Annotated in this window: 63 protein-coding genes (1 of these 63 cut by a window edge); 18 read left to right on the forward strand and 45 right to left on the reverse strand. The window is 37.7% G+C overall.

The annotated features are described in order from the left end of the window. Window positions 1-616 precede the first annotated feature (616 nt). Genes DHW03_RS06860 through DHW03_RS06870 form a run of 3 tightly spaced genes read right to left on the reverse strand, consistent with a single transcriptional unit; the run spans window position 617 to window position 3,036 of the window. Window positions 617-976 carry a CoA-binding protein gene (locus tag DHW03_RS06860; protein ID WP_109925039.1) on the reverse strand — a complete coding sequence of 120 codons (360 nt, stop codon included), beginning with the start codon at window positions 974-976 and terminating at the stop codon, window positions 617-619. Between the two features lie 17 nt (window positions 977-993). After that, window positions 994-1,461 (reverse strand): DinB family protein, encoded by a 468-nt coding sequence (locus DHW03_RS06865; RefSeq protein ID WP_109925040.1) that lies wholly within the window; start codon window positions 1,459-1,461, stop codon window positions 994-996. A gap of 33 nt (window positions 1,462-1,494) precedes the next feature. Beyond that, window positions 1,495-3,036, reverse strand: a complete 1,542-nt coding sequence (locus DHW03_RS06870; protein WP_109925041.1) for an NAD(P)/FAD-dependent oxidoreductase — start codon at window positions 3,034-3,036, stop codon at window positions 1,495-1,497. A gap of 186 nt (window positions 3,037-3,222) precedes the next feature. Here DHW03_RS06870 and DHW03_RS06875 point away from each other — a divergent pair, with 186 nt between their 5' ends. The 5 genes from DHW03_RS06875 to DHW03_RS06895 all read left to right on the forward strand — a co-directional run bounded on the left by DHW03_RS06875 (window position 3,223) and on the right by DHW03_RS06895 (window position 6,158). Then, the gene (locus DHW03_RS06875; protein WP_109925042.1) at window positions 3,223-3,804 is read left to right on the forward strand and encodes a LemA family protein; all 582 of its coding nucleotides are present in this window, start codon (window positions 3,223-3,225) and stop codon (window positions 3,802-3,804) included. Between the two features lie 82 nt (window positions 3,805-3,886). Then, entirely contained in the window at window positions 3,887-4,330 is a 444-nt protein-coding gene (locus DHW03_RS06880; RefSeq protein ID WP_109925043.1) for a TPM domain-containing protein, read from the forward strand. A 3-nt stretch (window positions 4,331-4,333) separates the two neighbouring features. After that, complete coding sequence (locus tag DHW03_RS06885; protein ID WP_109925044.1) at window positions 4,334-5,122, forward strand: TPM domain-containing protein; 789 nt, start codon at window positions 4,334-4,336, stop codon at window positions 5,120-5,122. A 78-nt stretch (window positions 5,123-5,200) separates the two neighbouring features. Then, on the forward strand, window positions 5,201-5,590 hold the full coding sequence (locus DHW03_RS06890; protein ID WP_109925045.1) for a hypothetical protein: 390 nt from the start codon (window positions 5,201-5,203) through the stop codon (window positions 5,588-5,590). 19 nt (window positions 5,591-5,609) lie between these two features. Then, window positions 5,610-6,158 carry an NUDIX hydrolase gene (locus tag DHW03_RS06895; RefSeq protein ID WP_109925046.1) on the forward strand — a complete coding sequence of 183 codons (549 nt, stop codon included), beginning with the start codon at window positions 5,610-5,612 and terminating at the stop codon, window positions 6,156-6,158. 153 nt (window positions 6,159-6,311) lie between these two features. Here DHW03_RS06895 and dnaA read toward each other — a convergent pair whose 3' ends face one another. The 3 genes from dnaA to DHW03_RS06910 all read right to left on the reverse strand — a co-directional run bounded on the left by dnaA (window position 6,312) and on the right by DHW03_RS06910 (window position 10,092). Further along, window positions 6,312-7,742: a chromosomal replication initiator protein DnaA gene (dnaA, locus tag DHW03_RS06900; protein WP_109925047.1), complete on the reverse strand. Its 1,431-nt coding sequence runs from the start codon at window positions 7,740-7,742 to the stop codon at window positions 6,312-6,314. A 194-nt stretch (window positions 7,743-7,936) separates the two neighbouring features. After that, window positions 7,937-9,484 carry an acyl-CoA mutase large subunit family protein gene (locus tag DHW03_RS06905; protein ID WP_109925048.1) on the reverse strand — a complete coding sequence of 516 codons (1,548 nt, stop codon included), beginning with the start codon at window positions 9,482-9,484 and terminating at the stop codon, window positions 7,937-7,939. A gap of 77 nt (window positions 9,485-9,561) precedes the next feature. Continuing rightward, a complete protein-coding gene (locus tag DHW03_RS06910) occupies window positions 9,562-10,092 on the reverse strand; it encodes a DUF7935 family protein (protein ID WP_109925049.1) in 531 nt (176 codons plus the stop codon). A 92-nt stretch (window positions 10,093-10,184) separates the two neighbouring features. Between DHW03_RS06910 and DHW03_RS06915 the strand changes: the two genes are divergently transcribed. Next, complete coding sequence (locus DHW03_RS06915) at window positions 10,185-10,538, forward strand: HesB/IscA family protein (protein WP_109925050.1); 354 nt, start codon at window positions 10,185-10,187, stop codon at window positions 10,536-10,538. Window positions 10,539-10,668: 130 nt separating this feature from the next. Then, on the forward strand, window positions 10,669-11,901 hold the full coding sequence (locus DHW03_RS06920; RefSeq protein WP_109925051.1) for an ABC transporter permease: 1,233 nt from the start codon (window positions 10,669-10,671) through the stop codon (window positions 11,899-11,901). Window positions 11,902-12,052: 151 nt separating this feature from the next. Here DHW03_RS06920 and DHW03_RS06925 read toward each other — a convergent pair whose 3' ends face one another. Genes DHW03_RS06925 through DHW03_RS06945 form a run of 5 tightly spaced genes read right to left on the reverse strand, consistent with a single transcriptional unit; the run spans window position 12,053 to window position 16,691 of the window. Further along, window positions 12,053-12,790: a tyrosine-protein phosphatase gene (locus DHW03_RS06925; protein WP_109925052.1), complete on the reverse strand. Its 738-nt coding sequence runs from the start codon at window positions 12,788-12,790 to the stop codon at window positions 12,053-12,055. Window positions 12,791-12,807: 17 nt separating this feature from the next. After that, window positions 12,808-13,365, reverse strand: coding sequence for a hypothetical protein (locus tag DHW03_RS06930; RefSeq protein ID WP_109925053.1), 558 nt, complete (start codon window positions 13,363-13,365; stop codon window positions 12,808-12,810). After that, window positions 13,366-14,388 carry a UDP-glucose 4-epimerase GalE gene (gene galE, locus DHW03_RS06935; RefSeq protein WP_109925054.1) on the reverse strand — a complete coding sequence of 341 codons (1,023 nt, stop codon included), beginning with the start codon at window positions 14,386-14,388 and terminating at the stop codon, window positions 13,366-13,368. A gap of 1 nt (window position 14,389) precedes the next feature. Beyond that, the gene (locus DHW03_RS06940; protein ID WP_109925055.1) at window positions 14,390-15,379 is read right to left on the reverse strand and encodes a UDP-glucuronic acid decarboxylase family protein; all 990 of its coding nucleotides are present in this window, start codon (window positions 15,377-15,379) and stop codon (window positions 14,390-14,392) included. A gap of 1 nt (window position 15,380) precedes the next feature. After that, window positions 15,381-16,691, reverse strand: coding sequence for a UDP-glucose dehydrogenase family protein (locus DHW03_RS06945; protein ID WP_109925056.1), 1,311 nt, complete (start codon window positions 16,689-16,691; stop codon window positions 15,381-15,383). A 66-nt stretch (window positions 16,692-16,757) separates the two neighbouring features. On the opposite strand from DHW03_RS06945, the gene DHW03_RS06950 reads away from it, so the two are divergent. Then, window positions 16,758-17,981: a 3-deoxy-D-manno-octulosonic acid transferase gene (locus tag DHW03_RS06950; protein WP_109925057.1), complete on the forward strand. Its 1,224-nt coding sequence runs from the start codon at window positions 16,758-16,760 to the stop codon at window positions 17,979-17,981. Here DHW03_RS06950 and DHW03_RS06955 read toward each other — a convergent pair. From DHW03_RS06955 to DHW03_RS06990, 8 genes are all read right to left on the reverse strand, one after another. Then, complete coding sequence (locus tag DHW03_RS06955; protein ID WP_109925058.1) at window positions 17,959-18,465, reverse strand: gluconokinase; 507 nt, start codon at window positions 18,463-18,465, stop codon at window positions 17,959-17,961. The two genes, DHW03_RS06950 and DHW03_RS06955, sit on opposite strands and share 23 nt — an antisense overlap. A 5-nt stretch (window positions 18,466-18,470) precedes the next feature. Continuing rightward, window positions 18,471-19,481 (reverse strand): ferrochelatase, encoded by a 1,011-nt coding sequence (gene hemH / locus DHW03_RS06960; RefSeq protein ID WP_109925059.1) that lies wholly within the window; start codon window positions 19,479-19,481, stop codon window positions 18,471-18,473. Between the two features lie 158 nt (window positions 19,482-19,639). Next, window positions 19,640-20,314, reverse strand: coding sequence for a fatty acid desaturase (locus tag DHW03_RS06965; RefSeq protein WP_109925060.1), 675 nt, complete (start codon window positions 20,312-20,314; stop codon window positions 19,640-19,642). 70 nt (window positions 20,315-20,384) lie between these two features. Next, window positions 20,385-21,233, reverse strand: coding sequence for a 4-hydroxy-3-methylbut-2-enyl diphosphate reductase (locus DHW03_RS06970; RefSeq protein ID WP_109925061.1), 849 nt, complete (start codon window positions 21,231-21,233; stop codon window positions 20,385-20,387). Between the two features lie 10 nt (window positions 21,234-21,243). After that, complete coding sequence (locus DHW03_RS06975; RefSeq protein WP_109925062.1) at window positions 21,244-21,918, reverse strand: carotenoid biosynthesis protein; 675 nt, start codon at window positions 21,916-21,918, stop codon at window positions 21,244-21,246. Beyond that, entirely contained in the window at window positions 21,888-22,985 is a 1,098-nt protein-coding gene (locus tag DHW03_RS06980) for a glycosyltransferase (protein WP_109925063.1), read from the reverse strand. Before DHW03_RS06980 ends, DHW03_RS06975 begins: the two co-directional genes overlap by 31 nt. Continuing rightward, window positions 22,982-23,605, reverse strand: a complete 624-nt coding sequence (locus tag DHW03_RS06985; RefSeq protein ID WP_109925064.1) for a 1-acyl-sn-glycerol-3-phosphate acyltransferase — start codon at window positions 23,603-23,605, stop codon at window positions 22,982-22,984. The genes DHW03_RS06980 and DHW03_RS06985 overlap by 4 nt, the downstream gene beginning before the upstream one ends. Window positions 23,606-23,659: 54 nt before the next feature. After that, entirely contained in the window at window positions 23,660-24,169 is a 510-nt protein-coding gene (locus DHW03_RS06990; protein WP_109925065.1) for a phosphoribosyltransferase family protein, read from the reverse strand. 128 nt (window positions 24,170-24,297) lie between these two features. Between DHW03_RS06990 and DHW03_RS06995 the strand changes: the two genes are divergently transcribed. Continuing rightward, a complete protein-coding gene (locus DHW03_RS06995) occupies window positions 24,298-25,002 on the forward strand; it encodes a head GIN domain-containing protein (RefSeq protein WP_109925066.1) in 705 nt (234 codons plus the stop codon). 72 nt (window positions 25,003-25,074) lie between these two features. On the opposite strand, the gene DHW03_RS07000 is transcribed toward DHW03_RS06995, so the two are convergent. From DHW03_RS07000 to DHW03_RS07010, 3 genes are all read right to left on the reverse strand, one after another. Then, entirely contained in the window at window positions 25,075-25,482 is a 408-nt protein-coding gene (locus DHW03_RS07000; protein ID WP_109925067.1) for a hypothetical protein, read from the reverse strand. Window positions 25,483-25,539: 57 nt separating this feature from the next. After that, a complete protein-coding gene (gene rlmD, locus DHW03_RS07005; RefSeq protein ID WP_109925068.1) occupies window positions 25,540-26,958 on the reverse strand; it encodes a 23S rRNA (uracil(1939)-C(5))-methyltransferase RlmD in 1,419 nt (472 codons plus the stop codon). Between the two features lie 245 nt (window positions 26,959-27,203). Next, window positions 27,204-27,314, reverse strand: a complete 111-nt coding sequence (locus DHW03_RS07010) for a phenylalanyl-tRNA synthetase subunit alpha (RefSeq protein WP_109925069.1) — start codon at window positions 27,312-27,314, stop codon at window positions 27,204-27,206. Between the two features lie 203 nt (window positions 27,315-27,517). Here DHW03_RS07010 and DHW03_RS07015 point away from each other — a divergent pair, with 203 nt between their 5' ends. From DHW03_RS07015 to DHW03_RS07030, 4 genes are all read left to right on the forward strand, one after another. After that, window positions 27,518-27,976, forward strand: a complete 459-nt coding sequence (locus DHW03_RS07015; protein WP_109925070.1) for a DoxX family protein — start codon at window positions 27,518-27,520, stop codon at window positions 27,974-27,976. A 45-nt stretch (window positions 27,977-28,021) separates the two neighbouring features. Further along, the gene (locus DHW03_RS07020) at window positions 28,022-29,725 is read left to right on the forward strand and encodes a M28 family peptidase (protein WP_109925071.1); all 1,704 of its coding nucleotides are present in this window, start codon (window positions 28,022-28,024) and stop codon (window positions 29,723-29,725) included. 67 nt (window positions 29,726-29,792) lie between these two features. Beyond that, window positions 29,793-31,268 carry a 1-hydroxycarotenoid 3,4-desaturase CrtD gene (gene crtD / locus DHW03_RS07025; protein WP_109925072.1) on the forward strand — a complete coding sequence of 492 codons (1,476 nt, stop codon included), beginning with the start codon at window positions 29,793-29,795 and terminating at the stop codon, window positions 31,266-31,268. Between the two features lie 110 nt (window positions 31,269-31,378). Beyond that, window positions 31,379-31,783, forward strand: coding sequence for an acyl-CoA thioesterase (locus DHW03_RS07030; protein WP_109925073.1), 405 nt, complete (start codon window positions 31,379-31,381; stop codon window positions 31,781-31,783). A gap of 2 nt (window positions 31,784-31,785) precedes the next feature. Here the strand turns inward: DHW03_RS07030 and DHW03_RS07035 are convergent, their stop codons facing one another. From DHW03_RS07035 to DHW03_RS07055, 5 genes are read right to left on the reverse strand one after another with little or no spacing between them, the layout of a single operon-like run. Then, window positions 31,786-32,283 carry a shikimate kinase gene (locus DHW03_RS07035; protein ID WP_109925074.1) on the reverse strand — a complete coding sequence of 166 codons (498 nt, stop codon included), beginning with the start codon at window positions 32,281-32,283 and terminating at the stop codon, window positions 31,786-31,788. Next, the gene (locus DHW03_RS07040) at window positions 32,280-32,720 is read right to left on the reverse strand and encodes a DinB family protein (protein WP_109925075.1); all 441 of its coding nucleotides are present in this window, start codon (window positions 32,718-32,720) and stop codon (window positions 32,280-32,282) included. The genes DHW03_RS07035 and DHW03_RS07040 overlap by 4 nt, the downstream gene beginning before the upstream one ends. 1 nt (window position 32,721) lies before the next feature. Then, complete coding sequence (locus tag DHW03_RS07045) at window positions 32,722-33,777, reverse strand: ABC transporter permease (RefSeq protein ID WP_109925076.1); 1,056 nt, start codon at window positions 33,775-33,777, stop codon at window positions 32,722-32,724. Further along, window positions 33,778-34,929 (reverse strand): BT_3928 family protein, encoded by a 1,152-nt coding sequence (locus tag DHW03_RS07050; RefSeq protein ID WP_109925077.1) that lies wholly within the window; start codon window positions 34,927-34,929, stop codon window positions 33,778-33,780. After that, the gene (locus DHW03_RS07055) at window positions 34,930-35,478 is read right to left on the reverse strand and encodes a DUF1599 domain-containing protein (protein ID WP_165825379.1); all 549 of its coding nucleotides are present in this window, start codon (window positions 35,476-35,478) and stop codon (window positions 34,930-34,932) included. A gap of 99 nt (window positions 35,479-35,577) precedes the next feature. Here DHW03_RS07055 and folP point away from each other — a divergent pair, with 99 nt between their 5' ends. Both folP and cdaA read left to right on the forward strand, forming a co-directional pair. Beyond that, window positions 35,578-36,432, forward strand: a complete 855-nt coding sequence (folP, locus tag DHW03_RS07060) for a dihydropteroate synthase (RefSeq protein WP_109925078.1) — start codon at window positions 35,578-35,580, stop codon at window positions 36,430-36,432. Between the two features lie 140 nt (window positions 36,433-36,572). Then, entirely contained in the window at window positions 36,573-37,364 is a 792-nt protein-coding gene (gene cdaA / locus DHW03_RS07065) for a diadenylate cyclase CdaA (protein ID WP_109925079.1), read from the forward strand. A gap of 86 nt (window positions 37,365-37,450) precedes the next feature. Here cdaA and DHW03_RS07070 read toward each other — a convergent pair whose 3' ends face one another. From DHW03_RS07070 to recJ, 9 genes are all read right to left on the reverse strand, one after another. Next, window positions 37,451-37,861 carry a BrxA/BrxB family bacilliredoxin gene (locus DHW03_RS07070; protein ID WP_109925080.1) on the reverse strand — a complete coding sequence of 137 codons (411 nt, stop codon included), beginning with the start codon at window positions 37,859-37,861 and terminating at the stop codon, window positions 37,451-37,453. 94 nt (window positions 37,862-37,955) lie between these two features. Further along, a complete protein-coding gene (locus DHW03_RS19415; RefSeq protein WP_205940974.1) occupies window positions 37,956-38,435 on the reverse strand; it encodes a CCC motif membrane protein in 480 nt (159 codons plus the stop codon). A 7-nt stretch (window positions 38,436-38,442) separates the two neighbouring features. Further along, window positions 38,443-38,763, reverse strand: coding sequence for a DUF2752 domain-containing protein (locus DHW03_RS19675; RefSeq protein ID WP_109925081.1), 321 nt, complete (start codon window positions 38,761-38,763; stop codon window positions 38,443-38,445). Beyond that, window positions 38,747-39,178 carry a YkvA family protein gene (locus tag DHW03_RS07085; protein ID WP_109925082.1) on the reverse strand — a complete coding sequence of 144 codons (432 nt, stop codon included), beginning with the start codon at window positions 39,176-39,178 and terminating at the stop codon, window positions 38,747-38,749. The genes DHW03_RS19675 and DHW03_RS07085 overlap by 17 nt, the downstream gene beginning before the upstream one ends. A gap of 17 nt (window positions 39,179-39,195) precedes the next feature. Then, a complete protein-coding gene (locus DHW03_RS07090; protein WP_109925083.1) occupies window positions 39,196-40,083 on the reverse strand; it encodes a YARHG domain-containing protein in 888 nt (295 codons plus the stop codon). Next, on the reverse strand, window positions 40,083-40,709 hold the full coding sequence (locus DHW03_RS07095) for a DUF2306 domain-containing protein (RefSeq protein ID WP_240618490.1): 627 nt from the start codon (window positions 40,707-40,709) through the stop codon (window positions 40,083-40,085). Before DHW03_RS07095 ends, DHW03_RS07090 begins: the two co-directional genes overlap by 1 nt. 81 nt (window positions 40,710-40,790) lie before the next feature. Further along, entirely contained in the window at window positions 40,791-42,308 is a 1,518-nt protein-coding gene (locus DHW03_RS07100; RefSeq protein ID WP_109925084.1) for a GH3 auxin-responsive promoter family protein, read from the reverse strand. Window positions 42,309-42,323: 15 nt separating this feature from the next. Beyond that, window positions 42,324-43,058, reverse strand: coding sequence for an LPS export ABC transporter ATP-binding protein (gene lptB, locus DHW03_RS07105; RefSeq protein ID WP_109925085.1), 735 nt, complete (start codon window positions 43,056-43,058; stop codon window positions 42,324-42,326). Between the two features lie 126 nt (window positions 43,059-43,184). Continuing rightward, complete coding sequence (recJ, locus tag DHW03_RS07110) at window positions 43,185-44,885, reverse strand: single-stranded-DNA-specific exonuclease RecJ (protein WP_109925086.1); 1,701 nt, start codon at window positions 44,883-44,885, stop codon at window positions 43,185-43,187. Window positions 44,886-44,937: 52 nt separating this feature from the next. Here recJ and DHW03_RS07115 point away from each other — a divergent pair, with 52 nt between their 5' ends. Beyond that, entirely contained in the window at window positions 44,938-45,705 is a 768-nt protein-coding gene (locus DHW03_RS07115) for an MBL fold metallo-hydrolase (protein WP_109925087.1), read from the forward strand. 107 nt (window positions 45,706-45,812) lie between these two features. On the opposite strand, the gene DHW03_RS07120 is transcribed toward DHW03_RS07115, so the two are convergent. From DHW03_RS07120 to DHW03_RS07140, 5 genes are all read right to left on the reverse strand, one after another. After that, the gene (locus DHW03_RS07120; protein ID WP_109925088.1) at window positions 45,813-46,400 is read right to left on the reverse strand and encodes a YceI family protein; all 588 of its coding nucleotides are present in this window, start codon (window positions 46,398-46,400) and stop codon (window positions 45,813-45,815) included. A gap of 285 nt (window positions 46,401-46,685) precedes the next feature. Then, entirely contained in the window at window positions 46,686-49,562 is a 2,877-nt protein-coding gene (gene gcvP, locus DHW03_RS07125) for an aminomethyl-transferring glycine dehydrogenase (protein WP_109925089.1), read from the reverse strand. 170 nt (window positions 49,563-49,732) lie between these two features. After that, window positions 49,733-50,296, reverse strand: coding sequence for a hypothetical protein (locus tag DHW03_RS07130; protein ID WP_109925090.1), 564 nt, complete (start codon window positions 50,294-50,296; stop codon window positions 49,733-49,735). Window positions 50,297-50,384: 88 nt separating this feature from the next. Then, the gene (locus DHW03_RS07135; protein ID WP_109925091.1) at window positions 50,385-51,290 is read right to left on the reverse strand and encodes an EamA family transporter; all 906 of its coding nucleotides are present in this window, start codon (window positions 51,288-51,290) and stop codon (window positions 50,385-50,387) included. A 104-nt stretch (window positions 51,291-51,394) separates the two neighbouring features. Then, window positions 51,395-52,111: a pyridoxine 5'-phosphate synthase gene (locus DHW03_RS07140; RefSeq protein ID WP_109925092.1), complete on the reverse strand. Its 717-nt coding sequence runs from the start codon at window positions 52,109-52,111 to the stop codon at window positions 51,395-51,397. Between the two features lie 69 nt (window positions 52,112-52,180). On the opposite strand from DHW03_RS07140, the gene DHW03_RS07145 reads away from it, so the two are divergent. Then, window positions 52,181-53,830 (forward strand): ArnT family glycosyltransferase, encoded by a 1,650-nt coding sequence (locus DHW03_RS07145; protein WP_240618491.1) that lies wholly within the window; start codon window positions 52,181-52,183, stop codon window positions 53,828-53,830. A gap of 1 nt (window position 53,831) precedes the next feature. Beyond that, window positions 53,832-54,212 (forward strand): GtrA family protein, encoded by a 381-nt coding sequence (locus DHW03_RS07150; RefSeq protein ID WP_109925093.1) that lies wholly within the window; start codon window positions 53,832-53,834, stop codon window positions 54,210-54,212. Between the two features lie 179 nt (window positions 54,213-54,391). Here DHW03_RS07150 and DHW03_RS07155 read toward each other — a convergent pair whose 3' ends face one another. The 4 genes from DHW03_RS07155 to DHW03_RS07170 form a co-directional block, all read right to left on the reverse strand. Further along, window positions 54,392-54,787, reverse strand: coding sequence for a hypothetical protein (locus tag DHW03_RS07155; RefSeq protein ID WP_109925094.1), 396 nt, complete (start codon window positions 54,785-54,787; stop codon window positions 54,392-54,394). Next, on the reverse strand, window positions 54,780-55,238 hold the full coding sequence (locus DHW03_RS07160; protein ID WP_165825380.1) for a hypothetical protein: 459 nt from the start codon (window positions 55,236-55,238) through the stop codon (window positions 54,780-54,782). The genes DHW03_RS07155 and DHW03_RS07160 overlap by 8 nt, the downstream gene beginning before the upstream one ends. Before the next feature lie 135 nt (window positions 55,239-55,373). Beyond that, on the reverse strand, window positions 55,374-55,715 hold the full coding sequence (locus DHW03_RS19260) for a DUF6370 family protein (protein WP_165825381.1): 342 nt from the start codon (window positions 55,713-55,715) through the stop codon (window positions 55,374-55,376). A 565-nt stretch (window positions 55,716-56,280) separates the two neighbouring features. Next, window positions 56,281-56,839, reverse strand: partial view of a TerC family protein gene (locus tag DHW03_RS07170; protein ID WP_109925096.1) — the 3' portion only. The gene runs 497 nt beyond the window's last position; only the last 559 of its 1,056 coding nucleotides appear in the window; its start codon lies beyond the right edge, outside the window; its stop codon occupies window positions 56,281-56,283.

The raw sequence follows: 56,839 nt of genomic DNA on the forward strand, positions 1-56,839 counted from the left end.
GAGCGTCGGCACGCGCCTCGGTATCTCTTTTATCCCCTTCCCGACATCCGCCGTTCCGGTCTTTTTTTCCCTTCCTTTCGGTTGGGAGTGCAAAGGTAGGAATCTTTTCCGAACTTCCAAATAAAATATCTTTATTTTTTCGTTCCGCTTCTTCCAGCCACATGCCTTCAATCTCGCCCCCTCTCAAGGGCCTCCCGTTCCTTCCGAACCGGGTTGCAAAGGTAAGAACTTTTTCCCCTTCTCCAAGAACTATTTGAAAATAATTCTTGATCTTTCCCAGCCTCTCTTCCTTCCTGCCGTTTCCTCCGAAGCGGGATGCAAAAGTAGAAAAAAATATCGCCAGTGCAAACTCATTCTTACTTTTTCTTGAAGCAAAACCGTAAGTGTATGATTTACACTAAGAAAAAAAATAAATGAATTGATTAAGGAAGGAATAATGAGCAGATCTTTCCGTTTTCTATTTTGCTTTAGTGCTGCTAAACCTTAAATTTTAGCACAGAAAGATTTAAATAAACCCGATCGAAATGGAAAACCCGCAAGGCGAAGCATGAGCCGAGGATTTGAAATGAAGAGCGGGGCCGCCATTAATAGCAGCACAAGCCCTGCTTTTCTAATTTTAATATTGCCCTGTGCTAAGGAGAACGAGCGTACAAGCTTCAATTGGTTCGATACCATGTTGATCTAATAACTTTTCTAATTCGTAGTTTTCTGTGCCGGGATTGAAAATTACGCGTTTTGGCTTAGTATCGATTATGTAATTATGATATTGTTCTTGAAGTGCTGCACCTATATATAAGGTTATGGTATCTATATCGTTGTGAATAATTTCGGGTTTCTCGATTTCAGAACCCGCTACCTCACCTTTTTTTATACCTACATTAACGATTTCATGGTTGAAACGTTTTAACATATGTGCTGCCTTATATGAATATCTTGACGGATCTAGCGATGCACCGATTATAAGGGTCTTTTTCATACTCATGATTTTGGAAGTTAAAATTTTGATAAGAGTGCTATTTGACCAGCGTGATAGGCATGGTGCTGTATGAGTCCATTTAGGAGTTCGATATTGGTAACGCCTGTACCTAGAGCCAGGTTTCTCTCATCATTGGTATGATCCTGCCATTGATTTTCGGTTATGACTTCGCACTGCCGAATGAGCTCTTCGTTGGCCACTTTAAAATTGAAAATAATTTTTTCCCATGCCTTTGGCGTTTTTTCTTGCGGCATGGGCCAATCGCCTAAGGCCGGTTCTGAAGCTAAATTACCCAATAGCCTAGAAGTAACTTCTTCTGTCCAGCTGGTGAGGTGCATGGCAATTTCGGCAATGGAATGGGCATTTGGTATAAAATGTTCGAAAGCATTTTCTGGCTTAACATTATTTAGGGTTTGCATAACATGATTGCCATGCCAAGCATCTCCATTAAAAGCTTTTTGAAGTTCGTTCGTAATTTTAAACATAGATTAGTAACAATATCAGCTTTATAAAGTTTGTTAACTGCCTGCCAAAATCGCATTTGCACAGTTTATCCCATCAATTGCGGCAGAAACGATTCCGCCGGCGTACCCTGCTCCTTCGGCACATGGGTACAAGCCACTTATTTGGGGGTGCTGAAAGGTTTCTTTATTTCTTGGGATTCGCACCGGTGAGGAGGTTCGGCTTTCTACGCCAACCAATATGGCTTCATTGGTGTAGTATCCCCTAATTTTCTTGCCAAATAAAGGAAGTGCTGCTTTAAGGCTTTCGGATACAAAATCGGGCAAGATATTATCGAGCATAACGCTCTTTGTACCTGGCAGATAGGAGTTTTTTGGTAAATCGATAGAGAGTTTATTGTTTACAAAATCCATCATACGTTGTGCAGGAGCCACAAGGTTACCACCACCAGCCTCAAATGCAAGCCTTTCGATCTCTGATTGAAAGTTTAACATTCGAAGTGGGTCATAACCCTGAACGTCATCTAAAGTAACCTGAACAACAGTACCTGAATTTGCATAGGGGTTATTTCGCTTGGAGGGCGACCAACCGTTTACTACAATTTCTTTTTCTCCGGTTGCGCATGGCGCGATAATGCCCCCTGGACACATGCAAAATGAGAACACGCCGCGAGCCCCCACTTGCTCTACCAAACTATAATAGGCTGGAGGTAAAAATTCTGATCGAATATCACAATGATATTGAGCCGAATCGATTATTTCTTGTGGATGCTCGATGCGTACGCCCAATGCAAATGGCTTGGCTTCGATTAATATATTTTTTTTATTGAGCAACTCATACACATCTCTGGCGGAATGACCCGTAGCCAGAATGATGTGATTGGCAGACAGTTGATCTTTAAAATTGATTTCGATCCCTTTTACTTGACCAAACTCGATTAGGATGTCGGTCATTTGGCTATCAAACATCACCTCTCCACCAGCGTTTAAGATGGTATCTTTAATGGATGTGATGATTTGAGGTAGTTTATTTGTACCAATATGGGGGCGGGCATCAATTAAAATATCTTGCTCGGCACCATGATCTACAAAAACCTGAAGGACTTTATTAATATCGCCGCGTTTATTTGAACGGGTATAAAGTTTCCCATCCGAATAGGTACCTGCTCCCCCCTCTCCGTAACAATAATTGGACTCTGTATTCACCAAACCTTGCTTATTGATGGCCGCCAAATCTCTTCTGCGTTGTTTTACATCCTTTCCTCTTTCGATAATTATAGGCTTCAGTCCATTTTCGATGCATTGTAATGCTGCAAATAAACCTGCGGGGCCAGCACCGATAATAAGAACTGGCTTAGCATCACTAACATTTTTATAATTAACTCGATGAATTTCTAGAATGCGTTCTTCATCAATATACGCCCGAACCTGTAAACGAAAGATGACTTTACGCGATCGGGCATCGATAGAGCGCTTCAGAATTTCGTAATCTTTAATTCTATTTTCGGATAGCTTTAAACCATCTGCTAGCTTCTGTTTGATTACCTCAAATTGCTCTATCTGATTTGGGAGCAAAGTAATTTCGATTTCTTTTTGCATAGTTCGTCAGGTTTTTATCCCGAATGCTACAAAGGTACATCCAAAATTATAAAAATGGTAATTTATGCTTGGCTCAGTACAAACTGGCAGAGATTGACAGAAAATGTAACAAAGGCATACATTTTGATATCTAATTTGTAAATTGACCATAATTCAATTTGAATAACATTAAACCAATTTATAGAAATGAAAAAATTAGTATTCGGAATTTTAGCTGCAGTTATTGCAGTGACCACTTTAAGTTCATGCGGTTATAATAGCATGGTTAAGCTTGATGAAAATGTAAAATCTAAATGGGGAACAGTACAAACTCAATACCAACGTAGGGCAGATCTGATTCCAAACCTGGTAAGTACAGTAAAAGGTGCGGCGAAATTTGAGCAAGGAACCTTAACCGCAGTGGTGGATGCAAGAGCAAAAGCAACACAGATGACTGTTAAAGCCGATGATTTGAGTCCTGAAAATATTCAAAAGTTTCAAGCTGCACAAGGGCAGTTAAGTCAGGCATTGGGCAAATTGTTATCGATAACTGAAGCTTATCCAGAATTAAGAGCTACACAACAGTTCAGCGATTTGTCAGCTCAACTAGAAAGTACTGAGAATAGAATTACAGTTGCACGTAAGGATTTTAATGACGCCGTTCAAGAATACAACGGAAAAATAAGATCATTTCCAAACAACTTAACTGCCGGAATGTTCGGATTTAAAGCTAAAGGCTATTTTGAAGCCGATGCAGCTGCAAAAGACGCACCAAAGGTAGAGTTTTAATATTCTTACAATACAATTTAAGGGTAATGGTGTTTATGCATATGAACATTTATTACCCTTTTTACTTCATACAAAATAAGACATGTCGTTATTTTCAGAAATTGAACAAGATAAAGTAACTAAAGCCATTTCGGATGCTGAAAAAGCAACATCTGGCGAAATTAGAATTGCCATTGATAAACATTGTCCGGGCGACCCTTATGAAAGAGCAATAGAGTATTTCGCCAAACTGGATATGGATAAAACTGCACAACGCAATGGCGTTTTAATTTATTTGGCACATGCCGATCATAAATTCGCAATTATTGGTGATGCTGGAATTAACAAGGTGGTACCTGAAAATTTCTGGGAAACCACCAAAATAGCTATGACTGCTCATTTTGCCAAGGGCGATTTGGCAGATGGTATTGTAGCAGGTGTATCATTAGCTGGCGAAAAATTGGCCTTGTTTTTTCCTTATCAAACTGGAGATATTAATGAGTTGCCAAATGATATTGTTTATATGGATAATCAAGATAACAAATAATCAATGAAGAAATTATTTCTCTTATCGTTTTTCAGCTTAATTTTCGCATTTGCTTTTGCGCAAGATTTCCCTGAGAAACCAGGCACCCTGGTTAACGATTATTCGGGTGTACTCTCAGCAACTCAAAAACAATCTTTAGAAAGCAAACTTGTTGCTTTTGATGATTCAACTTCTACACAAATTTCTATTGCTATAGTAAAATCTGTTGGTGATTACGACATTAATGAATACGCGGTTGAGCTGGGTAGAAAATGGGGCGTTGGCCAAAGTGGCAAAAACAACGGAATTATGATTGTTGTGGCAGTTGGCGATCGAAAAATATCCATTCAAACAGGCTACGGTGTTGAAGGTGCATTGCCTGATGTGTACGCCAAAAGAATTATAGAAAATGATATTAAACCGCTTTTTAAAGCGGGTGATTATTATGGCGGACTTGATGCAGGTACAACATCTATCATCAAATATACCAAAGGGGAGTACAAAAACGACAACCCAAAAACATCTGCCAGTAAAAAAGGTGGCGGAGGCAGCATTGCCATAATCATAATCATTATTATAGTGATTATCATATTTATGAGAAAGGGCGGAGGTGGAAATAGCGAAGTTATCGGCGGTAGAGGTGCATCAAATGCCTTATTCTGGGCTATGCTTTTCGGTAGTGGCGGCGGCCGTGGTGGAAACAGTGGTTGGGGAAGTGGCGGCTTCGGCGGTGGATCATCTGGCGGCGGAGGCGGATTTGGTGGTTTTGGCGGCGGAAGCTTCGGTGGTGGCGGCTCTAGCGGAAGTTGGTAGCTATCATTCGTTTTGCGCTTGGAAATGGTTGTTTGTGAAAACCTTTTGTTTCAATTTTAAAATTTTAGAAAAGCCATTGTGTATAGAAAAGATTTAATTACTGCCGAAATTCAAAAATTGGCTCAGGTGTTGGCCAGAATAATGGGCTTAAAATTAGAAGGGAAATTAGAAGAAGCCCAATCTGTTTTTAATGAAACCATGCAGGCTAGTTTTGGGTTAACCGTTGAAATAATGCAAGCCGAGGATCCTTTTGTTTTTGAAAAATGGCTGAACGAGCATGATCTTTCTCCAGAAAAACTCGACTCCTTGAGTGAGTTTTTGTATTATGAACTGGGTGTAAGTGAGGAAATAAATCAACTTATTGCCCCAAAACTGAATCTCATTTATCAACGATTGGCAGATCAGCATAAAATTGTTCATCTGGTAAATTTACATCGTCAGAAAAACATCCAGCAGTATTTAAATTAGCTGATAAAATTAAGAGGAAATGATTATAGAGAAGTGGCGTAAACTAGCCTCGAAATATTTAGTACGAGAAAAATGGGCAACTTTAAGGGTAGATACCTGCGAACTCCAAGGTGGTACCATTAAAGACGATTATTATGTTTTAGAATATCCAAATTGGGTAAACGCAGTTGCCTTAACAGAAAGCAATAAAATCATTTTGGTTAGGCAATATCGGCATGCGGCTGATATTATTTCATTGGAAGTTCCTGGTGGTGTGATAGATGGCGATGAAGAACCTGAATTTGCGATTAAACGCGAGCTTTTAGAAGAAACGGGGCATAGTTTTAAAACCTGCAAGTTGGTTGCAGAACTTTATCCAAATCCGGCCACTGCCAACAATAGAACATTTACTTACGTACTTACAGGTGGCACAAAAACTCACGAACAACATTTGGATGAACATGAAATTTTAAATGTTGAAGAATACACCGTTGAGGAGGTTAGAGATTTGATCAAAGAGAATAAAATTGCGCAGGCTTTGCATGTTGCTGCTTTACTTTATGGCTTGGCCGAATTAGACAAGCAGTAATACCATTTATAAAACGCGCCTAGCGACGAATAACTAATCACTTACCCATCAAAAGAAAAGCCCTGATTCAAAAAATCAGGGCTTTTAGTTTATAAAGATTTAAGATGAACGGTTAGTGGTATCGCTTTTTACTTCCACAACCGAATGCTCATTTTAGCTCATTTTTAACTTCTTCTGTATATCGTGTACGTAAGCTTTAAACTTCTTATCTGTGTCGATTAAATCTTCTACCGTTTGGCAAGCATAAATTACTGTACTGTGATCGCGACCGCCAAAGAAAGCACCAATCGTTTTTAATGACGACTTTGTATGGCTTTTGGAAAGGTACATCGAAATTTGACGGGCTTGAACAATCTCTCTCTTACGAGTTTGTGATTTAACCATATCAACTGGTACCTCAAAATATTCGCAAACCAATTTTTGAATGTATTCCATCGAAATCTCTTTTGAAGTATTTTTGATGAAGTTTTTCAGCATTTGCTTGGCCAAGTTTAAGTCGATTTCCTTTTTGTTCAAAGTAGCTTGAGCAAGTAATGAAACCATTGCGCCTTCCAACTCACGCACGTTATTATCAATGTTGTGGGCAACATATTCTACAACTTCCCCAGGTAACTCAATACCATCGGCATACATTTTCTTTCTTAGGATGGCAATACGGGTTTCCAAATCTGGAATTTGCAAGTCTGCAGATAAACCCCATTTAAAACGACTTAATAAGCGCTCTTCTAATCCTGCTAAATCTTTTGGTGCTTTATCAGATGTTAAAATAACCTGTTTTCCTGATTGGTGTAGATGGTTAAAAATATGGAAGAAAATATCCTGTGTTTTTTCTTTACCCGCAAAGTTGTGTACATCATCCATGATGATGACGTCCATTGCCTGATAAAAATTAACGAAATCGTTAATGGTGTTGTTTTTTAAGGAATCAACAAATTGTTGACAGAATTTCTCACAGCTTACATAAATTACCAGCTTATCTGGCATGCTGCGTTTAATTTCATTACCAATAGCTTGGGCTAAGTGCGTTTTGCCTAAACCTACCCCACCGTAAATCATTAAGGGATTGAAAGAAGTACCACCAGGTTTAGCGGCAACAGCATAACCTGCAGAGCGTGCTAAACGATTGCAGTCTCCTTCAATATAGTTTTCAAAAGTATAGTTAGAGTTTAATTGTGGATCTACGTTTAGTTTTTTTAATCCAGGTATAATGAATGGGTTTTTAATATCCTTGTTAATGGAAACCGGAATTGGCATGGATTGAATCTTAGCTTCTGCTCCATTTCCGTTTGACGGCATATTAGTGGTATACGGGTTACCGCTGTTAGATGATTTATCAACAACGATATTGTATTCCAACCGGCCATCCTCTCCGAGTTGTTTTTTTACTGTTTTACGTAATAAGCCTACATAGTGCTCTTCAAGCCATTCGTAAAAGAATAAACTCGGTACTTGAATGGTTAGAACCTTACCTTCCAATTTAAGGGCTGTTATTGGCTCGAACCAAGTTTTAAAACTTTGATTCGGGATGTTATCCTTAATAATTTGAAGACAGTTCTTCCACACTTCTGTACAAGTTTTTTCCATTGCGATTTCTATAATTTATTGGTTTTCAGTGCCGATTCGAATTTACGGGATGGTCCGTATCGGGAGTACGAATATTGACAAAATTATCAACATTTTAAACAAAAATTTCAAATAATTTGTAACTCATTCATAAGCAACTGCCTACCTCGTTTAACCTGAATTTTTAGTGTGGATAACTATTTATTAACATCATTTTAATATTCTCCGAAGGTATTTCGAAGTACATCGGCTATTTCGCCAAGGGTTGCATAATGCTCAACAGCATCAATAATTAGCGGCATTAGGTTAATATCTGCCTTAGCAGCTTCTCCTAACCGTTTCAAGGCATTTTCTACCGCTTCGTTATTTCGTGTTGCCTTTAAATCGTTCAGTTTTTCTGTTTGCAGTAAGCGAATGGAATCATCAACATTAAATACATCATTAATACCCTCTTGTTGCTGTGTAAACTTATTCACACCAACTAAAATCTGATCTCCATTTTCAATCTCTGTTTGATAACGGTAGGCAGCGTTGGCAATCTCATTTTGCATATAATCACTTTCTATTGCGTTAACCGATCCTCCCATGGCATCTATCTTATCAATATATGCCCAGGCTGCTTTTTCTACTTCATCAGTGAGATTCTCCACAAAAAAAGACCCCGCTAAAGGATCAACCGTATCCGTTACACCACTTTCAAAGGCAATAATTTGCTGGGTACGGAGTGCAATTTTTGCTGCAGATTCGGTAGGCAGGGAAAGTGCTTCATCATAACCGTTGGTATGTAAAGATTGGGTTCCGCCTAAAACCGCAGCCATCGCTTGATTGGTTACTCGAATGACGTTATTTAAAGGTTGTTGTGCAGTTAAGGTGGAGCCACCTGTTTGGGTATGGAAACGCAGCATTTGAGCTTTCTCATCCGTGGCGCCTAAATCTTTAGTGATTTTAGCCCACATCCGTCTGGCTGCTCTAAATTTCGCAATTTCTTCAAAGAAGTTGTTGTGGCAATTAAAGAAAAAAGATAATCTTTTTGCAAAAACATTGATATCTAAACCTTTATCAATGGCGGCCTTTAAATACGTTTTACCATTGGCCAGTGTAAATGCCAATTCCTGCACTGCGGTAGAGCCTGCTTCGCGAATATGGTAGCCAGAAATGGATATCGTATTCCACTTTGGTACCTCTTGGCTACAATACTCGAAGATATCGGTAATTAAACGCATGGAAGGCTTTGGAGGGTAGATATACGTCCCTCTTGCGGCGTACTCTTTTAAAATATCGTTTTGAATCGTTCCAGAAATTTGTTTCAAATCGGCGCCTTGCTTTTTTGCCAATGCAATGTACATCGCCAATAAAATCGCCGCGGTGGCATTAATTGTCATAGAGGTTGTAATGTCTTTCAGCGCGATGCCATCAAACAAAATCTCAATGTCCTTTAACGAATCTATAGCAACACCAACTTTGCCTACTTCTCCATCAGCCATTTCATGATCAGAATCGTAACCAATTTGAGTGGGTAAATCAAAAGCAACCGACAAACCGGTTGTACCTTGAGCCAATAAGTAGTGATAACGTTTATTGGATTCTTCTGCTGTAGAGAAACCAGCATATTGGCGCATCGTCCATAACCGACCGCGATACATATCCTTCTGAATGCCCCTAGTAAATGGAAATTCACCTGGCTTTTCTTCCATTGGTGTTGCCGAGGTGTAGCACGCTTTTATTTCAATGCCCGAAGTGGTGGTGTGTTTCTTGTTGCTCATGGTTATTTGGTCAATTATTTACTCATTTGTTGGTCTGCAACTTAATGGAAGAGGAAATGCAGATTAAAAATGATCAGTTAAAAGAGTTTCTGAATATCTTTTTTTACCAACTCTATCGTCAAATCATAAGGGTTTTCATCAATACTGGCCATGTGCTGCAAAATGGCTTTGCTCAACTCTATCCCATTGGCTTCAGCGGGCAATCCTTGCACAGCATTGTTAATCATAGCAATGGTATCGTCTTTCAACTTACGCACCACATTCCAAGTCACACTATCTACATAGAGTTGTTGGGTAATGTTATGTTGATATTCTGATCGCACCTCATTTAAAATACCAGCCTGCAAAGCAGCAATTCCGATTCCTTGTTGATGAAGCCGAACCAACAGGTTTGCCGGATTAATCCTATCTGTAAAAATTATCAACCTTTCATGGGCTTGTAAACGCAGGGGCAATAAATGAGCTCTGCTTTCTTTGTTGAGCTCTATGTTTTTTAAGCTAAAGAAACGATGAGTATCATTCTTCAATAAATAATAGATTGCAAAGAGCGCCAAGAAAACACCTGCAAATAAGATGGCAACATTAATCAGGATTTGTTCGATATTCATTTGTATTGTTTAATTACGGTAATATTAACGAGTAGATAAAAGCAAAAATGTGCATTATTATTTATATTTGTAAGAGTTAAAATTTAAATAACATGAGTACTACAGTTGATACAGCATTTGCACCAGTTACTTTTTCAGAAGGAGCAGCAAAAGAGTTATATAAATTAAAGGATCAGCAAGAGATTGGCGATGATTACGGATTACGTGTAGGCGTAGAAGGCGGTGGATGTGCGGGTATGAATTACATATTAGGCTTCGACCAAAGAAAGGATGGCGACCAAGAATATTTCATCGACGGAATTAAAGTTTTCATGAACAAGGCTCACCAAATGTACCTTATGGGCATGATGATCGATTGGCAAGATGGCTTAAACTCTCGCGGTTTTACCTTCGTAAATCCCAATGCAACCAGCACTTGTGGCTGTGGCACCAGTTTTTCTGCATAAAGAAAATAATATTGTAACATATCTTATAGTCCCTTTGTCTAAACATCGGGACTTTTTTTATTTTTATAGGATATGTAAGTTTCAGCGACGAAAATCAGCTGAAAACTACACTTTTCATACCAACGCTTAAATGAATTACAGAGAAAACATCAGGCTTGCGCTAGAATCTATCAAGGGCAACAGACTTCGTACCATGTTAACTGCTTTAATTATTGCCATTGGCTTAATGGCATTGGTGGGTATTTTAACTACGCTTGATGCTGTAAAGAAAAGTATGACTGAGGCGTTTAGTAGCATGGGGGCTAATTCGTTTACCATCAGAAATCGTGGTACGGGAATTAGAATTGGTGGGCAAGGAAAAAGGCCAAAACCTTTTAAAGCAATTCGATATGAGGATGCCGTTAAATTTAAGGATAGCCTAAACACCCCGGCAACAGTTGCAGTAAGCGTTTTTGCAAGCAGTGGTTCTACTGTAAAGTTTGGTAGTTTAAAAACCAATCCGAATATTAATGTTCAAGGTATTGATGAAAATGGCTTGGCCTCGCAAGGATTAAATCTATCTGAAGGCAGAAACTTCAGTGTTTCTGAAATTCAACTCGGAAGTAATGTTTGTATCGTTGGTGGAGAAATTGTAGAAAAACTTTTTAAGGGGGCAGACCCAATGGACAAGCTGATTAATGTGGGCAATAATCGCTTTAAAATTGTAGGTGTTTTAGTGAAGAAGGGATCGAGTATGGGCTTTAGTGGAGATAGAGCGGTATATGTGCCACTATCCAAAGCGAAACAGATTAACGCAAATGCAAATCCATCTTATACCATAACGGTAATGGTTCCGAGTAACGATATACAGGATAATGTTATAGGTGAATCGACCGCTTTATTTAGAAATATCCGTAAAGTTAAGGTTGGTGAAACCAATAATTTTGAGATTACTAAAAGTGATGCTATTGCGCAAACCTTGTTCGAAAATTTGGCATTTGTAGCCATTGGTGGTGTAGCCATTGGAATTATTACCTTATTTGGGGCTTCTATTGGCTTGATGAACATTATGTTGGTATCAGTTACCGAACGCACCAGAGAAATTGGTATCCGCAAAGCGATTGGCGCAAACCCTCAAGTTATTCGTCGCCAATTTTTAATTGAGGCAGTGGTTATATGTCTAATGGGCGGAGCGCTCGGTATATTTTTAGGTATTTTACTCGGAAACTTAATATCGCTCACCATGGGTGGCTCATTCATTATTCCCTGGTTATTTATCTTGGGCGGTTTTGTCTTGTGTGTACTCGTGGGAATTGGCTCTGGTTACTACCCTGCAAAAAAAGCATCTAAACTAGACCCCGTAGAAGCGCTGAGGTACGAGTAAGGAAAAAGAGATGGCAAATTGGCTAAGCCTAATCGAAGAAAAACTTTCCGTGACTTCCCTGTTTCCGCGGCGAAATTATGATGGCAACCGAAATAGAAGCCAAAAAGCTGCCGTGCTTTCCGTGTTTCGTAAACAAAATTGCAAAAATTAGCTATAGCAAAGTATTACTGAGCTGATGCATCGTGAGTAATTGGTGCATCCCAGCAGTGGTTAAGCTTTCTTCCAACGCAGCTGCATGTTTCAAGTGGTGCATATCGCTTCCTATAAAATCTACCAAATGATTTTCAACCATCTCTTCTGCAATCTTGCTTGCCCCTGCTCCATAATAACCCGTTAAGGCAACAGAATTTAATTGAAGCAAACAGCCGGTTTCTCTTATCTCCTGGTAATTTTCTATCGAATTATGAAAATACGGATAACGCTCTGGATGGGCCAAAACTGGTTTATATCCAGCATCCTGCATAATTTTTATAAAATCGAATACGTTTTGTGGGGTATTGATGTACGATAGTTCGAAAAGCAAATACTGATTCCCAAATGTGAGCACTTCTTTTTGCCGAACTTTTTTTTCTAAAGTTTCATCCAAATAGTATTCGGCTGCTGCATTTACTTCTAAATCAAGTTGAATATCTTGTAAACCTTTTCTTAAAACATCAAGCGCTTTATTGATTGTATCTGGTGTATTACGGTAATAATCAGCCATGATGTGTGGCGTAGCGATTAGTTTTTTAAAGCCAAGCGCTTGAAATTTTTTCGCTAGTAGTAATGCATCGTTCAGAGATTGTGCGCCATCATCAATCCCAGGCAATATATGCGAATGCATATCGGTTCCAATAGTTGAGAAATTAAATTCGGGTAATATTTTTTTCTTTTTAAATAATCCGAACATAACGATAGGATCTTGGCTTAACTTATTTCCTTCGGCAAATTAGATGCCTCAGCTTCGTGGGCTAATTTAGATGAATAAATCCTCTCTAACAAATGATTTAGATTTTCTGAAAGATCAAATTGCAAATCTTCATGAAGTTTTTTAAACTTATTTATGGTAACAGAAACGGTTTTGATGTAATAGGTAGCAAATAAAAAACTAAAATCCCGATAGCCAAAGACGGATCTTTTGTATTCTATCGGGATGATATTTAATATGTATATTTTTAATTCTACTTCTCCTAAAACATCTTTGGTAACTTTATAAAAGTGATTGACGGAAGTAATCATTTTCCTCACTTTAACTAGAGCTTCCTTAGCATTTAGTTTTTTAAGCGCTGCAATTTGAGCTTCTGCCTCAGATTTGATTTTTTCTTTTCTATCTTCTAAATCAATTTCGCTCTCCAACAATTTGTAATGAAGGTGTTCTGTGAGCACTTTATCTTTAGCAATTAGCCTTAACAACAACTTATCCTTTTCTTTGACAGGAAGATCTGTTATGGCCACTTTTAAATCCTTATGCTCGGCTAACTTCATTTAGAAGGGATTCGCTTTGATGTATTTTTCCCATTCCCATGCCGATTTCATCATTTCTTCAATGCCTAATTCTGCTTCCCAGCCCAGGACATCTTTTGATTTTTGAACATCACCATACACCTTTTCTACATCACCACTTCTTCTCTCTCCAACTTTATAGTCAAGCTTCTCTCCAGTGGTTTTTTCAAATGCAGAGATAATTTCGAGAACCGAAGAGCCTTTTCCGGTGCCGATGTTGAAAACTTCATAATTGCTTTCGGCTTTCTTATCTTCCAAGCGCTTAACAGCAGCCACGTGAGCCTTTGCTAAGTCAACTACATGGATATAATCTCTAACAGCAGATCCATCAACGGTATCGTAATCATTTCCATAAACGGTAATTGGTCCGCGTTTACCAATTGCAGATTGTGTAATGAAAGGTACAAGATTTGCAGGTACACCATTTGGTAATTCACCAATTAGTGCGCTTTCATGTGCGCCAACCGGATTGAAGTAACGTAGCGCTATCACATTTAAATCAGGCGTTACTGACGTAGTTTCTTGCAAGATTTCTTCTGCAATCTGTTTGGTATTTCCATAAGGAGATTCGGCCTTCTTGATGGGTGCCGATTCAGTTACAGGTAAAGCATCTGGCTGGCCATAAACCGTACAGGATGAAGAAAATACAAAATCTATCTTTTTATTGAAAGACGTAAGCAGGTTAATCAGACTATAAAAGTTATTCTTATAGTATTTTAGAGGTTGAGCTACAGACTCCCCAACGGCCTTGTACGCTGCAAAGTGGATAATTCCTGTAATATCTGAATGTTGCTCGGCAAAGGCCTGAACGGCAACATAACTCTGAAGATCTATTTCATGGAAATCGAACCACTTTCCAGTAATTGCATGGAGCTGTGTTAGAATTTTAATGTTTGAATTAGAAAGATTATCAACAATAACCACGTCATAACCTGCATTGTGAAGTTCTACAACGGTATGAGAACCAATGTAACCCGAACCACCTGTAACTAATATTTTCGACATCTTAACGATTAAATGTTGTAAAGTCTTTGTGTTCAATCTTCGCCAAAGCGTCTTGTGGTAAAGATTTAAAGTATTCGTAAGTAATTTTCAAACCTTCTGCCCGACCAACTTTGGGCTCCCAATTCAATAAGGCTTTAGCTTTGGTGATATCTGGTCTTCTTTGTTTAGGATCATCTTGAGGAAGTTCCTTATACACGATTTTTTGAGATGTACCTGTAAGTTTGATGATCTCTTCACAAAACTGCTTGATTGTAATCTCATCTGGATTTCCTATGTTGACAGGTTGAGCATAATCAGACATCAATAAACGGTAAATACCTTCAATCAAATCGTCAACATAACAGAATGATCTCGTTTGACTTCCGTCTCCGAAAACCGTTAAATCTTCCCCTCTTAACGCTTGTCCGATAAATGCAGGAAGTACCCTTCCATCGTTCAGGCGCATTCTAGGGCCATAGGTATTAAAAATTCTGATGATTCTTGTTTCCACACCATGAAAAGTATGATATGCCATTGTTATAGCCTCTTGAAAACGTTTTGCTTCATCATAAACTCCACGCGGACCTACCGGGTTTACGTTACCCCAGTATTCTTCTGGTTGTGGATTTACACTTGGATCTCCATATACTTCAGATGTGGATGCAATCAACATCCTAGCACCTTTTGCTCTAGCCAAACCCAGTAAATTGTGTGTACCTAACGATCCAACTTTTAAGGTTTGAATCGGGATTTTTAAATAATCGATTGGACTTGCTGGAGAGGCGAAGTGAAGAATATAATCCAACTGGCCTGGAATATGAACAAATTTAGAAACATCATGATTATAAAACTCGAAGTTCTCTAAACTAAAAAGATGCTCGATATTGGCTAAATCTCCTGTAATTAGATTATCCATGCCAATAACATGGTAATCTTCTTTGATAAATCGATCGCACAAGTGTGAGCCCAAAAAGCCCGCTGCCCCGGTAATCAGTATTCTTTTACGTTCCATCTTAATCTATTAGTTTTCTTCCAATACTGTTGTAGTAATATCCCAAATCAATCATTTTTTGTAAATCGTAAAGGTTACGTCCGTCAAAAATGACTTTATTTTTCAAAATCCCTTCAATTTTAGCAAAATCTGGGTTGCGGAATACAGACCATTCTGTTGCAATTAAAAGTGCATCTGCCCCCTCTAATGCTTCATATTGGTTTTGTGCATATTTTACTTTATCGCCTATAACGCCTTTTACGTTCTCCATCCCTTCTGGATCGAAGACGGTAACCGTTGCGCCATGGTTAACCAAGGCGTCAATAATATAAAGTGCTGGTGCTTCGCGGATATCATCTGTTTCTGGCTTAAATGCCAAACCCCAAAGCGCAAAATGTTTACCTTGAATTTCGTTTTTATAATATTTCAGAACTTTATCTACGATAATGGTTTTTTGTCTTTCGTTAACTTCCATTACCGATTTAAGGATTTGAAAATCGTAAGTATTTTCATCCGCGGCCATTACCAATGCCTGCACATCCTTTGGAAAGCATGAACCACCATATCCAATTCCAGGAAAAAGGAAACGTTTCCCGATACGGTCATCTGATCCGATACCTTTTCTTACTGCATCTACATCTGCCCCAACAAGTTCGCAAAGGTTTGCAATCTCATTCATGAAGGTGATTTTAGTAGCAAGAAACGAATTGGCTGCATATTTCGTAAGTTCAGAAGAACGTTCATCCATAAACAGAATAGGATTTCCTTGACGTACGTAAGGGCCGTACAATTCTGTCATGAGTTTTTTAGCACGTTCACTTGTTGTGCCTAATACAACGCGATCTGGTTTCATAAAATCCTCAACAGCTACACCTTCACGTAAAAATTCTGGATTTGAAACCACATCAACTTCTATCGAAGTGTTGGCAGCAAAAACAGCTCTAACTTTATCTGCTGTACCAACAGGTACGGTAGATTTGTTTACGATGATTTTGTATTCTGTAATTAGTTTTGAAATATCTTTAGCTGCGCCTAAAATGTACGAAAGATCTGCAGCCCCATCTCCTCCTGGAGGCGTTGGAAGTGCCATAAAAATAATTTGTGCATCTTTAACTGCATCTGCAAGATTGGTTGTGAACGTTAACCTACCCTGTTCAATGTTTCTGTGAAACAGTAAATCAAGACCAGGTTCGTAAATTGGCACTTCGCCATTCTGCATCTTTTTTACTTTTGCATCGTTAATATCAACGCAAATGACATCGTTTCCTGTTTCCGACAGGCATGTTCCTGTTACTAAACCAACGTATCCTGTACCAACTACGGCTATTTTCATATATTTAATTAGGGAGTTTTAAATATTTTCGTTTTATCTTGCGACGAAGATAATAAATTACATTCAATGCTTGTGCTTTACTCCTTAGGAATTAGATTATACTACGCAATTATTTGCTTTTTATCAATTTTCAATACCAAAGCCTCACTTTTTGTTAATGGAAGAAAGAATCTTTTAAACAAAATTGCAAAAAAAGTAAACTCAAAAGAAAAGCACATCTGGTTTCACTTTGCCTCTTTAGGGGAATTTGAGCAGGGCCGACCCGTTTTGGAAGAAATCAAGAACAAATTCCCTAATAAACAGCTAGTTGTAACTTTTTTTTCTCCCTCTGGCTATGAAATTAGAAAAGATTATGCGCTTGCGGATGTTTTCTATTTACCTATTGATACCGCACGTAATGCACGGCGATTTGTAAATCTAATCAATCCAGAAATGGCCATTTTTACCAAGTATGAATTTTGGTACTTCTATTTTATGGAACTTAAAGGTAGGGAGATACCATTGTATCTAATTTCCGGAATTTTTAGAGAAAACCAAATCTTCTTTAAATGGTATGGAGGATTTTATCGTAAGATGCTGAAATGTGTAAGCTATTTCTTTGTGCAAAATGAACAAAGCATTAAACTGCTGAATTCGATTGGCATAGAGAATTGTGTGCTTAGTGGAGATACCAGATTTGATCGAGTGTATCAAAATACAAAATCTGTAAAATCACTTCCCGAAATTGAAAGGTTTATTGGCAATGCTCCAACCATAATCTGCGGAAGCACTTGGCCTGAAGATGAAAAGACATTATCAACTTTGCCTGCGCAATATCCCAGTTGGAAATTTATCATCGCCCCGCATGAAATTGATAGCCAACATATTGAAAGTATAGAAAAACAATTTTCTAATATTGCCCTGAAATTTTCTACTTTAAATCCAGATAACCATGTGAATGCCCAAGTCCTTATTATCGACAATATTGGGATGCTTTCCTCATTATATCAATATGGCCAATTGGCTTATATTGGCGGTGGTTTCGGAAATGGAATTCACAATACTTTAGAAGCTGCTGCTTTTGGATTACCGGTAATTTTTGGGCCAAAGTACCAGAAGTTTCAAGAAGCTAAAGACCTCATTGCTTTAGGTTCTGCAAAAAGCATTTCCACCGTAGAGGAACTAGCCTTGGCTTTTGAAGATTTTAAAGAAAATCAATTCGCATCCGAGCAGGCAAAGAAGTATGTTGAAGATAAAAAGGGCTCAACTGACCAAATCATTAAAATGATTACGAAAGCTGGCCAGAATTAAAAATATCGTTTATAATTTCAGGAATACTCTGATTGATTTCTACCTGAACAACATCATTTTCTCCATTTTTGGGTTCTTCTAAAGCATCAAACTGACTCTGCAATAAACCCTTTGGCATATAATGGCCTTGTCGCAGTGCCAATCTCAATTCTATCAAATCAAAACTTCCTTTCAAATAGATAAATATTAGTTGTTCATTCTCTAATCTGATAACATCACGATATGATTTCTTCAGCGCTGAACAGGCAATAACGCATTTGTGATTATGAGCCACCTCCTTTTTGCCAACTTGAGCAACGAGCTTAAGCCAATCCAGCCGATCTGCATCGGTTAATGGAATACCTGATGCCATTTTATCGATGTTTCGTTGACTATGAAGATGATCTCCATCAACAAATCGAGCATTCATCCTCTGGGCAATGGCCTCACCGATAACCGTTTTACCACTACCAGATACACCCATTATGATGATTAACCCCACCATTCAGATTATTTTACCATGCCCACTAATGCTTCAATGAATACGGGACTATCATTTAAACTCTCTACCAACTGAACGTGTTCTCCACCCAATTCCCTAAATTCTTCGTGGTATTCTACCGTAATTTCATACAAAGTTTCCAAACAATCGGCAACAAAAGCCGGACTGAAAACCAAAAGCCTTTTCTTCCCCTCGCCTGCAAGTTTCTTCAAAACATCTGTCGTGTAGGGCTGTACCCAAGGCTCTTTCCCTAACCTAGACTGAAAGCAAACGGTATAATTTTCTCGTGATAAATTGAGTTCTTTGGCGATTAATCTGGCCGTATCATGTCCCTGAGCGGAATAGCAAAATTTATTGGTATCATTTAAGGTTTGGCAACAATCGGCATTTTTTAGACAATAACTACCTGTGTGATCGCATTTTAACAATTGCCTTTCTGGTAAACCATGGAAACTAAACAGAACATGATCATAACTTGCTATATCATGCTTTCTGGCATTTTCAGCAAAAACCTTAATCATTAACTCATTGTCGTGAAAAGAGTTAACAAACGAAATTGGCGGCACTGTTTGCCATTTACTAACCAATTCCATTACCATTTGCATTACAGAACCTGTGCTTGCCGATGCATATTGCGGAAACATTGGAATAACCTGTATGCTTTCTACCAAACCTGCTTTTAAGTTTGCTAACGCTGATGCAATTGAAGGATTTTGGTAACGCATGGCCAATTCTACATGATATTCGTCGCCGAGTCTTTCTTGAAGCATTTTCGCCTGAATTTGGCTATAAAACAAAAGCGGAGAACCGTTTTCACTCCAGATCTCTTTATATAATTTAGCTGTTTTTGGGCTTCGGAATGGAACAATAATGCCCTTTACTAAAAGCGTACGGTTAAAGGCAGGAATATCAATTACCCTTTCATCCATTAAAAATTGATCTAAATATTTTTTAACATCAGATACTGCAGGACTATCAGGTGTACCTAAATTGACCAGTAAAATTCCTTTTTTGCTCATTTAAATTTAAAGAATATGTTTTGGATGGTAAATATCGGCTTTTTATTGTTTTATACATACCCCAAAAGGATTTGAGCAGACATTTTTTAGTCAAATTTAATTCAAGTATCATTACACTTGGAACCTTGATTTAAAGAGTTCTCCTTTCAGGAGAAAAACTAACTTTTTGTTTTATGCAATTGCCACCAGGGCATATTAGGTTTTTGATGATGCTCTAAATGATAACCAAAAAAATAACAGGTTATAAAGGCCACAAAGTGATTTTTTTGAATGGTAGAGGATTGATATTCGTTATCATGCTCTCCTTTATGTGGCAAATAAGTACCAAAGTAAAAAAGTTGAAAGGTGCTCATTAATGAAGGTAGAACCCAAAACAGCAACAAATTTGTTTGATCAACCCAAATTTTTAACACATTAAAGGCCACAGCCATAATGAGAAGCTGAATAACATTTACATAATTGAGCATAAAGCTTAAATACCAACGCCAAAAGCCATGATTTGCATAATCCGGATCTTCAGCCGTATGGACATGCTTATGGTGTTTGTGGTGCTTAGTGAACAGGGTGCTGTAAAAAAAGCCTGCGTAAAGAAACACTGCAACAGACCCGAAAAAATTGTTGAGTGATTTGTTAATTGAAATTGTGCCATGCATAGCATCGTGTGCTGTTATAAACAAACCCGTATATAAATGCATTTGCACAAAAATGAGGAGATAAACAAGCGGGTTAGTCCAACTAAAATCCCACGTTAAAAGAAAATAAAGTGTAGTAAACCAACATATTAGCACTGTAGATGCAACGATGATGCCTGTATATTGATTTCTAATTTCCAAATTGAAGCTTTTAATTAATTAGGTAAAATTTAAACCAATGAAAGCGAAAATTGATTTGAAAAAGCAAATGCTAATACTGCTCCAATGCAACTTTAACTTTTTCCATCAACCACATTGGTGTAGAGGTTGCACCGCAAATTCCAACTTTATCATTTTCGGCAAACCATGATTGATCTATGTCTTCCACATTGGAAACGAAGTAGGAATTCTCGTTGTGTTTTTTGCAAACGTCGTAAAGTACCCTCCCATTGGATGATTTTTTACCTGAAACAAAAATGATCTTATCAAAGTCGGCAACAAATTTTTCCAACTCATCATACCGGTTAGAAACCTGTCTGCAAATGGTATCGTTTGCCTTTACCTCATACCCACGACCTAATAATTCATCTTTTATGTGGTAAAATTTATCTGTACTCTTGGTGGTTTGGCTGTACAAAGTAAATTTAGCAGGCAAGTCAACGGCATCCAGTTCGGCTAAATCTTGAAATACGATCGCTTTTCCATCGGTTTGTCCTTGTAAGCCAATTACTTCAGCATGACCATGTTTACCAAAAATTAAAATTTGTTCATTGTCATCATGAGAGTTCTTGATGCGATTTTGCAGTTTCAAAACCACCGGGCACGATGCATCGATTAAGATCAGATTGTTTTCTAAAGCAAGCTGATAAGTAGATGGTGCCTCGCCGTGTGCTCTAATTAAAACTTTTTCGTTTTTAAGGTTTTTTAAAACCTCGTGATCGATAATTTTTAAACCTCTTGCGGTTAACCTTTCTACCTCTTCATCATTATGTACAATATCACCCAAACAATATAAATAGCCTTCCTGATCTAAAATATCTTCGGCCATTTCTATAGCGTAAACTACACCAAAGCAAAAGCCCGATGATTTATCTATGGTGACTTGTAAATTATAACTCATTGCAACAAAATTAAGCAAAAATATTTGTTCGCGTTGTCATGTATAAGACAACAAAAAATATAAACTGAGCCACAAACATCGAAATTCCGATATATTTTTGCTGCTTTAAGCCCAAAGCATAGTAAAATTTAAGTAAGATAACCGATACGATAAACCAGGCGATGTAATTTTGAAGGGGAATGGTATGCCAATCCCAATGCCAATAATCAAATTTCATGGCTACGGGTTCTAGAAAGAAATCAAATGTCACCAAACAAATTGCGCCCAAAGCAGAAGCCAAAATACTATTCCTAATTTTCAGGGTTTTCATCATCTGGCCAATACTGAAAATCAAAATCACCCAGTTTACGCCCATTAGTAGCGGCACCGCAGCAATTTTATAGCCTAAAGTATCTCCGTAATAATAACTTCCAAAAATCTTTCCAGTATGAATGCCCAAAACTTCGACCAAAAACCCACAAAGAAAAACGCCCGAAACAAATAATAAAAGCCTTTTAATATCGCCATTGTAAGAAAAAACAATAACCGCGAACATCAAAAGTAAATGAAATGGAACCAACCTCATAAAATAGGGTTGCGCAACTGGGATTAAGAAACCCAATAAACCAACCAAATGAAAAACGATAATTACAGCAACTGCTATTTTTTTAACTTTTAAATCTGTTTGATCGTTCTGCCCTTCCATGTGCCGGTTTTAAAAATGTATTTTTTTATAGAGATTAATGAAATAATTAAGAAGAATAACATTTGCAACGGATGCAAAATCAAATTCATCAGAACGTTTTGTCCGGATAAAAATGAAATCATTATTCTACCTAATACAATTAATGTAATCGGTAATACAAGTAAAGTAATATTAAAGTTCAAAATTAATATTACTGGACCTATAATTACCAAAAGCAAGTAAAGTAATAATATTATAATGTTATTACCAAAACCCGCGAGTAAATTTTTACTAAATCCGTTTAAGCTTTCCTCCAAATTTTTGTACATTCTACAGTAAATCATGCCATTGGCCAGTAAAGCTTCAGCATTATTTTTTTCAAGCTTAACCTGTTTCATAATTTCTACATCCTCCACAACTTGGTTTTTTACCCGTTCGTGCCATAGGTTTGCGCTATAATTTGAGGCATTAAAAAACATACATTGTCCGCTTGCGGCAGAAAATGCAGGATTAGCCGAAAGTTTGACCAACCGGAGGGGCAGCAAATTCAACAGGATAAAATGCATTAAAGGAACAGTAAGTTTTTCTCCAATGCTAAGCATTTGTTGATTGGTAAAAAGACTTAGCAAAGCCAGCTTACCTTGCTCCATTCGGTTAATCAAACTGTTTATTAAGCCACGCTGGATGGATTCATCTGCATCAATGAAAAGAAGATATTTACCTGATGCCATTTGGCTAAGTTGATGACATGCAAAGTTTTTACCTAGCCAACCAGCCAGAAGTTGCTCACCTTTTACAACCTTAAATTGGGCATTATGATCGCAGAATTGTTGTGCAATAGCGAAGGTCTCATCTGTACTACCGTCATCCAAAACCACAACCTCATAATTGGCATAGTCTTGATTTTTAATAGATTGCAGCAATGAGAGTATGTTATCAGCTTCATTTCTAGCCGGAATAAGAATGGAAACTTTGTCTTGATGGTGCTTTATGGATCTGGGAAGTTTCGGATTAGACAGAAAATTAAAAACGGTAACCGAAAACCGAATGACTAAAAAAATAAGTACTGCGTAAATAAAAATGGTCATTCGGTAATTTCTGTTTGTTTCATAAGGGCGTTATCATAATGCTTGTTGTAAGCACTTTTTAACAATTGTAAACTGATATACTCTTCGTTTTCCCAATTTTGAAGATAGGTGTAAGCCGAAGCTTTTCTTTTCCCAAAATAATCGATAAAAGTTGCGGCAAAAACAATATTGATTCTTTTTTGACTTGAATTAATCATTTGCATTACACCTTTTTCAAAATTAATACTTTTAACATGGTTGGAATAGAGCTTGCCTTGTGGAAATACCAAAACCAAATTCTGCGGATCATCCAACAAATTACCCGCATAATTTAAGGTGTCTAGCACATCTTTTCCCCTATGCTCTGCGGCGAAAGCACCAAGATATTTTAAAAAGCCAACCTTTTTGTAGTTTTCAGCATTCACCAAAACATGAAAGTTTTTTTTAAACACCTTTTTATTGATGAAGAATAGGAGAAAACCATCCCACCAGCTAAAATGATTGGCCAAAATAAGCACGGATGAATCTGTCTTGAGGCTAACCTGATCGTAGTTGAAAAGACAAAAATCCTTTTTAATAATGTATTGAATGTACCAGGAAAAAAAGCCGTGGATGATTGTATTTTTTCGTGGTTGATACATAGCGGGAAATTGCAAAAAATTAGGATCATTTGCAACTATTGGGTTTGAGTGAGGCTAACTTAAATAAACACGATCTTCTTCACCCTCAACATCCATCACTACATCAACATGTTCTTTTAAAACCGTTGCTAATTCTATCCCTACAAAATCAGTGGCGATGGGGAAAATTTTATGGCTTCGATCTACCAGCACCACTGTTCTAATTTTTTTATGGGGTGTGTTTAAGAAAACGCCCAAGCCATACGCCAATGTTTTTCCGCTGTTTAACACATCATCCACCAGAATGATGACTTTGTTTTTCCAATGGCTTTCGTCCAAATCGGTTGAAGCGATAAGTTTACTGCTTTCCCTTTCCAAATCAATTCGAAGCAGGGTAACTTTTAAAGCACTTATTTTTTTCAGCACTTTTTCAATTCGTAGAGCCAGTTTATAACCACGATCCCAAATGCCAGCAAGTACAACTTCTTTCTCATTTAGATTATCTTCTAAAATTTGATAAGCAATACGATCTATTTTCTGTTGAATTTGCTTTTTATTGAGGATAAGTAATTGCGATGTGGCCATTTGTAAAAAGGATTGAATACAAAAAGAACGATTTTAAGGATGAAATTCAAACTATTTGAAAAATAAATTACGCCGCTTGCAACGTTTTTGCATTGATGGCGTCTAATCTATAACCTAAACACAAAATCATGAAAAATCTAATCAAATCGTTCGCCCTACTATTCATAATTGCAAGCGGTTTTATGGCAGGCGCACAGGAAACTAAAAATGTTTCTGTTAAAAACTTCAGTCGCATTGGAATAAGCAGCGGGATCGATTTATATTTAACGCAAGGCAATAGCGAAAGTGTAAGCATTAAAACAGATGCAGAAACCATGAAAGATGTTGTTGTTCAACAAAATGGAAACCAGCTAACCATCAAATTTAAGGATGGCGTAAATTGGGGCGGTCTATTTAAAAATCAGGTGATTAAAGTTTACGTAAACTATAAAACCTTGTCGGCTTTAGCTGCATCTGGTGGATCTGATGTTTACACTCAAAATACAATTAAAGTAAGTAAACTCGCCATTCAATCTTCGGGTGGTTCAGATTTAAAAATGAATATCATTTGTACCGATCTTTCAATCCAATCAAGCGGAGGAAGTGATTTAGATTTATCAGGAAGAGCAGAAAATATGACTTTACAATCTAGCGGAGGGAGTGATGTTAATGCTTTTGACCTAACTACGCAATACGCAAAAGTATCAGCCTCAGGCGGATCGGATGTTAATGTATATGTAGAAAAGGGATTAGAAGCCAGTGCAAGTGGTGGTGGCGACGTAAATTATAAAGGCAATGCCTCGCTTAAAAAAACATCCAGCTCTAAAAGTGGCGATGTTAATCATGTAAGGTAAAAAACTAAGATTTATTTTAAGAAATGCTGTTTTGTAAATCCAAAACAGCATTTTTTTATCACGTAGCTTTCTCTAACCCTTAGTTTTATAGGGGTAATAAATGAAGTTAGCCCCTTCTGGTACGATTACGAAAACACACATAAAATTTTCGGGCTTTTTATAAACTTTTAAGAAAGGCTCATACTTTTCTTTATTGATGATGCCCTTCTCTACAAACTCCTCTAAAGTAGATGCCTGAATGGTCCAGTCGGTGTTCAATTCTTCTTTATTCAAAATAATTTCACCAATACTAACCTCGTGTTGATGTGCGATAAAAATTGGATGGGCAGAAATTCCCTCCACCATAATTTCTATTGCAACTTCTTTAATGGCATCAGCATAAAATTCTAGGTCCTTCTCTAAACTAACCAGCGGACTTTGCTGTTTTTGTGGGACTCCACTATCTTCTGGTGTGGCATTTAATAATTCTTCTCTGTCCATTTTTGTTTAATTTTGAAACATTGAAATGAGATGATTGCAAGTTGAGCAACAACACTCTTAATTCAAGCCCTTCAATTTTAATAAAACTACATTTTCTACGTGTTGCGTATGCGGGAACATATCCACAGGCTTAATGCGCACAACATCATATTTTTCGTTCAACAATTCTAAATCCCGTGCTTGTGTAGCCGCGTTACAGCTTACATAAACGATTTTTTCAGCTTCCGTTTCTAATAATCGCTTAACTACATCGGCATGCATACCTGCCCTCGGTGGATCGGTGATGACCACATCAGGCTTGCCATGTGCAAGGATAAATTCTGAGGTTAAAATATCTTTCATGTCTCCAGCATAAAAGAGGGTATTGTTAATGCCATTTAACGCTGAATTGAATTTAGCATCTTCAATAGCGGTTGGAACATATTCTACACCAACAACTTGTTTAACATCTTTGGCTATAAAATTCGCAATTGTTCCTGCCCCAGTATATAAATCATAAACCAGTTCATCCCCTTTAAACCCAGCAAAATCACGTGTGATTTTATAAAGCTCGAAAGCTTGTTCAGAATTGGTTTGATAGAAGGACTTGACACCTATTTTGAAACGGATACCATCCATTTCCTCGAAAATATGATCGCGACCTGCAAAAGTGATCACTTCCTGATCGAAAATGGTATCATTCTTTTTCTGATTGATGATGTATAAAAGTGAAGTAATTTGCGGAAATTCAGTTTTCAAGTAATCCATCAAATCATCTACTTGTTTTTGCTCTGGATAGGCAAAAATCACTGCCACCATAACTTCACCAGTGGTAGAGGTACGGATAATGAGATTACGCAAAACCCCTTCATGGTTTCTTAAATCATAAAAAGACAATCCATGTTGGAGCGCATACGCACGCACCGAATTTCTAATGGAATTTGAAGGTTCATCTTGCAAATAGCAATGTTCTATATCCAAAATTTTATCAAATCGCAATGGAACATGAAAACCCAAGGCATTCATATCAAAATCTTCATCTCGCTCAACATCAGCGCGTTCCAACCAACGTTTATTGGAAAAGGTAAATTCAAGCTTGTTGCGGTAATATCTGTTCTTTGCCGAGCCAAGAATGGGTTCGGCAGATGTGGTATCGATTTTACCCAAACGCTGTAAGGCGGCTTCGACATTTTTCTGCTTAAATTTTAATTGAGCATCGTAACCCATATGTTGCCACTTACAACCACCACAAGTACCAAAATGTGGACAAAATGGATCGGTTCTTAAATCAGATTTTTCGTGCAGGGTCTCTATTATCGCCTCTGCAAAGTTCTTTTTCTTTTTGGTTAACTTCACATCAACCACATCACCAGGAACGGCTTTATCCACGAAAATAACCAACTCATCGGCTTTACCAACGCCCTTGCCTTCTTCTGCAATATCAATTATTTGTACGTTCGGAATTATGGTGACCGTACCAGATTTTCTTCTACTCATTATGGATCAAAGATAAGCGTTAATGTTGAAAGACTAAAGGGGGAAAGACTAAAGACCAAAGGTGCAAAAGACTAAAGACTAAAGGGGAAAGACCAAAGGGGGAAAGACCGAAGCAGAGAAACCAAAACTTTTGTTTCTTTTGTATCTTTTGTGGTTAATTCGTAAGTTATATTTTGAAAATAATTAGACAATAAATTGTTATGCGAGCAGGGAATGCCCACCAGCTAAAACTTCGATTTTAAAAATTATCTTCCAAAAAATTTAAATGCTGCGCCCCAAAAGCCGTCTAACCAGTTAAAATTTAGGTCAAATTTTTCATCTACTTGTACTGAAAACTCTAATATTTCTTTGCTCATGATAAAAAACCCATCTATTTAAGCAATAATACAAAATTCATACCGAAAACCGAAACGGTATATATTAATTTTACATCAATTGGTGGATTAGATTTTAATATTATTGTGAACTAACAAAAAACCCTGATGTTCAGATTGTTATTGGAATAATAAATTTAAAACTGTAACTTAATATATCAGTTCACATAAAAAGGAGGTTCATCATGAACGTGATCCGTAAAATTGAACATTGGGGAGATGTTCATCATGCAAAATGGCTAGATTTTCTCCGAATTATTCTCGGCCTCATTATTTTCGCAAAAGGTATTTCTTTCATCAGCGATACCTCGGTACTCCAAAATTTAATTACACAAAACAATGTTTTTGGCTTTTCTAGCGTAATGATTACCGTTGGGATTCATTTAGTTGCCTTTGCACATTTGGTTGGTGGGCTATTAATTGTGCTGGGTTTAGTTACCCGATTTGCCGTAGTGATCCAGATCCCAATTCTATTATTCGCTGTTTTCTTCATCAATTTAACACCTGGTTTCTCACTGCCCAATTCAGAATTATGGCTATCGGTGCTAGTTTTGTTTTTACTCATTTTGTTTTGGGTAATAGGCTCAGGTCCGCTTTCGGTTGATGAAGGCCTAAAAAATAAATCTGGAAAGCGATACGATTAAACCAGATTGATTATTCTTAGTATCTTTCGTCATTATATTTTGTAAATGAAAACGAAGATACTTTTTACACTGCTTTTAGCGGGATTGGGGGCTTACGCTCAACACCCAAGCGAACCATATTTCAACTTAACCAGATCTGGTTTTAAGGAGAAAAACGCCTTTCAAACCACGGCATTTGTAGAGCAATATTTTCGTGTTCCGGGCAATACCGGTTTCAATGCTAGTATCCACTTTGTAGAAAACATTTTAAAAAAAGCCGGATTTGTAGAACAGAAGGAAAATGAATCAGCATCGGCCTTAACCTACCGTATTGAGAAGAGGCCAATGAAGAATAACACGTGGGAGCCCGTTCAAGCGAACATCGATATTATTGGCGAATCGACTCCTTTAATTACCTTCAACACCAACCGCAATATGATTCCCATTAATTGCGTTTCTACCCCTGCATCTGGCGTGACGGCAGAAGTGGTTTACATCGAAAAAATTGTGCCCGCTGAGCTCGAAAAAATGGATTTGAAAGGAAAAATCCTATTTTCAGAAAACAACCCAGCAAGATTGCTGGCAATTGCAGTTAAGAGCGGTGCCGTTGGTATTTTAGGTTACTCCATGCCCAAATATACCCAGCCAGAAAAACATCAAACATCTATCCAATTTGGTAGTATGAAAGCCAACAGCGAAGTTTGGACTTTACTCTTATCTTACGCCGCGAAGGAAAAATTAAAAGCCAAGTGCTTAAAAGGAGCAACCAAACTAAAGGTGAATATCGAAACCAAAATTTATCCATCAGAAGAACTTACTATCGTAGCAAACGTGAGAGGTAATCTGAAACCTGATGAACGATTTGTTTTTAGTGCACATGTGCAAGAGCCTGGTGCAAACGACAATGCAAGTGGCGTTGGAACTTTGGCAGAAATGGCCCGCCTCACCGCAGAACTCTATAAATCGAAGAAAATTGTTCCTCAACGTACACTTACGTTTTTATGGGGCGATGAAATTGTTTCGACCAGACGTTACATTACGGAAGATACGCTTCGAGCGAAGGGAATTTTATGGGGCATGAGTTTGGATATGGTTGGAGAAGACACTCAAAAAACTGGAGGGTCTTTTCTAATAGAAAAAATGCCCGATCCTTCCGCAATCTGGACGAGAGGTACCGATAAACACACTGAATGGGGCGCAGGCGATGTTACCGAAAAGGATCTTTTCCCCCATTATTTTAATGATGTTATATTCGATATTTGCAAAGCACAAGGGCAATTTGCCAATTGGGCTGTAAACTATAACCCATTTGAGGGTGGCAGCGACCATACTCCCTTTCTTCAAAATAAAATTCCGGGTTTATTGATGTGGCATTTTACAGATGTTTTTTATCATACCGATAACGACAGACTAGATAAGGTTTCGCCCACTGAAATGAAAAACGTAGGCATTAGCGGTTTAACCGCTGCCTATACGCTAATTTCTGCGAATGAAAACACCGCTTTAGCCACAGTAAGCCAAGTAAAAAACGATGCATTGGTTAGACTTAAAAAAGAATTTGATTTGAGCAAAAAAGCAATAGCAGCAGGGAAACCCGCAACAGAAGAGCAACACATCCTAGAGGTATGGACTAAATGGTATGTAGATGCATTGGCCACCATTGCAACCATGCCCGTTAAAAAGGAAACTTCCAAAGTAAGCTCTGCCATTAAGCTGGCAAGTGCCGAAATTGAAAAGCAAAAAATGAGCTACTTAAGTGATCTGAAATAGTAAACTTGTTTCATTGCCCTGACTTTCGGGATAATTTGAACTCGTTTATTTATCTTATTTTAGCGCCATGCCCAAACCCAAAGCCATAATTATCGGAGCCGGAATTGCTGGAATAGCCGCTGCAATTCGGATGGCAATAAAAGGCTTTGATGTTGATGTGTTTGAATCGAATGCCTATCCTGGCGGGAAGCTTGCAGAAATTAATGCCGAAGGTTTTAGGTTTGATGCAGGCCCAAGTCTTTTCACAATGCCCCAATATGTGGATGAACTTTTTAAATTGGCAGGCAAAAATCCATCTGATTATTTTAAATACGAAAAATTAGATGAGATCTGCAGGTATTTCTATGAAGATGGCCTCGAAATTACAGCAAGCGCCGATTTAAACAAATTTGCGCATGAGGTGGAAACAAAAACGAATTCTACTGCTCAAGAGGTAAACACATTATTAAAAAAAAGTGAAACCATTTATGAAGTAACAAATCGGGTGTTTCTGGAACGCAGTCTTCATAAAATTAAAAGCTATCTCCATTGGGATACGTTAAAATCGGTATTTCGATTTGGCCAGATTGATGCCTTTAGAACCCAAAGCCAAGCTAATCAGGCATTTTTTAAGGATAAAAGAATTGCACAGCTATTCAATCGCTATGCCACTTACAATGGTTCGAACCCTTATCAAGCACCGGCAACGCTAAACGTAATACCACATTTTGAATACCATTTTGGTGCATTTTTGCCGAAAAAGGGCATGTATAGCATCACAACTTCTTTAGTGAAATTGGCGGAAGATTTGGGTGTTCATTTCCATTACAATAAGAAAGTTGCAGAAATCCATTATAAAGCACAGGGCGGAAAACAGCAAGTTGAGGGAATTACCTGTAATGGGGAATTCATAAATGCCAACATTGTCATCTCGAATTTAGACATCTGGTTTACCTACAAAAACCTTTTGAAGAATTTTGCCGCACCAAAAAAACTTTTACAACAAGAACGAAGCAGTTCTGCTTTGATATTTTACTGGGGAATAAAAGGGATTCATCCAGAGTTGGGCTTACATAACATTCTTTTTGCCGAAGATTATAAGGCTGAATTTGACTGTATCTGGAAAGAAAAAAGCATTTATAAGGATCCAACCATTTACGTTAACATTACATCAAAACACATTGAAAATGACGCCCCAGAGGGATGCGAAAATTGGTTCGTAATGATTAACGTACCCGCCAACAACGGGCAAAATTGGGATGCATTGATTGCCCAAGCCAGAAAAGATATTTTGAACAAATTTAATAGGATTTTAAAAAAAGACATCTCTAACGCCATTGTTTTCGAGCAGATTTTAGATCCCAGAAGTATCGAAACTAAAACCGGTTCGTATCAGGGATCTCTGTATGGGAATAGCTCTAATAACCAATTTGCTGCTTTTTTAAGACACGCCAACTTCAGCTCGAAGATAAACAACCTCTACTTTTGCGGCGGAAGTGTACATCCGGGTGGAGGCATTCCACTGGCATTGCTTTCGGCTAAAATCATCGATCAGGATTTTTAAGATTAAAAAGAACCATTTAGTGAGGACTAATCCTTACATCAAACTGAGCAAGTTTGGCTTTAAAAAGAATAAATTTGCTAAATAAGATTATCAACTTATATTTCGATAATATGAATTTTCACACCCGTAAATGGATAAAACCCGAAGACCTTAACCCCAATGGTGGATTATTTGGCGGAAGCCTTTTAAAATGGATTGATGAGGAAGCGGCAATTTATGCAATTGTTCAACTAGAAAATCCAAAAGTTGTAACCAAATATATGTCTGAAATTAATTTTGTAAGCTCTGGTAAACTCGGCGACATTATTGAAATGGGCATCACGGCTACTGCCTTTGGTACAACATCCATCACCATGTGCTGCGAGGTTAGAAATAAAATCACCCGAAAAAGCATTTTAACCATTGATAAGATTGTGTTTGTAAACATCAATGATTATGGCGACCCAACCCCACATGGAAAAACAAAAATTAAATACATTGAAGAGCAATTTGACCAAGAAGACGAAAAATCTTAAGGTTATTGCTGCAATTTACTTTCCAATTGTTCGGCATCTAAATCAAATGCGTTAACCACAACTTTGGCTTGAGTATAAAAAGGATTGCGTTCCAGAAGTTTTACTTTGATAAATTCTAAAAGCTGCTCATCATCCATATTGGCAATTAACGGCCTTTTATGTCTGTTATGCAGTCTCGATACCAATTGCGCGGGCTCCATTTGAAGATAAACTGTTTCTCCGTTTGCATTCATCCATTGCATGTTATCGAAAAAGCAGGGCAAGCCGCCGCCTGTAGCCACCACGCAAGTTTCTGGATAAGGATAGGTTTTAAGCATTTCGCGCTCAAAATTTCTAAATCCATCCTCGCCAAATTCAGCAAAATATTCCGCAATGGTTTTCCCGCTCTTTGAAACAATTTCTGCATCAAGATCAATTACTGGGCAATTTAATCGATGTGCTAATTGTTTTGCCTTTGTGCTTTTACCGCAGCCCATAAAGCCAATTAAGAAAACTTTCATAATTGATGTTCTCGTTTTAAAATAATGTAATCCGTAACGGGTGGGAAAATTTCATCCAGCTTTAAAAGGCTTGCAATTTGCCCCCTGTGGTAAGTGGAATGATTGAATACATGAAACAAAATATCCTGAACCGTATTGGTGTATTCGCCTGTAGCGTTTTTGTAGGTTATTTCCTCGTCCATCGAAATGGTATTCAGAATTTCTGCAAACAAATTAAAGTTTTCTTGGGCAATTTTCTCAAAACAGCCTACTTCTAAGTTTTCCCAAACCCCTTGTTGTACGGGCCTGTCCAAAATTCTATGTGCCCAAACATGTTGTGCATTTAAAACATGGCTAAAAAGCGAAATCGCTTTTGCAGATACCCTTTGATTCTGCTGAAAAATTTCAATCAATTTTCCATCTGCAACTTTGGTATATTGTAAAATTTCCCTGAACATGTTAAGCCAGTTTTACCCTAGGATCTACGTAGGCATATAAAATATCAACCAGAATATTAATAACCACGAATACGAATGCAATGAATAATATGGAGCCCATTACCACCGGAAAGTCAGACATCTCTAAAGCGTTAACCGTTGTTCTACCTAATCCATTGTATCCGAATATATACTCTACAAAAAATGAACCTGCAAGTAAGGAAGCAAACCAACCAGAAATGGCTGTAATTACAGGATTCATAGCATTTTTTAGCGCATGTTTATAGATGATGGCATTTCTACCCAAACCCTTCGCTCGGGCAGTACGGATGTAATCTTGAGCCAAAACATCGAGCATGGCGCTTCTGGTTAATTGAACAATGATGGCCAAAGGTCTCAATCCTAACGTAGTCATAGGTAGCCACAAATTTCTGATCGTTAATATTTCACCGCGAAAAGGATCATAACTGTATAAGCTTCCACTCATTTTTAGTCCGGTATAATTGCTCAAAACAAAGCCGAAAAGCCAAGCAATGATGATTCCAGCAAAAAAAGAGGGTGCGGAGATACCTAAAATAGCAAATGCGTTTGATGCTTTATCAATCCAACTGTCTTTATAAACCGCAGAAATAACCCCTAAAAAAACCCCAATTAAGGTAGCAAATATCATAGCCGTTAGGGCGAGGATAAAGGTATTTGGAACGGTTTCTGAAAGAATAGCAGTAACATCTCTTTTGGTTTGGTAGGAACTTCTTAAGTATGGCCATTTTAAAACTAAGGCCTTGTCATTTAAAGAAATCAGTTTGGCGTAATGGTATTTATTTTGTGTGGTACTATCATCATCCAAAACACTAATTGGCGATAAATCATTCACATACAAAACAAATTGCATAGGCTTAGATTTGTCCAATCCAAACTCTTTACGAACAGCTTCAAGCGACTGTACATCGGCTCTTTGCCCCATCGTCATTCTCGCAGGATCTCCCGGTAAGATATTGAAAAGCACAAAAACAACCAACACCACTCCGGCCATAACCAGCAGTCCGTACAAAAGTTTTTTAAGTGCGTAACCAATCATTTATTTACTAAAATATTTTTTCGATAACTGATCGAAGGTTGGAACGTTATGAAAGTGCCATTTGTTAATCACTACGCCATTTTTGAGTAACATCACCCCTGGATTTGCCCTCACCATACTTTTTAAAGGAACGGCATCTGCGTAAAACACCTCAGAAAAAAGATTATTTTTTTTGATGAAGGCTTCAGCATCTTGAGCGGAATTAGATGTTAATAGCACGCTCCTGATGTTAAACTGCTGGGTTGCATTAAGCGCAAGCGCATTTAAATTTCCAATAACATTTTGGTTGGCATCTTTTAGGCTATAAGCCACAAAAACAAAATTATAATAAGGGTTCTCGATAATCTCTTTTGTATAATCTGTACCCGATGCGTCGGTAATAATTAAATCTTTTATTTTGGGTTCGAAGCCCTTTTTAACCAAACGTTTACTCGGCTCACCTACAATTTCCCAATTGTTATCTCTCCAGATTTCTGTTTTCAGGTACACCTTATCGCTCATGTCTTTTTCTTCCTGAGTTTTTTTATTTTTAAGGTGATACATGATTTCAAACTCATCTGGTTTTTCACCCGGAGGGATAACCATTAAAGATGGAATGTGTGCACCAACCTTGTAAGGAAGAAAATCGATAATTGGCAAAAAGTTATAAGTGTATAGTCCGAAAACTAATGAGACAATTGTTATGGTGATGGCAATGTTTTTTTGCGCTAGGGCGTGATTGGTAAGGGGTTGAATGAAATCTTTCTTGACGAAAATATAAACAATCAATACCAATAAGATTAAATCTTTACCAAATGATTGCCAAGGTGTTAATGGAATCGCATCGCCGAAGCAGCCGCAGCTGGTAACTACTTTAAAGGCCGCTGAGATAAACGTGAGCAGGGTAAAGAAAATGATTAAAACCAACAATCCCCAAGCAACTTTCTTGCTCCAAAAGCCTAATAAAAGCAATGCACCCAGAATAATTTCTAAACTGCAGAGAAAAATGGCAATACCTGTTGCAATGCCGTTAAGAAAATCCATATGGAAAACTTCAAAATATTCTTGAAGTTTATAACCAAAACCTAGCGGATCGTTCGCTTTGATTAAGCCAGAAAAGATAAATAGCGCTCCAACAAAAATTCTTGCAAAGCTTAAAAGTTTATTCCTCATTTATGATTTGACACCTAATTTAATTAATGCAAAAACTGAATAATTCAACATGTCTTGATAATTGGCCTTAACCCCCTCCGAAGCCAGCGTTTGCCCCTCATTATCTTCAATTTGTTTAACTCTAAAAATCTTCATCAAAATCAGATCCGTTAACGAACTGATTCTCATATCTCGCCAAGCTTCTCCATAGTCGTGATTTTTGGCAAACATTAAATCTTTGGTTTCTGAAACCTTCTCTTCAAACTGTTTCTCTACAACTTCGTAGGGTATTTCATGGCTATCGCTATCTGAAAGTTGTAATTGTATCATAGCGATAACGCAATAGTTTACAATACCGATATATTCTGAAGTAATGTTCTCGCCTACTTTGCTCACCTTTTTCTCTTCCAACGTGCGGATGCGTTGTGCTTTGATAAAGATTTGGTCGGTGATGGATCTTAATCGTAAGATACGCCAAGCAGTGCCATAATCTTTGGTTTTTTTCAAAAATAATGATCTGCAAACCGCAATCACTTCATCAAATTCTGTAGAGGTATTTGTTTGTGCCAAAGCCAATAATTATTTAGTTTTTAGTGTATTTTTGTATCGAAAAAACAAAAGCTAAAGATACATTTTTAAAGCGAAACTCAAATCCCGAACGGGTTTATTATGGCAGAAAAAACCTTTTTTGAACCAAAAAAAAGCCTGAATGTTCATGGCAAACTGATTGATTTGAGTCAGCCAAAAGTTATGGGGATTTTAAACATGACCCCAGATTCCTTTTACAGCAACAGCAGAACAAATTCCATTGATCAAGCGCTAAAAAAGACTGAACAATTTTTAAATGAAGGTGCCTCCTTTATAGATATTGGTGGTTACTCCTCCCGACCGGGCGCTACAGACATTTCTGAAGATGAAGAACTGCAAAGGTTACTACCTATTATTGAAAAGCTTGCGCAGGTTTTCCCCGAACTGATGATTTCTGTAGATACTTTTAGAGCTAAAGTTGCTGAAGCAAGTATCCATGCAGGCGCACATTTGATTAATGATATTTCTGCTGGAGATCTTGATGAGGGCATGTTTGAAACGGTTGCTCGCCTGCGCGTGCCCTACATCATCATGCACATGCAGGGCAATCCGCAAAACATGCAACATCAGCCCTTTTACAAAAACATAGTGCTCGATGTAATTGATGATTTAGCTAAAAAGTTGGCCAAATTAAAAGCATTGCACATACACGATGTAATCATCGATCCTGGATTTGGCTTTGGGAAAACGACAGAACACAATTACGAGCTTTTGAATCATTTGGAGGATTTTAAAATCTTTAAACTGCCAGTTTTAGTGGGTGTATCACGAAAAGGAATGATTCATAAGGTATTGGGCACATCTGCAAACGAAGCATTAAACGGAACCACCGTATTGAATACCATCGCCTTGCAAAAAGGAACATCGATTTTGAGGGTGCATGATGTAAAAGAAGCCGTTGAGTGTATAAAACTGATCGCTTGTTTAAATAACTGATGGTTTAATAAAGAAATCAACTACACATTCACTAAATTGTACGGCTTATCCTACTTTGCCAATCGATTTAAGGAATAATAAAGCAAATTCTGGGGTTTAAACTGCAAAGCATTAAACAAACATTTCTTATCTTGCCCTTAATGAAAGGTTTTGATTTCGATTTTTTAAAAATTACAGTTACCGATGTTGTAGATATTGTGCTGGTGGCACTGTTAATCTACTATGTTTACACCTTAATTCGCAATACCCTTGCCGTAAATTTATTGGTGGGCATGTTCATCATCGCAGTATTTTACTGGGTTGTGAAAATGTTGCACATGGAATTGCTAACGGCAATCATAGAAAAATTTATGAGTGTGGGTATTATCGCGCTCATTATCATCTTCCAGCAAGAAATACGCAGGTTTTTACTGTTGATTGGAAAAAATGCCTTTCTCCAAAAAAACAAAGCGTGGTGGGGTTATTTGTTTGGCAGAAAGGAAATAGAAAGAAATAATCTTGCCCGCATAAAGCCGATTATTGATGCTTGTAAAAGCATGAAAAAAACCCGCACTGGGGCTTTAATGGTTTTCGTGAAGTTTTACGATGAGCAGTTTTTTGCCAATAGTTGCGAGGTAGTGGATGCAAAAATCTCAAAGCGATTACTGGAAAGCATATTTCAAAAAAATAGCCCTTTGCATGATGGTGCGGTAGTGATTTCTGAAAACAAAATAAAAAGTGCAAGCTGTATTTTACCTTTAACCGATAACGACAAACTTCCTTCGCAGTTTGGGTTGAGGCATAGGGCGGGGATTGGTGTTTCTGAAACAACTGATGCCGTAGCAGTAATTATTTCGGAAGAAACTGGAGAAATTTCCTATGCCAAACAAGGCAGGGTAAGAATGAATGTTTCTTTTGGAGAGTTGGAGAAGCTGCTTAACAAAGACTTTTAAGCAGGGCTAATCAATAGATTTTGAAGATTACATTGATCTTAATCCTAAAATCTCAATCAATGTAATCTATTTATTGGAATAGTGGCTTAGCAATATTGCTCAAATGCACCAATCAGGTTATCAGCAATCATTTGTGCTGGCCTGCCTTCAATTTGATGACGTTCAATCATATGTACCAACTTACCATCTTTAAATAAGGCCATTGCTGGTGATGATGGAGGGAAAGGCATCATATAATTTCTAGCTTGATCTACAGCTTCTTTTTCCATACCTGCAAAAACAGTAACCAATTTATCAGGATGTTTTTCGTGAGCTGCTGCTGCTCTTGCCGCCGGACGAGCATTTGCTGCTGCACAACCGCATACTGAGTTTACCACAACTAAAACCGTTCCTTCACCTCTTATAGCTTGATCAACCTCTTGTGCGTTTTTTAATTCTTCAAAACCTACGTTGGTTAATTCCTTACGCATTGGTTCAACTAAATATTCTGGATACATTATCGTGTTTTTTTATTTACAATTTGAATGGTACAAAAATAAGAAAATCGAATGGCACAGTGCCATTCGATTTATATTTTAAAGGTAAAATTAATTATTGTAAGCCTTTCTCTCTCAACAACTCTTTCATTGTTTCTGGATCTTTTAATGCTGCCCATCCGAAAATAACAATCATGGCAATTAAACAGATGATGTACAGAAGACTTAAAATTGTTCCAATGATACCGCACACCTTACCTGCTTTAGTATTTTTATAAGATGAGATCGAATATGCGTTTGGATTTAGATTATATTTTTTGATGTCACTACCCGCTAAAACCCAGGCAATAATGCCGAAAATCAGTCCTAATCCATAACAGCAACAAGCTGGAATAGACAATATCCCTAATATCAAAGCTATTGTAGCATTTGGTAAGTTGGGTTGGCCAAAACCGCCAAATTGTTGGAATGGGGGTGCTGGTTGGAATGGTGGTGGTGTACCAGGATTGTTGTACACAGGTTCATTTGCCAGATCTTCTCTTTTGGAAAGATCTATCGGTTCATTTTGTTGAGGGGTTTCTTGTTCTTCAGACATAGTTGATTTAGATCAATTGGTGATTGTATATTTTGTAAATGTAGTTGATTAAGATAATTGATGCAATACCAATAAAAGCGATTTTTATTAAAGATGCCCCAAATTTAAAATCTACTTTGAGGTGTATAATGCTAAATAATACAATTAAAATAAGTGGTACCGTTGCCGGGTAGAGTTTGAAAGAATCTAAAAAATTGCCTCTTAAAAGCGCCAATACAGAACGCTGTAAGCCACAGCCTGGACAATCAATCCCAAAATAAAATTTGAGTGGGCAACTTAATAAATGATGACCCACCCAATCTAAAAAGTTGTTATGCTGGTGATCCATCTACATTTCCCATAATCTTTATCTGGCTATCTTTCCAGGTTTTGTATTTTTCTAAATCTTTAAGTACCTGTTTATAAACCAAATTTAAGATAAAAATATCATCAATAAAACCCAAAACTGGAACAAAATCTGGCACAACATCAATCGGAGAAAGAAAATAAATTAGGCCTCCTAAAATGGCGACGATAGATCCCTTTGGAATTTCAGTATAATCTCCATTTACATAATCTTTGGAGATGGCGAAAAGCATCACCAACTTAGACCACACCCCTTCTAGCTCACCTTTATTGGTAACGGCTTTGCCCAAAGCGTCTTTAATGGTGTTTGCTGCTTTAGTTTTGTCGCCGAGGATAACGTTCGCCCTGCTCTGAGATTTTTTAAAAAAATCCAATATCTTTTGCCTATTCAATTTCATATTTATTGTACAGCAAATTACCGACCAAAAGCGTCGTAATTATCTTCTGCATATTTTACAAAACGATCAATAAGTTTAATGTTTTTGCTTTCTATCGCGGTTAAGTCCTTATCAACATTACTTGCCACAGGCACATACCATTCTACCGGATCAAAAAATTGTCTGTAGGTATTTTTTTTAAATGCATAACCATGCCTTGCAAATATGGTATTCTTGATTATTTGTAAATCTAATTTCCTTAAATTTTTTAAATCCTTTTCTTTCAGAATTGTGGTGGATGCATTTAATTTAAAAATCTGCTCGGATGCACTTCGATAATACGAATTTCCAAGGGTATCAATTGTACCATTTTCGAGCGTATCATATTGCTCAACATTTTTCGAATCATTCCAATCCACATATTCCGATTCGGAAGGCAACATCAAATTTGGGTTGTAAACGAATTGTTTTTTCAGCAATTTGTAGTTTTTGGACGGCCAATGTAAATCCGTTTTATAAGCACTCCATGTTCCTTTTAAAGTATCATGGTCAAACTCCATCACAAAACGGCCATCATACTGGTGTGAACCGGGCTCATCTAAAACTAGCGTAATTCTATTACCATCGCTCGATAATTTACCCAACAACGGGCGACTGTTGCCTGAAACAACGCTTTGAGCGATAACGGTATCTTGGGTAATTTTTTTAATGATGATGTTCAACTTACTTGGTGCATCATCCATATCACCTTCATATTCCGCTGCGTCAGTTTCTAAAAAATCGCCTACCCAAAAGCCATATAATTCCTTATGAATTTCTGTTTGGGCTTTGGATGTTTTGGAATGACTTCCAGATGTAGATTTTTTGGTATTCTTACAAGACAATAAAAAAAGGGAGATTAGAACGATTAAAGTTGTTTTCTTCATTAAATGATTTTTGTTTTGATGAGCCACTCGGCAATTAATAAGTTTGGTATCCAGCCCAACCAAGCAATTATTTGATAAACATCCATTGGTGCTGGATGAAACAAATATACCAAAATTACTTTCCACAGGCGTAAGGTGATTGCAGAAGTTGTTAAGGCAAAGCTTCTGTACATGAACTGTTTATGTAGAATTATATTCTTTTTCAGGATTGATAATACGGCTTTCAGTGTGAAATAAAACCAGAGAATCCCTAAAATAATGAATGAAGTTTTGGCCATCAATCCACCATTTGCGAACCATCCAATATAAATGCCCGATGGTGCGGCGAACAACAACACAACACTAACGTATAAGTAGCCCAAGCTTCGGTGTATTTTGGGAGATTGTTGTAATATCTTGGGATTAAATTGGGTAAACCCCGCTAACAAAACAAAAATGGCGCTATACACATGCGTATAGAAAATCGGCAAATAGGCTTTAATGCCCGAAACCTCGGTTTGTTTAATTTGCAAAAAGGAAGCATCATCATTAAAAGGAATGTACCGCATGGTAATTTGAACCATGAGCACAAAGAAATACGTAAAAAATAACAACCAGATAAGGCTTTTATAGTTTAGGTTTTTCATGGTCTGGTATAAATCTTTTTGATGGCGCTTAGAAATTGGGGATTTTACCTTGCATTCTTAATGATCAATCAGTTAAGAGAGTTAAGAAGCTTTCATCATTTCGAGAATATCATCAATGTATTTGCGCTCATTAGCTAAGCGAGGTACTTTATGCTGTCCGCCCAATTTATCTTTCGCTTTTAGCCAATTGTAAAAAGTATTTGAGGGCGCATTATGCACCTTAGGTCTGCACAAGGCCATATCTTTAAAACGTTTGGCATCATAATCAGAATTTACCTCACGCAAGGTTTTGTCCATCACATCGATAAACTTCTCAAAGTCGTTTGGTTGTTTATCAAACTCGATAATCCACTCGTGCCCACCTGCCTTTTGGCCTTTAAAGTAAATTGGCCCAGCGGTGTAATCTTTAATTTCGGCGCCTGTTTCGGCACAAGCTTTGGCCAGCGCTTGCTCTGCATTATCGATAATTACTTCTTCCCCAAAAGCATTTATAAAATGCTTGGTTCGGCCTGTTATCTTAATTCGGTAAGGAGATAGTGAAGTAAATTGAATGGTATCTCCAATCATGTAGCGCCACAAACCACCATTGGTAGAAATTACAATCGCATAATTCTTATTCAACTCTACCTCGCCTAGTAAAAGTGCTTTAGGATTTTCATCGGCTATATTTTCCATCGGCACAAATTCATAGAAAATGCCGTAATCCAACATCAATAGCATTTCTTCTGAATTGTCTTGATCTTGAATTCCGAAGAAGCCTTCGGATGCATTATAAGTTTCCAAATAATACATATCATTGGATGGTATGAGTTGCTTAAATTGCTCTCTGTAAGGTGCAAAATTTACCGCACCATGAACGTACAGTTCTAAATTGGGCCAAACTTCTAAAAGGTTTTTCTTTCCTGTAATTTCCAGAACTTTCTTTGCCAAAACAATCGTCCATGTGGGTACGCCAGAAATACTGGTTACATTTTCGTGGATGGTGGCTTCGGCCATTCTATCCATTTTAATTTCGTAATTATCCATCAATGCGATTGACATATCTGGAGTACGATAAAACTCGGCCCAAATGGGTAAATTTTTAATCAGCACAGCTGATAAATCACCATAAAAACAATCTTCGTTGAGCTGGTTAACCTGATGACTTCCACCCAACACCAAACCCTTACCTGTAAACATCTGGTTATCAGGCCGATTATTGCAGTAGATAGAGAGCATATCCTTCCCGCCCTTAAAGTGGCATTCTTCTAAAGATTCTTCGGAAACGGGGATAAACTTGCTTCGATCACTCGTAGTGCCAGATGATTTTGCAAACCACTTAATATCAGACGGCCACAGAATGTTTTGTTCTCCGTTAAGCATTCTCTCAATGTAGGGCTTTAGCGTATCGTAGTTTTGAATGGGAATACGTTCTTGATATTGTTGAATGGTTAGGATGGATTTATAATCATACAACCTCCCCCATTCGGTATTTTCAGCGCTATCGATTAAGCTGTGAAACCACTCCTGCTGAACGTCGTGTGGGTATTTCATAAAAAGCTCAATCTGATGAATGCGCTTTTTCATTAACCACGTAAAAATAGAATTTACAAATGCCATACGCTTAAGGGAGAATTAAAAATTCTTACGTTTTAACACGAAGTTAGCACCTAGATAAACTTTTCTAACCATTTCATTTTCGGCCAAAACTTCAGGTACCCCTTGTTCTAAAATTTTTCCTTCAAAAAGCAAATAAGCTCTATCGGTAATGGAAAGGGTTTCTTGTACGTTATGGTCGGTAATTAAAATACCAATATTTTTGTGCTTCAACTTAGCCACAATGCTTTGAATTTCCTCAACCGCGATTGGATCTACGCCAGCAAAGGGTTCATCCAAAAGGATAAAGTTTGGATTTGCAGCTAATGCCCGAGCAATTTCTGTCCTACGACGCTCTCCGCCAGAAAGTAAATCGCCGCGATTTTTGCGTACTTTGTGTAAGCTAAACTCGTTAATCAGCTCTTCTAACTTATCTCGCTGTTCTTCCTTGGTCATGCTGCTCATTTCCAAGATGGCTAAAATGTTATCTTCAACGGTAAGTTTTCTAAATACAGATGCTTCTTGAGCCAAATAACCAATACCTTTCTGTGCCCGGCGATACATCGCATCTTCGGTAATGTCTTCATCCTCTAGGTAAATACGACCTTCATTGGGCTTAATCAAGCCCACAATCATATAAAATGATGTTGTTTTACCTGCTCCATTTGGACCTAATAGCCCAACAATCTCTCCTTGACTTACGTTAAAGGAAACATCATTTACAACAGTACGTTGCTTATATTTTTTAACCAGATTTTCGGCTCTTAAAATCATTCTATTTACAGGTTTTGATTTACGATTTACGTTAAACGCAAATCAAATTTTTATTCATATATCACTCTTAACTGCATCAACGTTCCTCAAGTGAGATATTGAAACGAAGGCAAGCAAGACAATATTTTAATTCACTTTTATGCCTTTGATATTTAATTGCAAGCGCTTTTTATCTCTCCACACATTTTCTTCTATGGTATAACAAACAGAAAACGGAACTTTTGGTTGCAAAAGATTTTCATATTCTGCCAAACCAAAGGCGATGCCCTCAAAAATAGGCGAATTTTGTTGTTTTATGTTAACTTTTAAATGATTTGCCCCAACTACCATAGCATGCTGGGCCAAGTACACGTTATGGGTAACAAAAACTGGCGCCATGTTCTCTGGTCCGAAAGGCCCCATTTGAGCAAGCACACGATGAAATTTTCCATCAATTTGAGCAAGTTCAATTTCTGCATCTATCTTAATCATTGGGGTTAAAAGTTCTTCGGTTATGCTTGCAGATACAATTTCTTCAAATTTTGTTGCTAGTGCCTCTACATTGTGCTGTTGCATGGTTAACCCCGCAGCAAATTTGTGCCCACCGTACTGATCCAATAAATCGGCGCAGCCACTTAACGCTTCATATAAATCGAAGCCCACCACGGATCGGCACGAACCCGCTACTACGCCATTTGATTTGGTAAGCACAATAGTTGGACGATAATATTTTTCAGTTAAACGTGAGGCCACAATACCAATTACGCCTTTATGCCAATTTTCATTAAAAACAACGGTTGTTTTTTTATTTATAAGCACTTCACTCTCTCCAATTAAGGCTAATGCTTCTTTGGTAATGTCCTGATCGTAGGTTTTACGTTCGGTATTTTTCAAGTTTATGGATTCGCTTTGCTCAGCAGAATTTCCATCTACCTGGCAGAGCAACATGGCCACCGCATGTTTTGCATGATCTATTCGCCCCGCGGCATTAATCCGTGGCCCCAAAGTAAACACCACATCAGTAAGTGTATAAGTTTCTTTTTTACCCGACACTTCCATTAAGGCTCGCAAGCCTTCACATGGATTATTATTTAATTTTTTTAAACCATGATAAGCCAGAATTCTGTTTTCTCCAACAACGGGCACAATATCTGCAGCAATACTCACCATTACTAAATCAAGATATTGCAAAAAGGTATCTTTGGGCAAATGATGCTTTTGAGCATAAGCTTGGGCGAGTTTGAAACCAATGCCACAGCCTGCCAATTCTTTAAAAGGGTATTCACAGTCGCTGCGTTTAGGATCTAGCACAGCAACAGCGTTTGGCAAGTTATCGCCCGGTAGGTGGTGATCGCAAATGATAAAATCGATTTCAAATGTATTTGCATAAGCAATTTTATCTATCGATTTTATACCGCAATCTAAAGCAATAACTAATGAAAATTCGTTATCGCGGGCATAATCTATACCCGCTGTTGAAATTCCGTAACCTTCTAAGTATCGATCAGGAATATAATATTCTATGTTTTCGGTAAACTGAGCAAAAAAACTGTATGCCAGTGCTACTGAGGTTGTTCCATCTACATCGTAATCGCCATAAATCAGTATCTTTTCATGAGAAGTTAAGGCTCTTTCAATTCTTTCAATTGCCAAATCCATATCCTTCATTAAAAAAGGATTATGAAGATGATCTAAATTTGGCCTAAAAAAATCCTTTGCTTGATCATAATTGCAAACATTTCTTTGCACCAATATTTTAGCAAGTGAACGATCTATATTGAGTTGGTTAGCTATTGTTGTTATGGTATCATCATTGCAATTTGATGCCTGTACCCATCTTTTTTCCATTATCTTTGTTTCCGAACAGTAAATATACATTTTAATTTTAATCCTCTGCACAGTGCAAGTTCATACCTTATTTGAAGGAACCTATTCTGTTGATGCAACGAAAAAATTTGTTCCTTTTGATTCAACAATTCATAATTTTAAAGACAGGCCAGCTTCTCTTTTTATTAATGTTCAACCTTTTTTGGTGGAGCTAAAAAATGATTTGATTCTATTTGACACTGGCTTGGGCTTTAGCGATGAACAGGGCGAATTAATTTTACATAAAAACATCCGCAATGCGGGATTTGACCCCACAGATGTAAGCAAGGTATTGATGTCGCATTTACATTACGACCATTCGGGGGGTATGATTTATAAACACGCAAACGGCAAGTTAGAACTCAGTTTTCCAGATGCCGAATACGTAATCAATCGTGGAGAATGGGAAACCGCATTTAGCAGTACATCATCTTCTTATCACACCGATATTTTTGAGCACCTGCAACGCAATGCCCAATTGAAATTTATTGAGGGTGATGGAAGTTTGGATGAATCCATAGCTTTCGAATTTACAGGCGCACATTGCCCAAATCATCAAGTATTTTTATTAACCGAAAATAGTCAGAAGGTTTTCTTCGGAGGGGATGTTTTACCAGAACCAGAAGAACTCGTAAAGAACTTTATTGCCAAATACGATTTCGACGGACGTAAAGCAATGGAACTTAGAAAAGAATTTGGCAAAAGGGCTGCCGCAGAAAACTGGGAATGTTTATTTTATCATGGTAAAAGCGCTGCAACTGGGTTCGTAGATGCCGTTGAAGGCGGTTTCAAAATCAGGTAGTATCAAGATAAATTTTTGCGAATAAACATTTTGCTTTTGATTGTTACATCATAAAAAAAGGTTTGCCCTACTAGAGCAAACCTTCCAAAATTCCGATTGGGAATAAATTATTTTTTAGCAACCAATTTTACTGCAAGTTCGAATTCATCGTAAATTGCTTTGTCGCCAATGCTTTCGAAGAACGATTTTGAACCATATTTAATGTCATATTTCGTTCTATCTACTACAATTTTAGAAGCAGTTGCTGTTACTGTTCCATCAGCACCTACCGCTACTGTTGCAGGGAAAGTTAATGGTTTAGTAATGCCTTTGATGGTTAAGTTACCTGTAACCGTTACGTTTGCACCAGAACCAGTAACTTTAGTAATTACAAAGTTCGAAGTTGGGAATTTCTCAGAACCAAAGAAATCATCTGCTTTTAAGTGTCCTTCTAGTTTTGCGCTACCATCAGCATCTTTGATAGAAGTCATATCCACGATGAAACCACCACCTGTAATGCTTTTACCATTAACGTTTAATGTACCTGATTTTAAAGCAATTGTTCCGTTGTGCGATCCTGTTACTTTTTTACCAACCCATGTAATGCTAGATTTTGTAACATCTACATTATAAGTTACTGGTTTAGTAGGGTTTTTAAAAGCTGACAATGATACTACTGCCACTAATAAAAAAATTGAGCTAATTTTTAATTTCATTTTCAAGTTGTTTAATTTAATAATACAAAGATAGGATTAACACTGGCCCTTTGTTATTGACCTATGTTAACTTTTTCAAAAATAATCGGTTTTATTTAATTTCTCTCTATTGACTGCAAATCTATGAGCATGGTTTAATTGTTATCTTTCTTTCAAGAAGAAATTCAGAAACGTGCGTACACAAAAAATCTGCAAGCTTTATGAAGTTGACTTCACAAACTTGCAGATTGATATTTAATTAAGTGACTTGATTGACCGAAACCCTAGCAAGGGCAAATCGACAGTTTAAGGCACTATCTCTTCCAAATAACTTTCTACTGGTGGACAAGCACATATTAATGAGCGATCTCCATGACTATCGTTTACACGACCTACGGAAGGCCAGAACTTACGCTCTAACACGTAAGGAAGCGGAAATGCGGCCTTTTGACGACTGTAAGGGTGCTCCCATTCGTTAGCCGTAATTACAGAAACCGTATGAGGTGCATTTTTTAATGGATTATCAATTCTGTCCAGAATACCTGTTTCTACATCCTTAATTTCATTTTTGATCGCAATAAGTGCATCACAGAAACGATCTAATTCATGCTTAGGCTCCGATTCTGTTGGCTCAACCATTAAGGTGCCCGCTACCGGGAAAGAAACCGTTGGGGCGTGGAAACCGTAATCCATTAATCTTTTGGCAATATCAGTTACCTCTATACCAAACGCTTTAAATGAACGGCAATCAAGAATCATCTCGTGTGCACAACGACCATTGGCACCTGAATAAAGCACCGGATAGTGTTGCTCTAAACGAGCTTTTATGTAGTTGGCATTTAAAATTGCGTATTTGGTTGCGTTGGTTAAGCCTTCAGCCCCCATCATGGCGATGTAAGCGTGAGAAATAATCAAGATTGATGCAGAGCCCCAAGGCGCTGATGACACAGCTGAAATCGATTTGCCTTTGTCGATATCAATCACGGAGTGACCAGGAAGATAAGGTACTAAATGCTTTGCAACACCAATTGGACCCATACCAGGGCCACCGCCACCGTGAGGGATACAGAAGGTTTTGTGCAGGTTTAAGTGGCAAACATCTGCACCAATATTGGCCGGACTTGTTAAACCAACTTGAGCATTCATATTTGCACCGTCCATATAAACCTGTCCGCCATTGGCATGGATGGTTTCACAGATTTCGATAATGCTTTCTTCAAACACACCGTGAGTTGATGGATAGGTTACCATTAAACACGATAAATTATCTTTATGCAATTCTGCTTTTGCTTTTAAATCTTCGACATCGATATTACCGTTTTCTAACGATTTAACGACAACGATTTTCATATCAGCCATAGCTGCCGATGCAGGATTTGTACCATGTGCTGATGCAGGAATTAAGGCAACGTTACGATGAAAATCGCCTCTATCGTGATGATAAGCTCTAATTACCATTAAACCTGCATACTCACCCTGGGCACCTGCGTTGGGCTGTAAACTCATGGCTGCAAAGCCTGTAATTTCACTTAACCATTTATCAAGTTCGTTAAAAACAGAATAATAACCCAATACCTGATCGGCTGGGGCAAATGGGTGTATGCGACCGAAGTGAGACCAAGTTACTGGAATCATTTCTGCGGTTGCGTTTAATTTCATGGTGCAACTTCCCAAAGCAATCATCGAGTGGCAAAGTGATAAATCTTTTGCTTCTAATGATTTAATGTAGCGCAACATTTCATGTTCTGAATGATGCGAATTAAACACTTGGTGCGTTAAATACGCAGAAGTACGTTGTAATTCGGCAGGAATAACCGTTTCTACACGTTCTACCACCTCAACCTGATCTGCCGCAACAGCCTTAACTTTGGCAAAGATTTTGGCAATCAGCGCCACATCTTCAAAAGTTGTGGTTTCATCAACAGAAATGGTTACAATACTACCCGTATAGTTTAAATTAATTTCGTTATCAATGCAGCCCGACTTAATGCCCCCTTTTAAATCGCCCAATTCGAAGCGAATGGTGTCAAAGTAAACTGAGCTTAATTGTTCGAAACCTAAGTTTTTTAAGGTATTGGCTAAACTAATTGCCAAGCCATGGGTGCGTTCAGCAATGGCTTTTAAGCCTTTTGGCCCGTGATAAGCAGCATAGAAGCCAGCCATAATCGCCAATAAGGCCTGTGCTGTACAGATGTTGGATGTTGCTTTATCTCTACGGATGTGTTGCTCACGAGTTTGCAAAGCCATACGTAAGGCATAATCTCCATGACTATCGATGGTTACCCCAATAATACGACCTGGAATTGAGCGTTTGTATTCGTCTTTAGTTGCAAAAAATGCCGCATGTGGGCCGCCGAAACCCATCGGAATACCGAAACGTTGCGTAGTACCTACTACAACATCTGCGCCCCATTCTCCCGGAGGAGTTAATAAGGTTAAACTTAAAATATCAGCAGCGACGGTTAATTTTATATTTTGTTGATGCAATTCTGCAGCAAAGTTTTTATAATCGAAAACTTCTCCATTACCTGCCGGATATTGAACGATTGCACCAAAGAAATCTGCTGAAGCATCGAAATCTAAATGGCTACCAATTACAATCTCAATACCGTAAGGATTAGCCCGTGTTTTTAAAATATCTATCGTTTGAGGAAAAACCAATTCAGATACAAAATATTTTTTCGCAGCTTGGTTTTTTCTGGTGCTGTATTGCATAAACATCGCTTCTGCCGCAGCTGTTCCTTCATCTAGTAATGAAGCATTGGCAATTTCCATTCCGGTCAAGTCAATCACCATGGTTTGGAAATTTAACAGCGCTTGCAAACGGCCTTGTGCAATCTCTGCCTGATACGGCGTGTATTGCGTGTACCACCCTGGGTTTTCGAAAACATTGCGCAAGATAACGCCAGGTGTAATCGTGTCATAATAGCCTTGTCCGATAAAGCTTTTGAAAACCTTATTCAACAAAGAAGTTTGTTTCAAAGCAGCAAGATATTCTGTTTCCGATTTCGCTGCAGGCAAATCTAAAGGCTGTTTTAACCTAATTGTTGCCGGTACAGTTTGTTCAATCAATTCATCAATAGAATTTACGCCAACGGTTTGCAACATTGCCTCAGTATCTTCCTGATTTGGCGCAATATGTCGGTTTTGAAACTCTTCTTTGTAGTGGATGTCTAAGCTCATGCGGTGTGAATAATAAGATGCCGCAAAGGTAGGAAATTACCAACGCTTTTTTGCCATAAAAGACTGTAAAAAACATGTGGAGGTTGGCACTTTGATTGTCGATTTTACTACCGAATTACAATTGGGCAAAATCAAACATTTGCATCGGTCTTCATCTATGATAAATTGGCTTAATTTTGAACTTTCCAACCTTCATCTTTACTCAATTTAAGTTTATACGTTTTGGTAATGAAGTTGCTATTTTCATTTGCATTCTTATCAAATGGAGAAAAATCAGTATTTACTTTTTTTAATGATACGGTTACTTTTGCGGTGCTCGAATTAACCTGAGAAAAATCTACTGGCTTTTCATCTGATAAAAGATATTCGACAACCTTAACCGTTGCTTTGTCGTTCTCTTGTTTTAAAACCAGCGGACTCGCCTTTTCTGTTAATGTAATTTGATAAACGAAACTACTGTCTTTGGATAAAAATTTCTTTTTTGCCTCTTTTAAAGTGATTGAAACCAGACCTTTATCTTCCAATGTACGGTACTTACCCAACTCCACTTTATCACTTGTACTGCTAAATTTCATTTCGCCAAAATCAAAGCGTGCCGTTTTATATTCAGGATTGGCTTTAAGAAAATCGGTAATCACTTCGCCTGCCTCGCTTTGGTTGATGGTAGTTTTGTTTTTACAGGCTACAAGGCCAATCAAAATAAACGTTAGAATATAGAAAGAGAATTTTTTCATTGGAGTAGTTTATGCTTTTTTAAAGATATTTATTTTTCTGATATGTTACACTGCCGAACCTTATTTATAAACAATTTCTGCCGATTCCTTAAGCCTGCTGCTTAGTGTTCATTTTCAAATATTTGAGATTTGGGATAACCATTGCAGATAAAATTATGGTTACACCTACCCATCTTAAAAAAGACACCTGTTCTTGCAACACAAAGCCAGCCATCATTACCGCTACAGGTAATTCTGCCGCGCTCAAAATAGAACTTAATGCCGTTCCAATTCGCGGTACACCTTCTGCATAAAACAAGGGTGGAATTACCGTGCCAAAAACAGCAATTATTAATCCCCATTTTAAGAGTGAACCATTGAGCGATCCATCAAAAAGAAAAGTTGGTGGAAACAATAGGAAGATTAACAAACAAGCACCCGTTATCATAAGAGCACTTTTTTGTAGTGGAGGATATTCGGTTCCTAATCTTCCATTCAACAACAAAAAACCTGCATAGGAAATTGCAGCCAATAGGCCGAAGCCGATGCCTTTTAAACTCATGGTTTGGATGCTGGTTTCTGCCATTCCACTTGCTAGAATAGTACCACCTAAAACCAAAATGATGGCTAAGAACTGTAAACCAGACGGTTGCTTTTTAAAAATGATGTACTCCATTAAAATGCTCATCCAAATAAACTGCATCAACAAAATAATGGCTACAGAGTTTGGTACCAACTTCACACATTGGTAGTAAAATACGCTGACTAAACCCGTACAGGTTCCCGCCAAAATCATTTTCCACCAAGGGGTTTTAATGATGGTTTCTTTCGATTTATAACGCGTTGTTCTGGTTTGAAAAAAAAATAAAACCCATAAAATTACAGCACCAAAAAAGGCTTGGGCGCCGGTTACATCCCCCAGGGTATAACCATCATGGTAAGCCAGCTTTACAAAGGTAGATAGGATGCCGAAACTACAGGCACCAAAAAAAACAAGAAGAATTCCTTTCAACATTCAAATAGAGTCAAGTGTAGGGCGCATTACAACAAACAATTAGATTGGCAGCTTAAGTTTGATCGCCTAATGTGCATTAGCATTACTCAAACATCTGCTTCGGTTTAGTTAAGTTGTTGCAAATATTTTTGAATGGTGGTTTCTAAGCCCAAATAGAGTGCATCACTAATTAGCGCATGCCCAATGGAAACCTCCAATAAACCCGGAATACCTTGAGCGAAGTAATGCAGATTATGCAAATCTAAATCATGCCCCGCATTTATACCTAAGCCCAAACGATTGGCGTGGTGGGCAGCGGCGATGTAGTTTACAATGGCTTTTTCTCGATCGGCAAAGTAGTTCTGGGCATAAGCTTCCGTATAAAGTTCGATTCTATCAGTACCGGTTTCTGCCGCGCCTTCAATCATTTCCACTACGGGATCAACAAAAATTGAAACTCTTATGCCTTCCTTTTGAAAAACGAAAACCATTTCCTTTAAATAGTCTTTATGCTTTCGGGTATCCCAACCATGGTTGGAGGTAATTTGGCCTTCAGCATCGGGCACCAAAGTAACTTGTGCTGGCTTGTTTGCCAATACTAAATCGACAAATTTATCTTCCTTGCAATTGCCTTCAATGTTAAACTCGGTAGCAATAACCGCTTTTAGATCGTAAACATCCTGATAACGAATATGGCGTTCGTCAGGGCGTGGATGCACCGTAATGCCTTGTGCTCCAAAACGTTCACAATCCAATGCAACCTTAACTAAATCAGGATTATTACCGCCCCTGCTGTTGCGAAGCGTAGCAATTTTATTGATGTTAACCGATAATTTTGTCATTCGACAAAGATAAGGCTTTTGGCTTTGTTAATCTGAAACCCTAAATAAATTTTAATTTTTTACTCATATTTGGAAAAAACATTATTGAAGTTGAAAGACCAAATTATTTACAAAATTTTAATTGCTGTAATCATTGCAGTAAGTGCATTGGCCTTGTTTGGTGGAATTATGGAGCCCGATTCTGCGCTCTATGCCTCTATTGCCAAAAGCATGGTATTGAGAAATGATTACGTTAACCTTTACGTTCGTGGTGCAGATTGGCTAGATAAACCACATTTAACTTTTTGGTTGGCTGCTCTATTTTTTAAGATTTTTGGGATCTCTACCTTTGCCTATAAACTGCCCTCGTTCTTGTTCGGTTTGCTTGGTGCTTGGTATATTTATAAACTGGCCAAGGATATTTACAATGAAAAAATTGGGCTACTGAGTTCGTTAATTTTTTTAAGTGCCCTACATATACTGATTTCTACATTTGATGTGCGCGCAGAAGTGTACATCACCACCTTCACCTTTGCTGCAATTTATCATTATTATAAGGCACATCAAGGTTCTTTCTGGCATATCATAATAGGCTCGTTATCTGCAGCATGTGCCATTATGATAAAGGGTATTTTTGTTTTGATTCCAGTTTTTGGTGGCTTTATTTTATACTGGCTCTTAACCAAGCAATTTAAGCAACTCTTAAAACCCAAATGGTGGTTGGCGGTTTTGCTGATTTTGATTTTCATTATTCCAGAACTTTATACCTTATACGTGCAATTTGATCTCCATCCAGAAAAGGTAATGTTTGGACGAACGGGTGTTTCCGGAATTAAATTTTTCTTTTGGGACAGTCAGTTTGGGCGATTTTTTAATACGGGGCCAATAAAAGGAAGAGGAGATGTTTCCTTTTTCTTACACACTACCCTTTGGGCATTTTTACCTTGGTCGGTTCTGTTTTATGCGGCAGTGCTTAGCTTATTCAAAAAGAAAAACAGGGTTGTTTTACCGAAAGAAAGTATTTTTATTTGGCTGAGTGCAGGCATAACCTTCCTTTTATTTTCACTTTCGAAGTTTCAATTGCCGCACTACATTTTAATTATTTTGCCTCAGTTTGCAATAATCACAGCGCTTTACCTCAATCGGTTGGGAGGGAGAAGTTTAAATGTGTTTTTTTACATACAAAGTGTACTGGCCATTTTATTTGTGCTCGCTATTATTGGCATTAATTACTACGCACAATTCAAATTTACCATTCTTGCACCCGTTGTAGCTGTAGCAACTTTAATTATGCTATCGTTTCGATTGCCGAATCTCAAAAACTTAATCGTTAGAAGTGTAGCCTCAGCAGCTTTAGTGATGATTTTTCTTTCCTGCTTTTTTTACCCCACGTTGCTTAAATATGAATCTGGCAGGGAAGCTGGAAATTGGCTAAAGGAGCATTACCCAAATGCAAAAGCATCGGTGCTAATGTATCCCGATTCTTATTCTTTTGATTTTTATGCTAAGGGAGAGGCAAAATATTTTTGGAACTATGAGGCGCTAAAGAAATCCAAAAGCGACCCGAACTTAGTTGTTTACGTTTCTGAAACTGAACTAAAAACATTAAAGACCGAATATCATGCAGAAGTACTGAAATCATTTGATTACTACCACCTTACAAAACTTACGGGAAAGTTTTTAAATGCCAAAAAACGTCCACAGGTTTTGGAGCGTTTTTATTTGATTAAAATACATTAGTATGGATTTGATCTTACGTATTCTAAAATTCGGGTTAACTGGCCTATTCGGAATGGCTATCGATTTCGGTGCAACTTGGCTTTTTAAAGAAAAAATTAAGGTAAACAAGTATGTGGCCAATGCCATTGGCTTTAGCCTTGCCGTAACCAACAACTATTTAATCAACAGAATCTGGACTTTCCAAAGCACCAACGCACATTGGGGAACTGAATTTAGCAAATTTTTAGTGGTTAGTTTAATTGGTTTAGGTCTAAACACAATTATAATCTACTTATTTCACCAACGTAAAAATGGGGCCAACTTTTACGTAGCCAAATTTTTTGCCATTATAATTGTGTTTGTTTGGAATTTCTTGGCCAATATGCTATTTACCTTTAAGTAGCGTTTTTACCAATAAAATAGAATACAATAAGCCAAATTATTCCTTTAATTAGGAAGAATAAGAACCCCACTACGCCTACCCGCCTAAACCACAGTTTTAACTTTTCTTTGTCCATTGAGCCGTTTGGTAAAGATAAATGATTTGCGCTTAATTAGAAAGGTTTTAAATAAGGAATTGAATTACTTTTTCATCATAATCTTCAAGCGAGATAATCTATTGACGGCCTCATCGGCAATGAATTTGTGAACCTTGTAGTCATGATAGCGTGCATTCATACAAAGGCCGAATAACCAATTATAGAGTTGAAAGGCCGAATCGCCCAACTCCGCTCTAACCAAGTTAATAGTCGCTGTGTGTTTACTTGGCTTATTTTTGGTGCCTTTGTAATCACCATTATAATATTCATCAAAAGTGTTGTAAACAAAACCAGCTATTATTTTTGGAAACACCTCATATTGAACTAAATGTAACGCCGAATAGAACGCGGTAGTTACAACCCAATCGCAATAATCTCCGTGGGAGTGAAGGAAATTACATGCATCTTCATTATGTTTTGCATGTGCTTTTTTATCCATTAGCAACAGGTTTCATTAGCCCAAAAAAGCCATCAGCTAATAAGGCATCGTTGTTAAGGCCTCCATCATTATAAGTTATAGAAAATGATATGCGATAATCGTCAGATCTACTTTGTTTTTCTATTGAGTGCGTTATTGAATAAACCTGCAACAATTTGTCGTCCAAAAAGGTAGCGATTGGAACAGTCAGTATCACAGATAAGGCATTAGGTCGTTCCAGTTTAATAAACGCTCCGTTAACCCTTAACTCTAATTTACGAAATTGAGAAATTACTTCTTTGATGTAATTAATTGTGTTAGCTATATTGGTTTTTAGTCTTAATTCAAACTGTTTCCTGTCATCAATTCCTCGCTCCGACCAACCAGTTTGATAAGCACTAAGCATTTCATCGACATCATTCTTCAATGAATCTTCTAAATTGTCAATATTAAAATCTTGATTATTATTCACGATAATTACCGGCACTAACTAATGCTATAGATAACAGACTATATTTCAGCTTCTTTAACTCTTACAAATGTAAACCTTAAATTTCTCAAAAGCAAATCAAAGGGAGACTACAAAAGCTGATCAAAAATAAAAAACCTATTTTTTTGAAGGCACCAATTTAATCTCTTTGGCTTTAAAGCGATTGTTTACAATTTCACCAGATACCTCTGCTTTGCTAACAGCATTGCAAAAACCATGCTCGCCGTGGGCATCGCCAAAATCATCAATATTTTTTCCGTCAACGAAATAAGGCTTACCATCAATTTTAACGGCCAGCTCACAATCTTTTCCCTTCATTTTAAATTGACATTCACCACAAGCAATTTCGACAACTTGCTTATTAACTACCTTTGTTGCGGCTACTTTTTTAGATGTTGTTTGGGCGTGTGCTCCGTATGCGAATACGCAAAAAAACAAAGCTAATACTAGATTTTTCATGTTTCAAATAATTAAATATGATGCGTGTTTTTTACCAAAAACCTCGAAGTGTTTGGTATAAAAAACATAAACAAATTTAGCTTTTTTGATTCACAAATGCTTCAACCCATTTCTAATAAATAGAGAATTGTTCTTAAGATCGTTGTGGAGAAAACAATAAAGGGCATGTAGTTTTACCTTGAAAAGGTTTTGGAAATGAACGCATGGTATTTCATCGGAACCACCTGCCCCGCTTGCCCTGCTGCCAATTTGAAAAAAATTGGCATTCGTTTAATCGGGTTTATGTTTTGCGGTTTCTACAAAAAATCAAGATGATACAGGGCATAAAATAAATTGGGATTTCTTAATATTGCCCTTGTACCTAAACCCTATGGAAGCGGTAGCCCGAGCTTTTCAGCGAGGCTATAGCGGACAGAGGGACTGAAGAATTGGAAGCATTACTGAACGTACGTTTCCAAATAAATGTCTTTGATACGGCATTGTGGGTGTGTAAATTAACCGCAAAGACGGTTATTGCTAAATAATTGATTGTAAACCGGTTAATAACCCCCAGAATATATTACAATTATGCTACTGTATGTTTTTTCTTTTTAGGAAAAACGAGGGACGCCACGATGCTAATGACCAAAATGCTTAGAATCACAATCAGAGAGTGTTCGGTTGTGAAACCCCATTTTTCTAAATACACATGGGCAAGCATTTTAACACCAATAAAACTTAACAAAACGGCTAGGCCTGTTTTTAAATAATGGAATTTATGGATAATGTTAACCAATAAAAAGAACATGGAGCGGAGGCCCATGATGGCAAAAATATTGGAGAAGAATACGATGTATGGATCTTTTGTGACGGCGAAAATAGCCGGAATGGAATCTACCGCAAAAAGTAAATCGGTAAATTCTACAATCAGCAACACCAAAAATAATGGGGTTACCATTCGCTTAGCATTAATTTTTACAAAGAATTGCTTGCCTTCGTATTTAGGATGAATGGCAAATATTTTAGATGCCCATTTAACCACCGGGTGATTTTCCGGATCGATCTTATCATCGCCATCTTTGCTAAAAAACATTTTAACGCCTGTAAACACCAAGAAGGCTCCGAATATGTAAAGAATCCATGCA

The organism is Pedobacter yonginensis (assembly GCF_003173595.1).
In the GTDB taxonomy this organism is placed as follows: domain Bacteria; phylum Bacteroidota; class Bacteroidia; order Sphingobacteriales; family Sphingobacteriaceae; genus Pedobacter; species Pedobacter yonginense.

What these genes read in the sequence shown, in the direction of transcription:
- DHW03_RS06860 (WP_109925039.1), bottom strand. Translation starts at nt 976, where the DNA reads ATGAAAAAGACCCTTATAATCGGTGCATCGCTAGATCCGTCAAGATAT.
- DHW03_RS06865 (WP_109925040.1), bottom strand. Translation starts at nt 1,461, where the DNA reads ATGTTTAAAATTACGAACGAACTTCAAAAAGCTTTTAATGGAGATGCT.
- DHW03_RS06870 (WP_109925041.1), bottom strand. Translation starts at nt 3,036, where the DNA reads ATGCAAAAAGAAATCGAAATTACTTTGCTCCCAAATCAGATAGAGCAA.
- DHW03_RS06875 (WP_109925042.1), top strand. Translation starts at nt 3,223, where the DNA reads ATGAAAAAATTAGTATTCGGAATTTTAGCTGCAGTTATTGCAGTGACC.
- DHW03_RS06880 (WP_109925043.1), top strand. Translation starts at nt 3,887, where the DNA reads ATGTCGTTATTTTCAGAAATTGAACAAGATAAAGTAACTAAAGCCATT.
- DHW03_RS06885 (WP_109925044.1), top strand. Translation starts at nt 4,334, where the DNA reads ATGAAGAAATTATTTCTCTTATCGTTTTTCAGCTTAATTTTCGCATTT.
- DHW03_RS06895 (WP_109925046.1), top strand. Translation starts at nt 5,610, where the DNA reads ATGATTATAGAGAAGTGGCGTAAACTAGCCTCGAAATATTTAGTACGA.
- dnaA (WP_109925047.1), bottom strand. Translation starts at nt 7,742, where the DNA reads ATGGAAAAAACTTGTACAGAAGTGTGGAAGAACTGTCTTCAAATTATT.
- DHW03_RS06905 (WP_109925048.1), bottom strand. Translation starts at nt 9,484, where the DNA reads ATGAGCAACAAGAAACACACCACCACTTCGGGCATTGAAATAAAAGCG.
- DHW03_RS06910 (WP_109925049.1), bottom strand. Translation starts at nt 10,092, where the DNA reads ATGAATATCGAACAAATCCTGATTAATGTTGCCATCTTATTTGCAGGT.
- DHW03_RS06915 (WP_109925050.1), top strand. Translation starts at nt 10,185, where the DNA reads ATGAGTACTACAGTTGATACAGCATTTGCACCAGTTACTTTTTCAGAA.
- DHW03_RS06920 (WP_109925051.1), top strand. Translation starts at nt 10,669, where the DNA reads ATGAATTACAGAGAAAACATCAGGCTTGCGCTAGAATCTATCAAGGGC.
- DHW03_RS06925 (WP_109925052.1), bottom strand. Translation starts at nt 12,790, where the DNA reads ATGTTCGGATTATTTAAAAAGAAAAAAATATTACCCGAATTTAATTTC.
- DHW03_RS06930 (WP_109925053.1), bottom strand. Translation starts at nt 13,365, where the DNA reads ATGAAGTTAGCCGAGCATAAGGATTTAAAAGTGGCCATAACAGATCTT.
- galE (WP_109925054.1), bottom strand. Translation starts at nt 14,388, where the DNA reads ATGTCGAAAATATTAGTTACAGGTGGTTCGGGTTACATTGGTTCTCAT.
- DHW03_RS06940 (WP_109925055.1), bottom strand. Translation starts at nt 15,379, where the DNA reads ATGGAACGTAAAAGAATACTGATTACCGGGGCAGCGGGCTTTTTGGGC.
- DHW03_RS06945 (WP_109925056.1), bottom strand. Translation starts at nt 16,691, where the DNA reads ATGAAAATAGCCGTAGTTGGTACAGGATACGTTGGTTTAGTAACAGGA.
- DHW03_RS06950 (WP_109925057.1), top strand. Translation starts at nt 16,758, where the DNA reads ATGCTTGTGCTTTACTCCTTAGGAATTAGATTATACTACGCAATTATT.
- DHW03_RS06955 (WP_109925058.1), bottom strand. Translation starts at nt 18,465, where the DNA reads ATGGTGGGGTTAATCATCATAATGGGTGTATCTGGTAGTGGTAAAACG.
- hemH (WP_109925059.1), bottom strand. Translation starts at nt 19,481, where the DNA reads ATGAGCAAAAAAGGAATTTTACTGGTCAATTTAGGTACACCTGATAGT.
- DHW03_RS06970 (WP_109925061.1), bottom strand. Translation starts at nt 21,233, where the DNA reads ATGAGTTATAATTTACAAGTCACCATAGATAAATCATCGGGCTTTTGC.
- DHW03_RS06975 (WP_109925062.1), bottom strand. Translation starts at nt 21,918, where the DNA reads ATGGAAGGGCAGAACGATCAAACAGATTTAAAAGTTAAAAAAATAGCA.
- DHW03_RS06980 (WP_109925063.1), bottom strand. Translation starts at nt 22,985, where the DNA reads ATGACCATTTTTATTTACGCAGTACTTATTTTTTTAGTCATTCGGTTT.
- DHW03_RS06985 (WP_109925064.1), bottom strand. Translation starts at nt 23,605, where the DNA reads ATGTATCAACCACGAAAAAATACAATCATCCACGGCTTTTTTTCCTGG.
- DHW03_RS06990 (WP_109925065.1), bottom strand. Translation starts at nt 24,169, where the DNA reads ATGGCCACATCGCAATTACTTATCCTCAATAAAAAGCAAATTCAACAG.
- DHW03_RS06995 (WP_109925066.1), top strand. Translation starts at nt 24,298, where the DNA reads ATGAAAAATCTAATCAAATCGTTCGCCCTACTATTCATAATTGCAAGC.
- DHW03_RS07000 (WP_109925067.1), bottom strand. Translation starts at nt 25,482, where the DNA reads ATGGACAGAGAAGAATTATTAAATGCCACACCAGAAGATAGTGGAGTC.
- rlmD (WP_109925068.1), bottom strand. Translation starts at nt 26,958, where the DNA reads ATGAGTAGAAGAAAATCTGGTACGGTCACCATAATTCCGAACGTACAA.
- DHW03_RS07010 (WP_109925069.1), bottom strand. Translation starts at nt 27,314, where the DNA reads ATGAGCAAAGAAATATTAGAGTTTTCAGTACAAGTAGATGAAAAATTT.
- DHW03_RS07015 (WP_109925070.1), top strand. Translation starts at nt 27,518, where the DNA reads ATGAACGTGATCCGTAAAATTGAACATTGGGGAGATGTTCATCATGCA.
- DHW03_RS07020 (WP_109925071.1), top strand. Translation starts at nt 28,022, where the DNA reads ATGAAAACGAAGATACTTTTTACACTGCTTTTAGCGGGATTGGGGGCT.
- crtD (WP_109925072.1), top strand. Translation starts at nt 29,793, where the DNA reads ATGCCCAAACCCAAAGCCATAATTATCGGAGCCGGAATTGCTGGAATA.
- DHW03_RS07030 (WP_109925073.1), top strand. Translation starts at nt 31,379, where the DNA reads ATGAATTTTCACACCCGTAAATGGATAAAACCCGAAGACCTTAACCCC.
- DHW03_RS07035 (WP_109925074.1), bottom strand. Translation starts at nt 32,283, where the DNA reads ATGAAAGTTTTCTTAATTGGCTTTATGGGCTGCGGTAAAAGCACAAAG.
- DHW03_RS07040 (WP_109925075.1), bottom strand. Translation starts at nt 32,720, where the DNA reads ATGTTCAGGGAAATTTTACAATATACCAAAGTTGCAGATGGAAAATTG.
- DHW03_RS07045 (WP_109925076.1), bottom strand. Translation starts at nt 33,777, where the DNA reads ATGATTGGTTACGCACTTAAAAAACTTTTGTACGGACTGCTGGTTATG.
- DHW03_RS07050 (WP_109925077.1), bottom strand. Translation starts at nt 34,929, where the DNA reads ATGAGGAATAAACTTTTAAGCTTTGCAAGAATTTTTGTTGGAGCGCTA.
- folP (WP_109925078.1), top strand. Translation starts at nt 35,578, where the DNA reads ATGGCAGAAAAAACCTTTTTTGAACCAAAAAAAAGCCTGAATGTTCAT.
- cdaA (WP_109925079.1), top strand. Translation starts at nt 36,573, where the DNA reads ATGAAAGGTTTTGATTTCGATTTTTTAAAAATTACAGTTACCGATGTT.
- DHW03_RS07070 (WP_109925080.1), bottom strand. Translation starts at nt 37,861, where the DNA reads ATGTATCCAGAATATTTAGTTGAACCAATGCGTAAGGAATTAACCAAC.
- DHW03_RS19415 (WP_205940974.1), bottom strand. Translation starts at nt 38,435, where the DNA reads ATGTCTGAAGAACAAGAAACCCCTCAACAAAATGAACCGATAGATCTT.
- DHW03_RS19675 (WP_109925081.1), bottom strand. Translation starts at nt 38,763, where the DNA reads ATGGATCACCAGCATAACAACTTTTTAGATTGGGTGGGTCATCATTTA.
- DHW03_RS07085 (WP_109925082.1), bottom strand. Translation starts at nt 39,178, where the DNA reads ATGAAATTGAATAGGCAAAAGATATTGGATTTTTTTAAAAAATCTCAG.
- DHW03_RS07090 (WP_109925083.1), bottom strand. Translation starts at nt 40,083, where the DNA reads ATGAAGAAAACAACTTTAATCGTTCTAATCTCCCTTTTTTTATTGTCT.
- DHW03_RS07095 (WP_240618490.1), bottom strand. Translation starts at nt 40,709, where the DNA reads ATGAAAAACCTAAACTATAAAAGCCTTATCTGGTTGTTATTTTTTACG.
- DHW03_RS07100 (WP_109925084.1), bottom strand. Translation starts at nt 42,308, where the DNA reads ATGGCATTTGTAAATTCTATTTTTACGTGGTTAATGAAAAAGCGCATT.
- lptB (WP_109925085.1), bottom strand. Translation starts at nt 43,058, where the DNA reads ATGATTTTAAGAGCCGAAAATCTGGTTAAAAAATATAAGCAACGTACT.
- recJ (WP_109925086.1), bottom strand. Translation starts at nt 44,885, where the DNA reads ATGGAAAAAAGATGGGTACAGGCATCAAATTGCAATGATGATACCATA.
- DHW03_RS07120 (WP_109925088.1), bottom strand. Translation starts at nt 46,400, where the DNA reads ATGAAATTAAAAATTAGCTCAATTTTTTTATTAGTGGCAGTAGTATCA.
- gcvP (WP_109925089.1), bottom strand. Translation starts at nt 49,562, where the DNA reads ATGAGCTTAGACATCCACTACAAAGAAGAGTTTCAAAACCGACATATT.
- DHW03_RS07130 (WP_109925090.1), bottom strand. Translation starts at nt 50,296, where the DNA reads ATGAAAAAATTCTCTTTCTATATTCTAACGTTTATTTTGATTGGCCTT.
- DHW03_RS07135 (WP_109925091.1), bottom strand. Translation starts at nt 51,290, where the DNA reads ATGTTGAAAGGAATTCTTCTTGTTTTTTTTGGTGCCTGTAGTTTCGGC.
- DHW03_RS07140 (WP_109925092.1), bottom strand. Translation starts at nt 52,111, where the DNA reads ATGACAAAATTATCGGTTAACATCAATAAAATTGCTACGCTTCGCAAC.
- DHW03_RS07150 (WP_109925093.1), top strand. Translation starts at nt 53,832, where the DNA reads ATGGATTTGATCTTACGTATTCTAAAATTCGGGTTAACTGGCCTATTC.
- DHW03_RS07155 (WP_109925094.1), bottom strand. Translation starts at nt 54,787, where the DNA reads ATGGATAAAAAAGCACATGCAAAACATAATGAAGATGCATGTAATTTC.
- DHW03_RS19260 (WP_165825381.1), bottom strand. Translation starts at nt 55,715, where the DNA reads ATGAAAAATCTAGTATTAGCTTTGTTTTTTTGCGTATTCGCATACGGA.